This window comes from Pirellulales bacterium, from assembly GCA_033762255.1.
GTDB lineage: Bacteria > Planctomycetota > Planctomycetia > Pirellulales > JALHPA01 > JANRLT01.
In genome coordinates, this window is record JANRLT010000036.1 from 57,672 (window position 1) to 108,400 (window position 50,729).

General features: G+C 55.0%; 45 protein-coding genes (1 of these 45 only partly in view). 21 read left to right on the top strand and 24 right to left on the bottom strand.

Annotation, left to right across the window (positions count from 1 at the left end; genetic code table 11):
* The 6 genes from clpB to SFX18_10415 all read right to left on the bottom strand — a co-directional run.
* A protein-coding gene (gene clpB, locus SFX18_10390) for an ATP-dependent chaperone ClpB (protein ID MDX1963552.1) crosses the window boundary here: on the bottom strand, window positions 1-230 show its 5' portion. The gene continues 2,425 nt to the left of window position 1, outside the view; the window shows 230 of its 2,655 coding nt (coding positions 1-230); it begins with the start codon at window positions 228-230; the stop codon falls past the left edge of the window.
* 22 nt (window positions 231-252) lie between these two features.
* Window positions 253-702 carry an IS200/IS605 family transposase gene (gene tnpA, locus SFX18_10395; GenBank protein MDX1963553.1) on the bottom strand — a complete coding sequence of 150 codons (450 nt, stop codon included), beginning with the start codon at window positions 700-702 and terminating at the stop codon, window positions 253-255.
* 344 nt (window positions 703-1,046) lie between these two features.
* Window positions 1,047-2,945, bottom strand: coding sequence for a molecular chaperone DnaK (dnaK, locus tag SFX18_10400; protein MDX1963554.1), 1,899 nt, complete (start codon window positions 2,943-2,945; stop codon window positions 1,047-1,049).
* Window positions 2,946-3,228: 283 nt separating this feature from the next.
* Window positions 3,229-4,044, bottom strand: a complete 816-nt coding sequence (phnX, locus tag SFX18_10405) for a phosphonoacetaldehyde hydrolase (GenBank protein MDX1963555.1) — start codon at window positions 4,042-4,044, stop codon at window positions 3,229-3,231.
* Entirely contained in the window at window positions 4,037-5,173 is a 1,137-nt protein-coding gene (locus SFX18_10410; GenBank protein MDX1963556.1) for a TIGR03364 family FAD-dependent oxidoreductase, read from the bottom strand. Before SFX18_10410 ends, phnX begins: the two co-directional genes overlap by 8 nt.
* 120 nt (window positions 5,174-5,293) lie before the next feature.
* Window positions 5,294-5,857: an HD domain-containing protein gene (locus SFX18_10415; GenBank protein ID MDX1963557.1), complete on the bottom strand. Its 564-nt coding sequence runs from the start codon at window positions 5,855-5,857 to the stop codon at window positions 5,294-5,296.
* Between the two features lie 236 nt (window positions 5,858-6,093).
* Here SFX18_10415 and SFX18_10420 point away from each other — a divergent pair, with 236 nt between their 5' ends.
* From SFX18_10420 to aroF, 4 genes are all read left to right on the top strand, one after another.
* Window positions 6,094-7,440 (top strand): DUF5690 family protein, encoded by a 1,347-nt coding sequence (locus SFX18_10420; GenBank protein MDX1963558.1) that lies wholly within the window; start codon window positions 6,094-6,096, stop codon window positions 7,438-7,440.
* Between the two features lie 273 nt (window positions 7,441-7,713).
* Window positions 7,714-8,805, top strand: coding sequence for a zinc-binding dehydrogenase (locus SFX18_10425; protein MDX1963559.1), 1,092 nt, complete (start codon window positions 7,714-7,716; stop codon window positions 8,803-8,805).
* 326 nt (window positions 8,806-9,131) lie between these two features.
* Window positions 9,132-10,253: a prephenate dehydratase gene (pheA, locus tag SFX18_10430; protein MDX1963560.1), complete on the top strand. Its 1,122-nt coding sequence runs from the start codon at window positions 9,132-9,134 to the stop codon at window positions 10,251-10,253.
* Between the two features lie 96 nt (window positions 10,254-10,349).
* Window positions 10,350-11,387 (top strand): 3-deoxy-7-phosphoheptulonate synthase, encoded by a 1,038-nt coding sequence (aroF, locus tag SFX18_10435; protein ID MDX1963561.1) that lies wholly within the window; start codon window positions 10,350-10,352, stop codon window positions 11,385-11,387.
* Window positions 11,388-11,869: 482 nt separating this feature from the next.
* Here the strand turns inward: aroF and SFX18_10440 are convergent, their stop codons facing one another.
* The 8 genes from SFX18_10440 to tpiA form a co-directional block, all read right to left on the bottom strand.
* A complete protein-coding gene (locus SFX18_10440) occupies window positions 11,870-12,511 on the bottom strand; it encodes a phosphopantothenoylcysteine decarboxylase (GenBank protein MDX1963562.1) in 642 nt (213 codons plus the stop codon).
* A 58-nt stretch (window positions 12,512-12,569) separates the two neighbouring features.
* Window positions 12,570-13,118: a phosphopantothenoylcysteine decarboxylase gene (locus SFX18_10445; protein MDX1963563.1), complete on the bottom strand. Its 549-nt coding sequence runs from the start codon at window positions 13,116-13,118 to the stop codon at window positions 12,570-12,572.
* A 126-nt stretch (window positions 13,119-13,244) separates the two neighbouring features.
* Window positions 13,245-14,759: a tryptophan halogenase family protein gene (locus tag SFX18_10450; GenBank protein ID MDX1963564.1), complete on the bottom strand. Its 1,515-nt coding sequence runs from the start codon at window positions 14,757-14,759 to the stop codon at window positions 13,245-13,247.
* A gap of 202 nt (window positions 14,760-14,961) precedes the next feature.
* On the bottom strand, window positions 14,962-15,228 hold the full coding sequence (locus SFX18_10455) for a DNA-directed RNA polymerase subunit omega (GenBank protein ID MDX1963565.1): 267 nt from the start codon (window positions 15,226-15,228) through the stop codon (window positions 14,962-14,964).
* Complete coding sequence (gene gmk, locus SFX18_10460; GenBank protein MDX1963566.1) at window positions 15,225-15,806, bottom strand: guanylate kinase; 582 nt, start codon at window positions 15,804-15,806, stop codon at window positions 15,225-15,227. The genes SFX18_10455 and gmk overlap by 4 nt, the downstream gene beginning before the upstream one ends.
* Window positions 15,807-15,968: 162 nt before the next feature.
* The gene (locus SFX18_10465; GenBank protein ID MDX1963567.1) at window positions 15,969-16,853 is read right to left on the bottom strand and encodes a YicC/YloC family endoribonuclease; all 885 of its coding nucleotides are present in this window, start codon (window positions 16,851-16,853) and stop codon (window positions 15,969-15,971) included.
* A gap of 141 nt (window positions 16,854-16,994) precedes the next feature.
* Entirely contained in the window at window positions 16,995-17,558 is a 564-nt protein-coding gene (gene secG / locus SFX18_10470; protein MDX1963568.1) for a preprotein translocase subunit SecG, read from the bottom strand.
* A 77-nt stretch (window positions 17,559-17,635) separates the two neighbouring features.
* A complete protein-coding gene (gene tpiA / locus SFX18_10475; protein ID MDX1963569.1) occupies window positions 17,636-18,400 on the bottom strand; it encodes a triose-phosphate isomerase in 765 nt (254 codons plus the stop codon).
* A 253-nt stretch (window positions 18,401-18,653) separates the two neighbouring features.
* Between tpiA and SFX18_10480 the strand changes: the two genes are divergently transcribed.
* The 4 genes from SFX18_10480 (at window position 18,654) to argJ (ending at window position 23,213) form a co-directional block, all read left to right on the top strand.
* Window positions 18,654-19,505 (top strand): YihY/virulence factor BrkB family protein, encoded by an 852-nt coding sequence (locus tag SFX18_10480; protein MDX1963570.1) that lies wholly within the window; start codon window positions 18,654-18,656, stop codon window positions 19,503-19,505.
* Between the two features lie 211 nt (window positions 19,506-19,716).
* Window positions 19,717-20,691: a carbohydrate kinase family protein gene (locus SFX18_10485; GenBank protein MDX1963571.1), complete on the top strand. Its 975-nt coding sequence runs from the start codon at window positions 19,717-19,719 to the stop codon at window positions 20,689-20,691.
* A gap of 143 nt (window positions 20,692-20,834) precedes the next feature.
* A complete protein-coding gene (gene argC / locus SFX18_10490; protein MDX1963572.1) occupies window positions 20,835-21,860 on the top strand; it encodes an N-acetyl-gamma-glutamyl-phosphate reductase in 1,026 nt (341 codons plus the stop codon).
* Between the two features lie 159 nt (window positions 21,861-22,019).
* On the top strand, window positions 22,020-23,213 hold the full coding sequence (argJ, locus tag SFX18_10495) for a bifunctional glutamate N-acetyltransferase/amino-acid acetyltransferase ArgJ (GenBank protein ID MDX1963573.1): 1,194 nt from the start codon (window positions 22,020-22,022) through the stop codon (window positions 23,211-23,213).
* A gap of 62 nt (window positions 23,214-23,275) precedes the next feature.
* Here the strand turns inward: argJ and SFX18_10500 are convergent, their stop codons facing one another.
* The 3 genes from SFX18_10500 to SFX18_10510 form a co-directional block, all read right to left on the bottom strand.
* Window positions 23,276-24,622 carry a hypothetical protein gene (locus tag SFX18_10500; GenBank protein MDX1963574.1) on the bottom strand — a complete coding sequence of 449 codons (1,347 nt, stop codon included), beginning with the start codon at window positions 24,620-24,622 and terminating at the stop codon, window positions 23,276-23,278.
* A 103-nt stretch (window positions 24,623-24,725) separates the two neighbouring features.
* Window positions 24,726-25,730: an RluA family pseudouridine synthase gene (locus tag SFX18_10505; protein ID MDX1963575.1), complete on the bottom strand. Its 1,005-nt coding sequence runs from the start codon at window positions 25,728-25,730 to the stop codon at window positions 24,726-24,728.
* 268 nt (window positions 25,731-25,998) lie between these two features.
* Window positions 25,999-27,180: a hypothetical protein gene (locus SFX18_10510; GenBank protein MDX1963576.1), complete on the bottom strand. Its 1,182-nt coding sequence runs from the start codon at window positions 27,178-27,180 to the stop codon at window positions 25,999-26,001.
* 296 nt (window positions 27,181-27,476) lie between these two features.
* Here SFX18_10510 and SFX18_10515 point away from each other — a divergent pair, with 296 nt between their 5' ends.
* From SFX18_10515 to SFX18_10550, 8 genes are all read left to right on the top strand, one after another.
* Window positions 27,477-29,492, top strand: coding sequence for a UvrD-helicase domain-containing protein (locus tag SFX18_10515; protein ID MDX1963577.1), 2,016 nt, complete (start codon window positions 27,477-27,479; stop codon window positions 29,490-29,492).
* A 409-nt stretch (window positions 29,493-29,901) separates the two neighbouring features.
* On the top strand, window positions 29,902-30,525 hold the full coding sequence (locus SFX18_10520; protein MDX1963578.1) for a hypothetical protein: 624 nt from the start codon (window positions 29,902-29,904) through the stop codon (window positions 30,523-30,525).
* A gap of 664 nt (window positions 30,526-31,189) precedes the next feature.
* Complete coding sequence (locus tag SFX18_10525; protein MDX1963579.1) at window positions 31,190-31,423, top strand: hypothetical protein; 234 nt, start codon at window positions 31,190-31,192, stop codon at window positions 31,421-31,423.
* Window positions 31,424-31,617: 194 nt separating this feature from the next.
* Window positions 31,618-31,956, top strand: a complete 339-nt coding sequence (locus SFX18_10530; GenBank protein MDX1963580.1) for a hypothetical protein — start codon at window positions 31,618-31,620, stop codon at window positions 31,954-31,956.
* 704 nt (window positions 31,957-32,660) lie between these two features.
* Window positions 32,661-32,906: a hypothetical protein gene (locus SFX18_10535; protein MDX1963581.1), complete on the top strand. Its 246-nt coding sequence runs from the start codon at window positions 32,661-32,663 to the stop codon at window positions 32,904-32,906.
* A 184-nt stretch (window positions 32,907-33,090) separates the two neighbouring features.
* The gene (locus tag SFX18_10540) at window positions 33,091-33,483 is read left to right on the top strand and encodes a DUF6331 family protein (protein ID MDX1963582.1); all 393 of its coding nucleotides are present in this window, start codon (window positions 33,091-33,093) and stop codon (window positions 33,481-33,483) included.
* Between the two features lie 201 nt (window positions 33,484-33,684).
* A complete protein-coding gene (locus SFX18_10545; GenBank protein MDX1963583.1) occupies window positions 33,685-34,470 on the top strand; it encodes a DUF2262 domain-containing protein in 786 nt (261 codons plus the stop codon).
* Window positions 34,471-34,609: 139 nt separating this feature from the next.
* Complete coding sequence (locus SFX18_10550) at window positions 34,610-35,125, top strand: hypothetical protein (protein MDX1963584.1); 516 nt, start codon at window positions 34,610-34,612, stop codon at window positions 35,123-35,125.
* A 541-nt stretch (window positions 35,126-35,666) separates the two neighbouring features.
* Here SFX18_10550 and SFX18_10555 read toward each other — a convergent pair.
* The 5 genes from SFX18_10555 to SFX18_10575 form a co-directional block, all read right to left on the bottom strand.
* Window positions 35,667-37,412, bottom strand: a complete 1,746-nt coding sequence (locus SFX18_10555) for a SpoIIE family protein phosphatase (GenBank protein ID MDX1963585.1) — start codon at window positions 37,410-37,412, stop codon at window positions 35,667-35,669.
* Window positions 37,413-37,568: 156 nt separating this feature from the next.
* Window positions 37,569-38,924 (bottom strand): serine protease, encoded by a 1,356-nt coding sequence (locus SFX18_10560; protein MDX1963586.1) that lies wholly within the window; start codon window positions 38,922-38,924, stop codon window positions 37,569-37,571.
* 140 nt (window positions 38,925-39,064) lie between these two features.
* Window positions 39,065-39,292, bottom strand: coding sequence for a hypothetical protein (locus tag SFX18_10565; protein ID MDX1963587.1), 228 nt, complete (start codon window positions 39,290-39,292; stop codon window positions 39,065-39,067).
* Between the two features lie 391 nt (window positions 39,293-39,683).
* Window positions 39,684-40,961: a PQQ-binding-like beta-propeller repeat protein gene (locus SFX18_10570; protein ID MDX1963588.1), complete on the bottom strand. Its 1,278-nt coding sequence runs from the start codon at window positions 40,959-40,961 to the stop codon at window positions 39,684-39,686.
* 233 nt (window positions 40,962-41,194) lie between these two features.
* Window positions 41,195-41,815 (bottom strand): HAD-IA family hydrolase, encoded by a 621-nt coding sequence (locus SFX18_10575; GenBank protein MDX1963589.1) that lies wholly within the window; start codon window positions 41,813-41,815, stop codon window positions 41,195-41,197.
* A 156-nt stretch (window positions 41,816-41,971) separates the two neighbouring features.
* On the opposite strand from SFX18_10575, the gene SFX18_10580 reads away from it, so the two are divergent.
* The 5 genes from SFX18_10580 (at window position 41,972) to SFX18_10600 (ending at window position 49,045) form a co-directional block, all read left to right on the top strand.
* A complete protein-coding gene (locus SFX18_10580; GenBank protein ID MDX1963590.1) occupies window positions 41,972-42,412 on the top strand; it encodes an acyl-CoA thioesterase in 441 nt (146 codons plus the stop codon).
* A gap of 231 nt (window positions 42,413-42,643) precedes the next feature.
* The gene (locus SFX18_10585; protein ID MDX1963591.1) at window positions 42,644-44,830 is read left to right on the top strand and encodes a prenyltransferase/squalene oxidase repeat-containing protein; all 2,187 of its coding nucleotides are present in this window, start codon (window positions 42,644-42,646) and stop codon (window positions 44,828-44,830) included.
* Between the two features lie 72 nt (window positions 44,831-44,902).
* Window positions 44,903-46,036, top strand: a complete 1,134-nt coding sequence (locus SFX18_10590) for a hypothetical protein (protein MDX1963592.1) — start codon at window positions 44,903-44,905, stop codon at window positions 46,034-46,036.
* Window positions 46,037-46,272: 236 nt separating this feature from the next.
* Window positions 46,273-48,051, top strand: coding sequence for an aspartate--tRNA ligase (aspS, locus tag SFX18_10595; protein ID MDX1963593.1), 1,779 nt, complete (start codon window positions 46,273-46,275; stop codon window positions 48,049-48,051).
* Window positions 48,052-48,097: 46 nt separating this feature from the next.
* Entirely contained in the window at window positions 48,098-49,045 is a 948-nt protein-coding gene (locus tag SFX18_10600) for a redoxin family protein (protein MDX1963594.1), read from the top strand.
* A gap of 286 nt (window positions 49,046-49,331) precedes the next feature.
* Here the strand turns inward: SFX18_10600 and SFX18_10605 are convergent, their stop codons facing one another.
* Together SFX18_10605 and SFX18_10610 are read right to left on the bottom strand one after the other, a co-directional pair.
* On the bottom strand, window positions 49,332-49,748 hold the full coding sequence (locus SFX18_10605) for an RNA-binding protein (protein ID MDX1963595.1): 417 nt from the start codon (window positions 49,746-49,748) through the stop codon (window positions 49,332-49,334).
* Between the two features lie 238 nt (window positions 49,749-49,986).
* Window positions 49,987-50,729, bottom strand: a 743-nt coding sequence (locus SFX18_10610; GenBank protein MDX1963596.1) for a hypothetical protein, incomplete at its 5' end; no start/stop codon positions are given.

Genomic DNA, 50,729 nt, shown 5'->3' on the forward strand with positions numbered 1-50,729 from the left:
GATTGGGGCAGGTGCCGTAATTCGGCTTTGACGACGGTGGCCAATTGGTTAAGGTTGGCCCCGATTTTGTCGAGGAGCGGGCGAATGATGCCGCCATCGGTTTCCTCCAAGAGGGCCGCAAGCAAATGCAGCGGCTCAAGCTGGGGATTACCCGCGTCCGTGGCCAGTTCTTGCGCGTGCTGGACGGCTTCTTGCGATTTGATGGTAAATTTGTCAAAGCGAAATGCCATGGGATGGACCTATTGTAAAAAATTATTTCCAAAGATAGCGTTCATCGTAAGCAATGTTGTTCTTTACAAGCAGTGCCAGTAGTTCTTCTTGAAAAGATTTTTTGCGATGGTGTTCCGCTTGCTTGCGGATGTAGTTGCGGATGATAGGAATCTGCGATTCGCTGACAGTAAATGCGGAGTATCCTTCCTGCCACGCGAACTTACGTAATTTGAATTTTTCCTCGTTTAACCAACGCGAGGAGTTAGCCTTAATCCGATTTAACATTTGTGCCAAGGCCATGATGGGTTTGATGCGCAAGAGGATATGCACGTGGTCCGCTATTCCTCCAATTTCCAAGAAATTTCCTCCTTCGCTTTTAACGATACCTCCAATGTAGGCATACAGTTCGCCTTGAATTTCGCTTTTGATCAATGGGATTCGATTTTTTGTGCTAAAGACCAAGTGGTAAATTAAATTGGTGTATGTTGACATGAAAATACCTAAAAACCGCAAGGAATAGCAGCTAATAGCTCCGTAGGAGCGTGGTGCTGTAGCCAGGTGCGCAAGCACCTGGTATCGCGAGGTAATTCATCATGCAGCCCCGCTAGGGGCGATGTCAAGTTTGTTTGACGACGCCCCTGCGGGGCTATTAGATATCTTGTAAAAAGTTAACCGGTAGCTTGCGCTACCGGCTACAGCACATAGCTCCTACGGAGCAGTTTTATCGTTTGCGTAATAGGAACTTATGCGCGTAAGACCTACCCGTGCATAACTGATACGCAAACAAATTACGACTTGATAATCCGTAAAAGTAAATTTTGATGAACGATTTCCCGTTATTCTTTTACCTCAAACTCCGCATCGATGGCGTCGTCGTTCGGCTTGGATCCAGCGGCGGTTTGGTCCGCGCCCGGGGTAGCGGACTTTTGGGCTGCTTCGTACAGAACCTTGCTGGCGGCATGGCTGGCGGCCTCCAGTTCGCTGATCGCGGATTTGATCGCGTCGAGGTCGTCCCCCTTGGCCTTTTCCCGGCATTTGGCGATTGCGGCTTCCAGGGGAGCCTTGTCCGCGGCGGTGATCTTGTCCCCCTGATCCTTGATCATCTTTTCCAGTTGGAAGCACATCGAATCGGCCTGATTCCGCGCCTCGGCCAATTCGCGTTTCCGCTTGTCCTCGGCGGCGTGTGATTCCGCGTCCCGCTGCATCCGCTCAATCTCATCCTTGGGCAGGCTGCTGGCGTTTTTAATGCTAATCTTGTGCTCTTTGCCGGTCCCCAGGTCCTTGGCCGTGACACTAACGATGCCGTTGGCGTCGATGTCAAATTTGACCTCGATCTGGGGCATGCCGCGCGGGGCGGGGGGGATACCCTCCAGGTTGAATTGATCCAGTAGCCGGTTGTCGCGGGCCATGGGGCGTTCCCCCTGGTACACGCTGACCGTAACCGCGCTTTGGTTGTCGGCGGCGGTGCTAAAGGTTTGCTTTTTCTCGGTGGGAATGGTGGTGTTGCGCTCGACCAATTTGGTGAAAATGCCCCCTTCGGTCTCGATGCCCATCGAGAGCGGCGTCACGTCCAAAAGCAAAATGTCCTGCACTTCGCCCGCTAACACGCCTCCCTGGATCGCGGCGCCGATCGCCACGACTTCGTCGGGGTTAACCCCCTTGTGCGGTTCCTTGCCAAACATCTTTTTGACTAATTCCTGCACTTTGGGAATGCGGGTGGAGCCACCCACCAACACGACTTCGTCAATTTGGCTGGGTTCCAGCTTGGCATCCTTCAGCGCTTGGACCACCGGCGTGCGGCAGCGTTCGATCAGGCCGTCTACCAGTTGCTCAAATTTGGAACGGGTGATGTTGACCTGCAAATGCTTCGGGCCATTCGCATCGGCGGTGATAAAGGGCAAATTAATATCCGTGGAACTTGCACTGCTCAGTTCTTTTTTGGCTTTTTCGCAAGCTTCCTGCAAACGCTGCAACGCCATCGTATCTTTGCGCAGGTCGATGCCGTTTTCTTTTTTAAACTCATCAGCCACATAGTTGATTAGCACCTGGTCAAAGTCATCGCCACCCAGATGGGTGTCGCCATTGGTGCTAATAACGCGAAAGACCCCTTCGGCCACTTCCAGGACCGACACGTCAAACGTCCCCCCGCCCAGGTCAAAGACCACGATCTTTTCCTGGTTTTTCTTGTCCAGGCCATAAGCCAGGGCCGCGGCGGTAGGCTCGTTAATGATGCGCATTACCTCCAACCCGGCGATTTGGCCGGCGTCTTTGGTTGCTTGCCGTTGGGCATCGTTAAAATAGGCGGGGACTGTGATGACCGCCTTGTTGACCTTATGTCCTAAATATGATTCGGCGGATTCCTTCAGCTTACGTAGAATCCGCGCGGAAATTTCGGGCGGGGTGTATTCCTTGTCCCCAATTTTTACCTTGACGTAATCGTCCTTAGCCCCAACAACCTCGTAGGGGACGATCTTTTCTTCGCTGGCCACTTCGTTATGGCGGCGGCCCATGAACCGCTTAATCGAATAGACGGTTTTCTTGGGATTGGTCACGGCTTGACGGCGGGCCAGATCACCCACCAGGACGTCCCCTTTGTCCGTAAAAGCGACCACGCTGGGAGTCAGGCGATTCCCTTCTTGATTGGCGATCACCTTGGCTTCTTTTCCCTCCATGACCGCAACCACGGAGTTGGTCGTGCCAAGATCGATGCCGATGATTTTTTCACCCTGGGCCATGTGGAGTTCCTCGCAACGTACAAAGAATGGATGTAACTGGTCAAAAATGCAATGAGCAACTTAGTTTGCAAAGTCTATGCCAAAACATGCATGGTGCCAATTGTGTCATGCTGCAAACCTATGGCCAGTAATGGCTTGTGGAAAAATTATTTATCTGTGTGTAACTACGACAGAGATTGCGTGCAATTCTTGGCTGCCAATTTGGCATAAGAACTGAGATTCTACCTAGAGAGCCTATGGGGCGGATTAAGCCGTATATGAATTTAAAGGATCAAGGTGAGGTTTAAGGCATGGTTAAAGCGGCTAGCTTGCTATTAATTTGCTCAATAATTTCCGGCAGTTCCGCGACGCTACGAATGGCGAAATGCGCCCCCTGGGCCAGGTATTGCGCTGACAGTCGCTGGTGAATGATGTCGAGTTCCGCACTTCCTAGAGCTTGGGTTTGTTCATAATCCAGGCCCAGGCCGTTGCCGCAGATTGTCACGCCGACACACCACATGCCAGCATTTCGCGCGGCGGCTATGCCGACCAGGGTGTCATCGACTGCCAAAATCGCCGACGGGGGAAAGCTGCCAAGTTTTTCAGCGGCGCGAAAATTCATCCAGGGGAGGGGGCGTCCGGCGGGAACATCATCGGAGCAAATTACCGCGGCGGGGCAGTAGCCTTGCTCGGTTGCCAGGGGAACCAGGACGTCCATCAGCTCGCGCGTAAAGCCGGTGGTGGAACCAATTTTGTATCCTGCCGCGGCTAATTGCGCCAATGCGGGACCAACCCCGGGAATGAGTCGTGAATGTTGGGCCAGAATTTCCTTTTGTAATGGCAAAAACTGGGCATAGAGCCGGTCGATATCGGTTTCCGCGGGGGAGCGGCCGGTTTTTTCACGCCATAAGGCCGCGATCCGCGGTAAATGGATAACCTCGGCAATGTGTTCGCGTTTGGCCTTGCCCATGGGACCGCGGGCTTCGGCCTCGGTGATTTCGATTCCGCTTTGACGAAAAATTTCGACAAAGACCTGCATGGGGGCGCGACTGCCATGATCGATCGTCGTTCCCCCCCAGTCGAGGAGTATCGCTTCTAGTTTGCGCGGTGGATTATACATGCATCAGTCCTTCTTGCCAGTTCCGTTCGGCAATCCCTAGTGACATGGTCATTCCCGCCCCCCCCATCCCGGTCAGTAAGCGAATATTGGGAAATGGCTGCGCCTGCCAATATAGCCCCTGGGTGTTCTTTGCATACAGGCCAACCCAGCGGTTTTGAATTTGCCACGTTGGAAGCGTAATGATTTTATGCAGTTCCCGCAGCATGGCATCGTCAATGCTGGATTTTTCAAATGGGGTGATATCCGCGCCATACTCATGGGAATCGCCCAGGGTAACTTCACCCGTTTCATGCTGTGAAGCCATGACATGAATGCCCCACTGGTCAAGTTCCGGCGTCTCCGAGGCGATTCGCGCCCGCAGTTGGGGCAGGCTGGGGCAAATGCCAAAGCTGGCGTAATGCCGCAATGTCAGCCCACTGGCCAGATGCGGGCCAATCCACCAGTTTGCAGGTTGGGGGACGGTCCGCAGCATCTGGATTTTGCACAGTTTGAGGCCGGTGTTGGCAAATTCCTGGGGAAAGAGGGTTTGAATGTCCGCGCCGCTGCAGACCAAGAGTTGATCGAAGGAGTGTTTTTGGCCAGTGGCGGTTTGCACATACTCGGGCGTGGCGGCAACGACTGGCGTGGAAAAGTGAATTTTTATCCCTTGGGTAGCTTGCAACCAACTGGCCAAGGCCGAGATTGCGACCCGCGGATTGACACATAATTCGGTTGAGCTCCACAACCCCCCAAGTAAACCATCCGGGTTGGCGGCAGGAGTGCGGGAAAGCACGCCTTCGCGAGATAAAAGCTCGCAGGAAATACCGGCATCTGGCGCGAGTTCGGCAAATTCACGCAGCACCTGCCATTCATCAGGACGGTGCGCCAGATGGATCGTACCGCATTCCTTGATCCATAGGCCGCTGGCGGCGGCAAATTTGAGCCAGCGCGCGCGGCTGCGCAAGGCGGTTTGATAATGCAGGCCGGGAGTTTGGCCGATGGGCCAGATCATGCCAAAGTTACGGATCGAGGCATCAATGGCGGCATGGTTGCGCTCAAAGATGGTAACCTGGTGGCCTTGCTCGCTGGCCAGCCAAGCCTGGGATAGTCCGACAATCCCGGCACCGACGATGGCGATTTTTTGGGGCATAATGTACCCCTCTCACTCCGTGAGAGGAATTAAGTGAATTCTGGATTAACTAAACCGGGTAAAAATTGTGGGGGAGGTTGGCGGGTCTGTGTTCCGCTTTTGGAAAATGCGTAGAACATCTCACCGTAACAGCGACTTTTGTAAATGCTCCACATAATATTCCACGGGGGGAGTGGGCAATCCCGGGATTTTAGCCGCTTCATCCCAGCGCCTCAGGTGAATCGCCGCTTCAAAATGGGGATGCGATTCAAAATGGGCGGCTTGCGCGGCGGTCATGGGGCCTCCCTGCAGGGCAAGACTCTGCACCGAAGGCTCGCTCAGTTTCTCAAAATAGCCCGGTTCCTTGGTGCATAAATACCGTTTGGCCGCCACATGCAGGCGAATCGGCTCCACGACCGCCGGAGTAAAGTAGTCCGCCAACCACTCGGCCCCTAATTGTTCGTGCCGATCATCGATATCGTGATCCGGAGCATCCTCCGGCAAATCATGCAAAAGATGCCCCACATCGTGTAATAGCGCCGCGGCGACCAGCTCTGCGGGAGCGGCCGCTTTCTCGGCGGAATAAGCCGCCTGCAAGGCATGCTCAAGTTGGGTTACGGCTTCTTTACCGTAATTACTGTGCCCTCGTTGATGAAAGCATTCCAAGATACGTTGAATAGGATCTGTGCTGGTGGCGGCATCCATGTGAGGAACTCCTAGTAATTCTAAATTTAAAGTTGGAACAAAAATCCGTGATTTCAGGGGATTTTGAGCCGGGCATCCATGTGCAGTGCCGGAAAATACCCCCTGGCTCATAAAATTCTGACAATTCAGTTTCAGTTTTTAGCATATACTTTGCCCATTCGACAGCAAGTTGCTCATCAAATTCTCATATCCGCCCGCTTCCCACATTTGCGCAAAACTCTCGTAGTTCCTTTTCTATGGTTAATATTGCCGCCTCTCCCCGAGCACGGACAGTTTTTTGGACCGTCTGGTCTGTTGTGGCCGCGTTTGGCACCTACTTTTGCATGTATGGCTTTCGCAAGCCCTTTAGCGCGGCGGGTTTTGACCCGGCTGTCAATTGGTGGGGGGTCGATGAAAAAAGCTGCCTGGTGATCTCCCAGGTGCTGGGTTACACCTGTTCCAAATTTTTAGGGATCAAGGTGGTTTCCGAGATGCCACCGCACCGCCGCGCGCTGGCGATTGTGGTGTTGATTGGCATGGCCCAAGTAGCGCTGTTGTTATTTGGTTTTGCCACGCCAAATTGGCGGCCCGTCTGCTTGTTTTTTAACGGTTTGCCGCTGGGGATGGTCTTTGGATTAGTGTTGGGATTTTTGGAGGGGCGGCAACTGACCGAAGCCCTGACCGCCGGGCTATGCGTGAGCTTTATCGTGGCGGATGGGGTCATGAAAAGCGTGGGAAAGGGACTGTTAAATAGCGGCGTCAGCGATTATTGGATGCCCGCGAGCGCGGGGGGGATATTTATCTTTCCCTTAATCATTTTTACACTGATGCTCAGTGTGATCCCCGGACCTACCCCCGCCGACATTGCCGCCCGGGCCTTACGCACACCGTATAGCGCGATGGATCGATGGCAGTTTCTCCGGCGGTTTGGGGTGGGGCTGTTGCCAATCGTCGTGATTTACCTCTTAATTACCATCTTGCGGAGTTTGCGGGGGGACTTTGCCCCGGAATTATGGCAGGCCCTGGGTGTGCAGCCTAATGAAGCGCTCTTTACCCAAACCGAAACATTGGTGGGCCTGGTGGTGTTATTGGTTAATGGCAGTTGCGCCCTGATTATCAGTAATCAGGCGGCGATGAAAGTCTCTTTAGCCACGGTGGGGCTGGGCGTGGCAATCATGATCGGCTCGCTAGCGGCCCTCAGGCTAGACCAGTTGTCCCCATTTTGGTTTATTGTGCTGGTTGGAATGGGTTTGTATTTGCCGTATGTGGCTGTGCATACCACGATCCTGGAACGTTTTATCGCGCTCACCGGGGAACGGGGAAATTTGGGCTATTTGATGAGTATTGTCGATGCCATTGGCTATTTGGGTTATGTGGTGGTGATCCTGGCAAAAAACTGGAGCAAGGTAAATTTTGGGCCGTCCGGTCCACCGTTGGCGGCTCCTTCCGCCGCTGACATCTTAAAATCCAGCACCGATCGCTCCACCGATTTGCTCGATTTCTTTTTATGGGCCAGCGGCATCGGCGCAGCTCTTTCGGCAGTTTTATTAATCTTTGTGTACAGATACTTTCAGTCGCATTTTCAAAGCAAATTGGTAAAATAAATTTAGACCTCAGGCAGTTGCACGCGTCGCCACTATTGTGAAAATGCCGTCCCTGAATGGTTCACCTTTCCGAGATCAAGAATGCATTCAACCGAATTCCAGCAGATCACCCAGGCTCTGTTGGAGGTTGTCGACGAGGCAAGTATCGGCCAATGGCTGTAAACACCCAATACCGCCTTTGAAGGACTAAAGCCGTGTGAACTGATCGATCGTGGTGAAGTCGATCGCTATCGGCCATGATTTATTTTTTTACCTTCAGGAGTTCCCGTTTCAATGCAGAAATCGGCCCGGGCCGCTGTCTTTCATGGCCATGTCGGACAATTGACCTTAGAGACATTGCCAATCCCGGAATTAGCCCCGGATCAAGCGCTGGTGCGGGTTTTGGCCTGCACAATCTGTGGCAGCGATTTGCATTCACTACATGGTCGCAGGGCCGTTGCTACTCCGACCATTCTGGGCCACGAAATCTGCGGCCAGTTGGTGGCCCTGGGATCAAAGTTCCCCACAAATGACCTAAATGGCCAGCAACTCAAGCCGGGGGATACCCTTTCTTGGGCGATTGTGGCTAATTGTGACAACTGTCGCCATTGCCTGGCAGGTTTGCCCCAAAAATGCGAGATAGGGGTGAAATATGGCCACATGGGATGGGCCAGTGGCCAGATCCTGAGCGGTGGTTTGGCCGAGTATTGCGTCTTGGCTGCGGGAACAAAAGTCATCCGTTTACCGTCGAATTTGGACCTGGCCGTCGCTTGTCCGGCCAGTTGCGCGACCGCGACGATCTGCGCCGCCCTGGAAGCCGCTGCCAAGCCAGCCGCCACAAAACGCAAGATAGCCATCCTAGGTTTGGGCATGCTGGGGTTAACAGCCTGCGCCATCGCGGCGGATCAAGGTTATAAAGAGATTGTGGGGGTGGACCCCCAACCGTCGCGGAGGGAATTGGCAAAGTCATTCGCCGCCACCAAAGTCCTTTCTCCGCAAGAGTTTACAGAGATTTGTGCCTCTCCGGCAACTCAACAGCACGATCGATTTGAAACGGTGTTGGAACTATCGGGCCAGTCAGAAATGGTCGCCGCTGGCGGTGCCTGCTTGGATATCGGAGGCAAATTGATCTTGGTTGGCTCGGTTTTTCCCGTCCCTCCCGTGGAATTCTTTCCCGAACAGATCGTTCGCAAAAATCTGACTATCGCGGGCGTTCACAATTATGCCCCGCGACATTTGGCCCAGGCGATTGATATTTTAGACCGTCTCCAGGGGAAATATCCCTTTGCCAGCTTGGTGGAACGGTGGGTCTCCCTGGCGGAATTACCAACCCTTATCCAAGCTGGACCGCATTTTGCCGGCATTCGGCTAGGAGTTCGGCCCTAATTTTGCCGTGGATTGTGGAAATTTCCCGTAAATGATGCGTGTAAATATCTATTGCTGCCTTAAAATCAGCATTCATATTGAGCCTCATCGCCATTCCCGACGTTCTCTCCCGGGGGCAACTAGCATTTTTATAGCTAAATCACTATAAAACCTGCTTGTGCCGAAGCATAATTGAGATTTTCCCCAGGTCGGTGCCTCTCTCCATTCCCCCATTCGTGAGGGAATCTTGTAGTGGCCGTGGGAAGAATACTTTTAAAAAAGCCTATTGCCGCCAGTTCGTGAGGCAATGGCATCCCCTCCCTGGCCAGTTGTCCCCTTTAGGTTTTATGTCCAAGGGAAAGCCTACTGAAAAATCCGCCAAGCCTGGCACGGTTCCCGCGTCGCTGGCCGCGCTGCGCTTGCGAATTGATCGCCTCGACCGGGAATTGGTCAAGCTAATGAATGAGCGGGCCAAGGTCGCCCATGCCATTGGTAAAGTTAAGGATAGCAGCGGGTTACAGCCATACGATCCCGCCCGCGAAGAAGAAGTGCTAGGCCGGATAGCGGAGCATAATCGCGGGCCACTGCCGGGAAAGTCCCTCCGGGCCATTTATCGCGAGTTAATCAGTGCCTCCCGGTCGCTGGAGGGGACATTGCGTGTGGCGTATTTGGGACCACAATACACCTATAGCCACCTGGCGGCGATCCACCGCTTTGGACAAAGCGTCGAATTTATCCCGGTAGGGTCGATTCAGGCGGTCTTTGAGGAGGTCCAGCGAAAGCATGTCACCTATGGCCTGGTACCGCTGGAAAACTCCACGGATGGACGTGTGACTGACACTCTGGATATGTTTACCCGTTTGCCGGTAACGATTTGCGGGGAAGTGCAATTGCGCATCCATCATAATCTGCTGGGACGCTGTGCCCGGGGGGAAATTCAAGAGGTATACAGCAAGCAACAACCGTTGTCCCAATGCCGCAATTGGCTGGCAAAGCACCTGCCGCAGGCTCGCATGATCGAAGTGACCAGCACCGGCACGGCGGCACAACTGGCCCAGGATAAACCGGGGGCGGCGGCTATTGCCAGTCTGGAGGCTGGCCTGCATTATGGGCTGGATCTGCTGGCCGAGAATATCGAGGATGTGGCGGGAAATTTGACGCGGTTTGCCGTTATCGGCGAGACCGCCGCCAAACGGACCGGAAATGATAAAACAGCCGTCATGTTTGAAATACCGCATCGACCGGGGGCCTTGGCCGATGCCATGACGGTGTTTAAACGGTATAAATTAAACATGACCTGGATCGAATCATTCCCCATTGCCCGGCCCGAGGGGGGGTACATGTTCTTTGTGGAATTTGAAGGACATCAGGCCGATATGCGCGTTAAGAAAGCGACCGAAGCCCTCGCCAAGCGAGCCGTGCGATTTGTCATCCTCGGCAGTTTTGCCAAAAGCGCGATCGTGGAGTGACAGGACTCCAATTAAAAATTAAAAATTAAGAATGCGAGACAGCCAAATTCCACTCCTCCATTACTCCAAACTCCACTTCTCCAACCTCCCCCAGCCGTGATCATCATCCTCAAACCGCATACCGCCGGGCCTGACCTTCAGCATGTCGTCGAAAAGATCGAATCATTGGGGTTGCGCGCGCATGTCAGCCAGGGAGCCTATCGCACAATCATTGGCGTCATTGGGGACGAGGCCAAGGCCAATGTCGCTCCACTGAAAGCGCTGCCCGGTGTCGAAGAGGTCATTCCCGTGCTCCCCCCTTATAAACTTGCCAGCCGCGAAGCCCAGTCCGAACCGACCGTGGTTAATGTGGCCGGGGTTAAAATTGGCGGCGGGCACTTGGCCATGATCGCCGGGCCATGCGCGGTGGAGTCGCGCGAGCGAATGCGGGATATCTGCCGCGATATTGTGGCCGCCGGGGCCAATATCTTACGCGGCGGGGCCTACAAACCACGCACCAGCCCTTATGCCTACCAGGGGATGGGCGAAGATGGCCTCAAAATCCTACGTGAAACCGGCGACGAATTTGGCATTCCCATCGTGACCGAGGTCATGGATCCGCGCAAGGTTGAGGTGGTTGACCAATACACCGACATGATCCAGATCGGCGCGCGAAACATGCAAAACTTTACGCTACTGACGGAAGTGGGCCAAACCCGCAAGCCGGTATTGCTCAAGCGGGGTATGAGCGCGACCATCGAGGATCTGCTAATGAGCGCGGAGTATATCCTGTCGCAGGGGAATCCCCACGTGGTCCTCTGCGAGCGCGGGGTCAAGGGCTTTGACAAATCGACCCGCAATCTGTTTGATGTATCGGCCATTCCCAATGTCAAGGGATTATCGCATTTACCGATTATCGTTGATCCCAGCCATGCGACGGGAAGGCCCGACCTGATCCCACCGTGCGCCTTGGCGGGCGTGGCGGCGGGGGCGGATGGCGTCCATATCGAGGTGCATAATTGTCCCAGCGAGGCCCTGTCCGACGGGCCGCAGGCATTATTGCCGCATCAATACTCTGCGATTGCGGAGCAAATTCATTCACTGGCCAAACTCTTGCAAAAAGCCGTGGCCCCCTTGCCCAATAAGACAGCCTAGTGCTCTGTCAGCGATTGGTCTGCGGATAAGTCATACGCTTTCTCTCCAAATATATCGCAGCTAGCATTTTTGATGACGTGAACTATTGAAGCTAAATTATGGTATGACGCAACCGCGTTGCGGTAGGATTTTCGGCTTGCCGTATACCCAGGGTAACCGCTGCGCGGTAACCCTGGGCTAAGTTTCATAACCGCGTTGCGGTACCCACCTACCGCAACGCGCCTTCATTTATTGGCAATACAGTGGAACAAAGCCCACAGGTTGGAGCGCAGCGAATAACCCTGGGTCAGTTGAATCAAGTAAGGTTCCCGTACTTTAACGGAGTTCCGTAAACTCAAGTTAAACTGGGTAAAGGCCGCGCTAGGATTACTTGGGATAGGTATCATGGGGTGCTAGGCCATGGTTGGAACAGCAAATACTGTGGGCGAGCACCCAGCGGCTGATTAGTCTATGACGCAGCAGAATTGTGGCAAAGATATTTTTTAACCCGCTGCGGGGCGTATCAAGCGTTCTTCGATGACGTGCAGGATTTGCCGGGCTACCAGGGATTTATTTCCTTGTAAAGCGGCTATGACCTCTCCCCCGCGGTCCAATATTTCCACCTGATTGTCCGGCGAATTCATCGCCTGGGGGCCATTGGCCACCATCAGGTCGCAGCTCTTTTTTTGTAATTTAACCACCGCACGAAAGCGGGCGTCCTCGGTCTCGAGCGCAAAACCTACCGCCCATTGATCTGCTCGCTTTTGACCGCAAAGTGTCGCCACGATGTCGGGAGTCTCGATAAGGTGCAATTCGAGGGGCTCGCCGGTTTTGCGAATTTTGTGGGGGGCTACCTGTTGCGGTCGATAATCGCACGGGGCGGCGACGCCAATCAGTCCGTCGCACGCGGGAAATTCCGCCAGCGCGGCGGCCAACATTTCCTCGGTGCTAATCACCGAAATCACCCGCGCCCGGGGGGGATAAGAAATTTCCACCGGTCCGCTGACCAAAACCACCGCGTGCCCCAGTTCGAGCGCGGCTGCGGCCAGCGCGCACCCCATTTTGCCGCTGCTGGCGTTGGTCAAATACCGAACCGGGTCCAAGTACTGCCGGGTCGGTCCCGAGGTGATAAGAATTTTTGCCACAGTCGCGTGTGCTATTGATAAAGAACCTGGTGGTGGGACAAGAATTCTCTGTGGCTGACTAGGTTGCCAGCAATTCGTGGATCCGCGCGAGGATCTCCGCGGGTTCGGCCATGCGCCCTGTTCCAGATTGGCGGCAACTCAGCCAACCACTGCCAGGTTCCGCCACGTGCACGCCGTCTTCCCGCAATTGGCGCAGATTGCGCTGCACGGCTGGTTGCTCCCACATTCGGCTATTCATGGCTGGCGCGATCAAGACCGGGCATCGGCAGCAAAGGTACAGCGTGGACACCAGGTCATCCCCCAATCCCAACGCCGCTTGGGCCATGAAGCGCGCCGTCGCCGGCGCCACCACCAGCAGTTGAGCCCGTTCGGCCAGTTCAATATGAGCCCCCAACGGATGCGCCCCGGGATCAAAAAGACGCGTCACCACCGGACGACCAGAGAGCGCAGCAAAAGTCGCCGGACCGACAAACTTTTGCGCCCCGCGGGACATGGCCACGGTCACTCCATGACCCGCCTGGGAGAGTTTGCTGACGACATCGGCAACCTTGTAGGCCGCCACTCCTCCCGTGACCGCCAGCACAATTTCCCGCGGTGCAGTTGTCATGAAACGGCTCAAAAAAATGCGACAGGGTGATCCATCGTCAAATCCAAACGTTCACCCGGATGAATTCTAACAAACCCCGGAATCGGGGGAAGAGACGCCAAGTCCAATCCGCGACCAGCAACGACTTTATAGGATTTGCTCTACCGTCTTATAAAAGCCGGGATTCCACTGCCAACGGGGCGAGCGAATAATTTTAAACGCTTCTTCCACGGTGTAGCCCTGTTGGGCGCGCTGGCGGCATTCCTCGCGATTGCGCTGCAAAATTTCCCGATCTTGGGGCGTTGGTTGGTAGCGAAACTGGCAGGGAACTTCTTGGCCCAGCAGATGCACGACGTAGCCTTCGAGATTAAATTGATCCAGCGGGTCCAGGATGGTGCTGGTATAGGCTGGCTGGGGGCCGTTCTCAATATAATAATTGCACAACTCCTCGGCCTTGCCCAGTTGGACGTCCGCATGGCACGCCCGCCAAAAAGGAGTATCGAGACGGCGATTGTATTTGTAATGGATGGCTAAAAAGTCCCGAATCAATTGCCAAATGCGGCGGCTGCGCTCATTGTATTGGTGGATTTTGCTGGGGGAGGGGCGTTCGTGCACATCGCTCAGGGTAAAGGCCAATTGCAGGGCGTCCTGGCAAATTACGCCGATCGCCGTCGCCTCTAGCGGTTCGACAAAACCATTCGAATTACCAATCGCGCATACATTTCCCACCCAGGCGCGGCGATGGCACCCGGTTTTAAAAGGGATCACGCGGGTCTTAGTAATTTTGGGATTCTTTGCGCGAAATTCCCGCTCGGCGTCCTCGTCACTGATAAACTTAGAGCTATAAACATAGCCCCGATTGATCCGAAATTCATGATCGATTTGCCAGCACCAGCCGCAATTCATGGTTTCGGCGGTGGTATATGATTTAATCGGTTCATCCGGACCGCGGTCCCACCCCCCTACGATGGCTCGGTCGCAATAGAGAGCGTTTTCAAATGATTCAAAAGGTTCTTCAAGGATTTCCCCCAACAAATACGAGCGAAACCCCGAACAATCCACATAAAAATCAGCTTGGATGGTTTGGCCGCTTTTTAACTGGAGGGCGTCGATACCATGTTCGTTGCGGCTTACGCCGACCACCAGATCATCAATCATTTCCACGCCCAGGCGTTGCGCGGTTTTGGCCAGCCATTTGACGAATAGTTCATTTTCCAGGTGGTAGGCTAAATCCTGGCCGATTTGCGGCGTGCCATCAGGCTGTTTAGCAAAGACTTTGTTTTCTGTCATTAACGCCGAGGCCAGGCTAAAGTACTCAAAGTCGCCATTGATAAAATACGAAACAGGCCGCGAGAGCTTGGGCAGGGTGACATTGAACTGTCGGCGAAAGGTATAGTTGTAATACGGCCGCTGGCCCCATAAAAAGCGAATTCCCAATTTCCAACTGGCGTTGGTTTCACGATAAAATTCACCCGGGTCAAGGCCCAGGATGCCATGCAAATGCAGCGGCACATCACGGGTGGTTCCTTCTCCCACGCCGATGATTCCCAAATCAGAAGAGCAAAGCAGCTTGACATTGAGTTGCGGTAGAATTTTGCGCAAGGTAAGCGCTGTAATAAAACCGGCGCTCCCTCCCCCTAGGATGAGCACATTCCGCAGCATAAATGATCCCCGCAAAATCCAGACCGCCAAGTTCCCTTGGGTGGGGTAAAACCCGCGTGTCGGTCAACGATGTTAGAAAAGGTGTGAAGCGATGCGCCAACCCGACAGCGGATGCTCGTTCACACAAGTATCATGGTAAAAGCCGAGCGCCAGTACACGGACTGGCGCTCACGATTGATACCTAAGTTTAGTTTACAAGCCGTTACAAGGAATTCAAATCCAATTCCGGCGGTCCATCCCCCAAAAAAGGATCATCCCCGGTAATCCGCACGTTGTTGGAAGTGTCTAAAAAGATTTTGTCTTGCAAGATTTCTTGAACAACAATTTCCATTTTGTTATCGGAGCCGATATCCACGAGCGCCCGGCTACCGGCGTTTAACGCGACCAGCCGCTTTTGAATGAGGGTGGAAAGCTTAAAGCGGCCCCCCACTTTATTGACAATTTCTTCTTCTTTCAGGGCATCTATCATCGGGATTCCTCCAACTGGGCCAAAACCGAGCAAATGTTATTGACTGCGTCTTCTAGGACGTCGTTATTGATGACATATTGGTAGCGATCCGCGTACGCTAATTCTTGGCGGGCCACTTCTAATCGGCGGGCAATCGCCTCGGCCGATTCGGTCCCGCGTGCTTTGAGCCGTCGCTCCAACTCCTCGACGCTGGCTGGCCGCACAAAGATGGTAATCGCGTCGGGATATCGCTGGAGAACCGCCAACATGCCCGTCACATCAATTTCTAAAAGTACCGATTTTCCCGCCGCAAGTCTAGGGGCCACTTCACTTTGCAGCGTGCCATACCAATGCCCCCGGCCAAAAACCTCTGAACATTCCAAGAATTCCCCCCCCTCTCGCCGACGGTTAAAATCTTCCGTGGACAAAAAATAATAGTGCACCCCCGCTTGTTCACCGGGGCGGGGGGGGCGGGTGGTGGCCGAAATACTCGGCTCGATCCAGGGGCAGCGGGCGAGCACTTTTTCTAGTACGGTCGTTTTTCCCGCTCCGGACGGGCCGGAAAACACAATCAAGCGGCCGTGGGAGGCGGAAGGCATGAAAGTTTATTTTTAGCAAAAAATCTATCCAGCGAATCGTTTGGCGGCGCGGCAAGTTGAGCCGTCGACAGCCGACGACGGAAAGTACCCGCCAGGAAAAGTTAGCATTTTCCGCCTGGACCGGCGGACGGCAAAATCCGCCCCGCTGCTCCGCCCCGTGGATTATTCGACGTTTTGGATCATCTCGCGCAGCCGTTCGATGGCAGTTTTCATTTCAATGACGCGCTGGGCGATATCGACATCGGTCGATTTTGAGCCGATGGTGTTGACTTCGCGAAATAATTCCTGGATTAAAAATTCCAATTTGCGCCCCGCGCTTTCCTCGGATTGCATGATTTTGACAAACTGGGACAGGTGGCTGCGCAGTCGGACCAATTCTTCGGAAATATCGACACGTTCGGCATAGATCGTAACTTCGCGCAGTAAATCGGCGGGGTTCAGGCTGACGTGAAATTCATCGAGTGCTTTGCGAACGCGTTCCTCCAGCCGGGTGCGATAATCGGACACCGTCAAGGGTGCGCGGGTCGCAATTTGTTCAACCTGGGCGGAAAGTGTCTGGCAGTTAGCCGCGAGGTCGGCCGACATGTTGCGCCCCTCGGTTTCACGCATGGTTTGCAGGTTGGATAAAGCCTGTTCCACGGCGCGGGCCACGACGGGCCACGCCGCCTCGGCTTGTTCCAGACTGACAGTCGCTTCATTGACCACACCCGGCAACAGCAGAAGCTGCTCCACCCCGCTTACCAGAGGCAAGCTTTGTTCCAGGCAAAATTGCCCCAATTGTTTTTGGTACGCGGTTAAAACCGCCAGATTAAGCGAATAGCAGTCTTCCGGACGCAACCGCTGCACCCGCAGATTTGCCTGGACAGTCCCGCGTTTGATTTTTTCCCTGGCTAATGCCTCGATTTGCGGCTCTAAGAGGGTAAATCCTTCACTTGCGCGCAAGTTAAATTTAAAGTAGCGATTGTTAATTGTGCGCAGTTCCAGCGTCACCGCCAAGTTTTGATCCTGGACATGGGATTCGCCAAACCCGGTCATGCTTAGCAACAAGGAAGCGCCTCCTGGAAAATCTATTCTCGCGGGGCCACGGCAATCATTCGGATGCACAATTTTATTTTAGCTTATTTATTTCTGCGCCGGGCAATTCCCTCAGTAGCGGGCCGGGGGGAGGATTTATGCGACGCTGATGAGTTATTTACCAGGTTCCGCGGGGGGAGTGGAATCAGGGGGGGCGCTGGAAGATGTCGCCGGGGGTTGTTCGGCAACTGGCTGCACCGTATTACCGGGAGTAGTGGCAGCGGGCGCTGTGGTTGCGGGCGCGTTAGTCGCGGGTGTGGCTGACGCCGGGGGAGTCCCCGTGGTGGATGCGGGGGGGCTGGTTAATCCCGGCAAATTACCGGTGGCAGGTGGGACTGTGGAGGACGGCACAGCTGCGGACGGTGTCGCTGCGGACCCAGCCCCTGGCGCCGCCGGTATTACAGGGGCAGTATTGGTGATCGTCGGCTTATTCGTGACCTGGGTTGGAGACTGCATCAGACGAATCGCCAGCATGCAACACAAAATCCAGACCAGCGCCGTCACGATAGTTACCCGGGTGAACAAATCTCCCGCCTTGGTCCCAAACGCGCTTTGTCCCCCCCCACCGCCAAAGGCGCCGGCCAATCCGCCCCCTTTACCTTCTTGTAGGAGCACGATCAAAATCAGGAACAGCGACGACAGGACGATCAACGTGATAACAAAAAATTGCAAAAGCATTGATTTTCATCTGTAAATAAAAAAAGAAAAAAATTAAAATCCAGCGGTCCCACCTGGCCCACTGGCTTGGCGGTAACCTAGCTAACCTGGGCAGCCCCCTGAATAATCCCGATAAAGTCCTCAATTTTCAGGCTGGCCCCTCCCACCAAGGCTCCATCAATGTTCGGCTGGCCCAATAGCGACACGGCGTTATCAGGTTTGACGCTGCCACCATATTGAATCCGGACTAGTTGGGCGGTAGCCGGATTATACTGGTTTGCCAGCATTTTGCGAAGATCGGCATGGACCTCTTCGGCTTGTTGGGGCGTGGCGACTTTGCCCGTTCCGATCGCCCAGACTGGTTCATACGCGATCACAATGCCCGTGATTTGCTCGGCGGAAATACCCGCCAAAGAACCGCTGAACTGGCGTTGCACGACTTCCAGGGTTTGGCCCGCTTCCCTTTCAGCGAGCAATTCTCCCACGCAAACGATGGGAATCAATCCGGCTGAGAGGGCAGCGTGCACTTTTTTATTGATGACAGCGTCGGTTTCCTGGTAAAGCGTGCGGCGTTCGCTGTGCCCTAAAATGACGTATTTGCAACCTACGTCGATCAGCATGGCGGGGCTAATTTCGCCGGTAAAGGCCCCTTTGGCCTCGGCGCACATATTTTGGGCCCCCAGGGCCACGCTGGTCCCCGCGAGCGCGCCCCGAACCACATCCAGGTTGGTAAAGGTCGGACATACCGCCACATCAACTTGCTTATAAGCCACCGCCTGGGCCGCGACCCCCTGGGCCAAGGCCACCGATTCGCCGCGAGTAAGATGCATTTTCCAGTTGCCAGCGATGAACTTGCGACGCATAAGAGTGGTGTCCTGTGAGGATCAAAAAAGCAAAATATTGTGATCTAGGTGGTAAATACCGATAGTTATTCCCACGCACCCGCCTCGATGGGAAGTTGCTGATAATTTATCAAATTGCTGGTTGTTCGACGAGGGCTTTCTAGTAATTGCGGCATGGAAATTGCACATAATTTTTGGTTTTTACAGCTAATTATACTTGTCCTTGCGATCGCGCTGACGTAGTTAAATTGAGATAAAAAAACGGAATATGCAGATGGAAAGATGGTTCAATCTTTTCGTGCAAACGGGGAAAGCTTGGCTGGCGGATAATGCCGCCCGGCTGGGGGCAGCGCTGGCGTTTTATAGTGTGCTGTCGCTGGCCCCGCTTTTGGTGATTGTCATAGCTATTGCCGCACTAGTGTTTGGAAAGGATGCTGCACGGGGGGCTATCGTACATCAATTTACCGAGTTTGTCGGGCCAGAAGGGGCCGCCGCTATTCAAGATATGATTGTGCATGCCCAGCAGCCTGTGCTTGGCAGTGTGGCGTCGCTTGTGGGCATCGTGACTTTATTCTTGGGGGCGGCGGGGGTCTTTGGCGAATTGCAAGAAGCGCTCAACACGATCTGGAAAGTAAAACCCAAGTCGGATGTGGGTTTGTGGGGATATGTGCAAAACCGCTTTCTATCCTTTGCCATGGTTTTTGGCACGGGATTTATGCTCTTGATATCCCTGGTCCTCAGCGCCGGATTAAATTCACTAAGCCAATATTTTGCCGGCGATGAGTGGACGCCGTTGTGGTGGGTTCTGAATTTTTTTATATCATTCGGCGTCGTCACATTGCTGTTTGCCATGATTTATAAGTATGTTCCGGATGCGGAAATACGCTGGAATGATGTCTGGGTGGGAGCAATTTTGACGGCTTTATTATTTACCATTGGCAAGACGCTCATTGGACTTTATTTGGGGAGCGCGGGAGTAGGTTCGGCTTATGGCGCGGCGGGATCGCTCGTGGTCCTTTTAGTGTGGATCTATTATTCTGCTCAAATTCTATTTTTTGGCGCGGAGTTTACGCATATCTATGCGCAAAATTATGGCGAAAAAATCTTACCCGCTGAAAATGCCTAATTCATGGGTGTAGCCGTCCGACAAACGGCTTAGCTCGACGCTAATCGTATCATTGACAACCCGCGGAAATAGCGGGTGTGTGGTTGCGTCAAAACTCGGTATTCCTCCGACGCAATGTCATGTTTCCAGTAGCGTTGACCACTTTAACGCAGCCAAATAGTTGGTATTATAAGCGTTTTAGGGACACCTTTGGATAACACTACCTCTCGCCATGACGGACTACGATTGTTTATGCCTGGGGGTGATCGTGGTGGATCATCTTTGTACGCCCATACCGCGGATGCCGCGGCCCGGCGAGTTGGTCCTGGCGCGCGACTTACCCCTGAGCATTGGCGGATTAGCGGCGAATGCGGCGATCGATTTGGCCAAGCAAGACTATCGGGTGGCGATTGCCGGAGCTATTGGCCAGGATTTATTTGGCGATTTCGCGCTCCAGACATTGGCGGCCGCCAATGTCCAGACCGCTCCCTTGCGGCGATTGCCCGATGTGGCGACCTCTGGCACGCTAATTCTGAACATTGAGGGGGAAGATCGCCGCTTTATCCACACCCGCGGGGCAAATGCGTTGGTCAAGGCGGATGACCTACCCGCGAATCTGCCAGCAAGTTGCCGCGTGCTTTACATTGGCGGTTTTTTATTGATGCCGGAACTAGAACGCCAGGATCAGTTTCGCCAGCATCTGCAAAAATTACGTCAACAAGGGGTAAAAATTGTGTTGGATGTTGTCGTTCCGGGGACGGGGAATGCCGGGGAACTGGCTTATTGGCCCAGCTTTGAGCACATTTTGCCCGTTGTGGATTATTTTTTGCCAAATAGCGACGAGGCGGAACTGATCACGGGATTGACCGATCCCGCCGCCCAGGCGGAAAAGTTTTTGTCCGCGGGTGCAGGGACGGTGGTCATCACCCTGGGAGCCCAGGGAACATATGCCGCTTCGCGGTCGGAGCGCCTGCGCGGGGGGTGTTATCCCATGGAATACGTCGGCGGGACCGGTTCGGGGGATGCCTTTGATGCGGGATTTATCGCCGGGTTGCTGCGGGGAGAGGATTTGCGGGGCTGCATCCGGTGGGGAAGCGTGTTGGGGGCTAGCTGTGTCCGCGCGTTGAGCGCGACTGACGGGGTTTTTACGCGGGTCGAGGCGGAGGAATTCCTGGCACGGCATGAACTGCCGCTCACCAACTGCTAAGGTATGCGTGACATTTACGTGGCGAAGTTTATTTGTAGGCGGCAGGTATTTGCCAGAACCTCTCTGGCGTCACGTGTGTCCCTCTGTTCCACCGGACGAGAGTCTTTAAACCAGCACTAGCTCATTTTTTGCTCAATTAAACCATGCCAAGTCCAGTGGGGAAAATTCGGGTTGCCGTGTTAGGGGCCACCGGCTACACCGCGCTCGAACTCATTAAAATTTTGCTGCGGCATCCGCATGTGCAGATCACCGCCGCAACCAGCCGGTCCGAGCAAAAGCCCATCGGGCTGGTGCATCAGTCGCTAGCGGGGAGACTAGATTTGCGGCTGGAGGATCTTTCACCGGCCCAACTGGCCGAGCGCGCCGATTGCATTTTTAGCTGTTTGCCCCATGGTGTGACTGCCGATCTGGTTCCAGAATTATTGTCCCATGGCCTAAAAATCGTCGATTTTAGCGCCGATTATCGATTGGATGACGGGGCCACCTATCTGGAATGGTACGATCACCCCCATGCCGACCCCGCGCGGCTGGGCCAAGTGGTCTATGGCCTGCCAGAGTTATTTGGTCCGCAAATTCGGGGCGCCAATTTGGTGGCTAATAATGGCTGTTATACGGCCACGGCTATTCTGGCCCTGGCACCGCTCGTCCAAGAGCAACTCATCGAGACGAGGGATATTATTATCGACGCCAAAAGCGGTGTTTCAGGCGCGGGACGCGCGGCCAAGCAAAATTTACTGTATTGCGAATGCAACGAAAGCCTGTCAGCCTATGGCGTGGGGAAGCACCGCCATACGCCGGAAATCGAGCAGATTGTGCGGCGATACACGGGCCAGTCGATTGAGGTGATCTTTACCCCGCATCTTGTGCCAATGGATCGCGGGATCTTGGCCACGATTTATAGCCGACCCACCCGGAAGGTCACCATGCATGAGATCTTGGATTTATACCGCGAGTTTTACCGTCCCCATCCCTTTGTTACCGTGGTCGAGCATCTCCCCGCGACCAAGGATGTTAGCGGGACCAACTATTGCCATTTGACCGCGCGGATTGTCCGGGGACGAATTATCACCATCGCCTGCCTGGACAATCTGATCAAAGGTGCCTCCGGCGGCGCGGTGCAAAACTTTAACTGGATGTATGGGTTTGATGAGACACTGGGCCTGATATGAGCGGGCCGGAGAGAGGGGCAAGTGGATAGTGGATAGGGTGCTGGGGAGCAGGGTTGCTGGGGAGCTAGGGGGCAGGGGTGCTGGGGAGCAGGGGATATCATATTCCGTTACGTGTACTATTTTTTGATCACAACCAAAAACCACATTCCCAAAACCACAATGCATCCAGAACAGACGCTTCCTCGCGGTTTTCGCCTGACCAGTGTCGCCTGCGGTATCAAAAAAAGCGGACGCCATGACTGCGTCTTAATCATCAGCGACCCCCCCGCCGTGGCGGCGGGCGTCTATACCAAAAATCTGGTCTTCGCCGCGCCGGTGGAACTTGATCGAGCGCGGACACCGGGAAGCGACTTTGTCGCGCTGGTCATTAACTCCGGCAATGCCAACGCCTGCACTGGCGCCCGGGGTCTGGCCGATGCCACCCGCATGGCTGAATTAGCCGCCGCGACAGTCGGCGCGCGGGGGGATCAGGCCTTGGTCATGTCGACCGGTATTATCGGCGAATTTTTACCCTTGGAGAAGATTGCCGCTGGTATCTCCGCCTGCGCGGCTCAGTTAGGTAACACCCCCGCGGATTTACTTTTGGCCGCCCAAGGCATGATGACCACCGACAGCGTCCCCAAGATTGTCAGTCGCCAAGTGCCCATTGGTGGCCAGCGGGTCACTTTTTGCGGATTGGCCAAGGGAGCCGCCATGATCGCCCCCAATATGGGGACGATGCTAGCGGCCATCATGACGGATGCCGCCCTGGAACCTAGCGCCGCGCAACAGGCCCTTCATTCCGCCGTCGAGGTCACCTTTAACTGCATTAGCGTCGATGGCCACATGAGCACCAACGACACGGTGTTGCTATTGGCTAATGGTGCAAGCGGCGTGAGCGTTGGTCCGGCGGAGTTGGGGGAATTTCAGGCGGCCTTGACCAGTGTGCTAGAGGAGTTGGCCCGCATGATTCCCGCCGATGGCGAGGGAACCACCCATGTGCTGGCGATTACCGCCCGCGGGTGCCGGGATTTGGCCAGCGCGCGGCAAATCGCCAAGTGTGTGGCCGATAGCCCGCTGGTCAAATGCGCCATGCATGGCGCCGACCCCAACTGGGGGCGGATAGTCTCGGCGGCGGGATACGCGGGTGTGGCGTTTGACCCCGCGAAAGTTGATCTGCGGTTGAATGGCTTTTTGCTGTATCAGCGGGGAGTTCCGCAAAGCTTTGACGCGGAGGCGGTGTCCCGATCGATCCGCGACCACAAAGATGTGGAAATCGTGCTCACTTTTGGCGAAGGAACCGCGGAAATTACCTACTGGACGGCGGATCTGACGGCCGAATATGTGCGTTTGAACGCCGATTACCACACGTAAGTAGATAGCATGCTGTGCATTGTTAAAAATGCCGCAGCAATCTTGGCCCTTGCCTTAATCTGTTATTTTGAGTCGCCTACAGTCCCTGGCAAGCTTGCGGGACTTTTGTCCAGGTTTTGTAGTAGCCAGGGGCTGATTAACTCTGCCACCGCGGCGTGTCCCGCTTGGTTCCAATGTCCCAGATCGGGATTTGCCGCGGTGCCATGCAGCGGCTGGCCTAGCTTTTTAGCGATGTTGTGCAACTGCGGCGCCAGCGTCAGGCGGCTAATCCCGAGTTCGTCGCAATAGCTGCCAATATGCCGATCGGGAGCATACAAATCGGCAACCCCTAACCGGGCAAGAGCTGTCGTTTGCCGCGCCTGATCCGGGGAAGCCTGCAAACTAGTGGATAACGTCACCACCATAAACTTTGCCCCCGTGCTTTGCACCTCGCGGTTTAATTCACGCAGGCCTAGTTCGGTAATCCGCCATGCCTGCTGCCAGCGGGGATCATGGCCCGGATCGCGGTATACGCCATCATACAAGCCAGCCTCCGTGGCGGATTGAGTGGTGGATTGTTCCTCGCGCTTTAAATAATAATTCACCAATGCCAGCGAGCGGGGCAGATAACACAATTGTCCCAACCGCGTCGTGTCGAGGAGGGAGGGGAGCCAGCTTTTCCATCCACGGGTATGGGAAAGATAGTAGGGAGATTTCAAAAAACGATTGTCGAGCGTCAAGACGTCCCCGGCAAGGGTAAAATAAGGACGCTCCCGCGGATCAATTTCCGGCGAATTATCGCTAATATCATTCCCCAAAAACATCGCCAGCAGCACCACGTCCGGTTGGTATTGCCGCACTACTTCCCTCCACACCAGCGTCTGCTGGGCCAGGCCATATCCATTGACGCCAAAATTAAGCACTTGCACTTGTTGTCCGGTGGGGAGCGCGGCGCTTAGTTTATTTTCCAAAAGTTGGCAATAGGTTTGATCCAAAGGGACCTGATGCGCGGCGGTAAACGAATCGCCCAGAACCGCGATGCGTAGCGTCCCCGGGGGCTTGGCGACTGTTCGCTCAAGATCCCGAAATCCAGCCGAGTTGATGGCGTTCCAGGCTACACCCTCCAGCCGATACCACCCCGCGACATTCGGCCGCAAAGCCGTTCCATAAACGGAGTGAGGCGCATAAAAGATAGGGGCGCTAAACCCGCCGATACGCAGGCAGATTTCGGCAAGTAGCAGTGCCACCACCAGGCCCAGCCCCAGGGCCAGTAGCTTTCCCCGCCAAGTCGCCGCGGGGCGGGAGGTCGCGGGCTGCCGCAAGAGTGCGGAAGGTGTCGCCGTTTGTGCGTCCGACTCGCTTCCGAGGGGGATATCCGATACTTGGGGGGACGGCGCATCCTCGGCGGCTGTTGTGGTTGGAACGGGCATGCCGCCGGATATTATTTACAAGGGTGCGATATCACTGGAAAACCATATCTCTGTGATAATTGAAAATTTTCCAGATGCAAGGCTTTTTTTGACCGTGGCGCGCTTAGATTCCGCGGTGTAGACGCAATTCCGCTAAAATTCGCTCAAGATCGGCGGGTAGGGGGGCGGTAAATGTCAATTCGCGGCCATCCCCCGGATGCTCAAACGTTATCCGCCGCGCGTGCAACGCTTGCCGATCGAGCAAAACTTCTTGATCCTCCACCGCGGTGGAGGTAAACCTTTTGCGCAGCTCGCCACGGGTGATTTGCGACCGGCCTCCGTATAACTTGTCGCACAACACCGGGCATTGAATGTGGGATAAGTGAACCCGAATTTGGTGGGTGCGCCCCGTGCGCGGCAGCAATTGCAAGGCGCTAAATCCGTCAAACCGTTCCGTCACCTCATATTGGGTCTGGGCCGGTCGACTGGTGGCATGATCCCGCCGAATGGCCATTTTTTCTCGTTGATAGGGATGAATGCCAATCGGTTGGTCGATGAGATCGCGATCCCAGGCGGGGGTTCCGACCACAATGGCAAAATACTCCTTGCCCACATCACGCTGCTCAAACTGTTCGGCCAGGGCAAAATGCGCGGCGTCGGTCTTGGCCACAATAATCACGCCACTGGTGTCCCGATCCAACCGGTGCACAATTCCGGGACGCGTGGGTCCTCCGGCTTGGCTTAGTTTCTCAAAATGAAACGCCAGCGCGCTGGTCAATGTTCCCGCCCAATGCCCCCGCGCGGGATGCACCACCATTCCCGGCGGTTTGTTTACCACGGCCAAGAGGTCATCTTCATATAGCAAATCCAGGGGAATTTCCTCTGGTTGGGGGCCGGCCGCGGGAGCCGCGGGTAGCGTCAATTGCACGATATCGCCCGCGCGCAGGCGATAAGCGACCTTGATGGGACTAGTCTGACCGTTGATTTTTACCAGGTTGCCCATGATCGCTTTGCGTAGTTGGACCCGGCTATATTGGTCAAACCTTTCCGCCAAAAAAGCATCCAGCCGCACGCCCGCTTCCGCGGGATCGACGGTATATTCCACTTGATCGCCGGCGCGTGGTGTCATGATGGGCAGCGCGGTGATCGGCTGGAGCAAAGGTAAAGAGGCGTTAGCGAACGAAGGGTGATGATGGACGGCAACCAGCGTTGGCAATTTTTTTGCTCGGGGCATCCTCAAGCTGTTGGCTAGCCAGATGTGTGGTCAGCCAAGTTGGGTAAATATCCCGACCAGAACACGTCGAATCAGTATCACTTAAACTAGGTAATAGGCATTTTTATGGGACAAGCCCCCCGCCATGAATATATCCACTATTCTAAGCACATCCCATGGAGAGTTACTTTTCGGAAGTGGTCGACGGCGACACTGCGGAGGATTCCCCAGCAGGAGTCGCCGGCGTGTTAGGATCGGCTGACGGCGGAGTTTCGCTTGGAACGGCTGGAACCGGTGTTGATTTTGCTGATTCCCTTTCCGCGGGTGTTGATTCCGCCGACGAAGGAGTCGCCGGGGAGGCATCCCCAGAACTCTTTTCCGTGGGAGCCGGTACCGTCGGAGGGGATTTCTCCGGGGTAGCACTTTCGGGAGGGAGAGGGGCGGGGGAATCGGTTTTGGGTTGGGAGGATTCTAGGGGAGGGGTTAAGGAAGGACCGGGAGCCGTTGGCTCCAGGCCCGGCAGTAAGGGACCGGGATTGCCAGGCAAAATCGGCCCTTTGAGGTCGGGAAATGGATTGCTCAAATCGGGGCCGCCAGATCCAGGAAGATTGGGCGTTCCCAACCCGGGCGTCCCCAATCCCGGTGAATTTAAGCCGGGCGTCCCCAACCCCGGAAACCCTAAGTTATCAAAGGGATTTTTGGGTGTGGCCTGAACGGTAATTGGTTCGGCGGTTTTGAACCAAGCATAAAAAGTCTGGGCGTCGGGCGATTTAAGGGATTTCTGTTTTTCCGCGACCAAGGAAGCATACAATCCCTGGGGATAATTTTGGGCCAGTTCACTATATTTTTTTTCAGCCAAAGCCAAGTCCCCCAGGGATTCCGCGGTTTGGGCCCAACCTAGCAAGACTTTTTCCCCCATCACACCAGGCAGAGTCGCGCGGGAAAGTTGTTCAAAGAGGGAATTTGCCTCCTCCAGTTTTTTGGCGGCGGCTGCCTTGTTGGTGTATCGTTCTTGAATGCCGGCGCGTAAATTTAGATTGGCCAATTCGAGTTTGAGCATTTGCCCGGCGGGAGAGCTTCCCAGCTTTGCCACGCTAGCGGTAAGTTTCTTGATCCGTTCGGCGTTATCATCGCCACCCATTTGGTTATCGCGGGGCTGTTGGCTATCGCGATAATATTGATCCCATTGGCTGGCGATTTGTTTTTGGGAGTTTTCCTTGAGGATCAGATAGGCCACAATTAAGACCAAGACCGCCAGCACCCCCGCTAAAATTGCCCGCTGGTAAGGCGCGCAGGCAGCCAGGGTCCGCTCCATCCAATTCATCATATCGGTTTGGGCAATTTCAACTTTGCGGGGGTCATTCATGGTAATCAGGTGCCAGCGTGTTGCTTGGATTCAGAGACAAAATAAAAGCCAGCGGCGTCCGGTAAAATTATTGGGGGGGATAGCCGCAACCGAATGTGGGAAAACAGCTTTTACCAAATCGCAAGTATAGGGGAGACGGGAAAAGCCCGTCAAGGGAAGAGATTCGTTCGATCATATCCTGCCGCTACTAATTTGATGAACAATTTTCCATAATAAGCAGGCTTGGCATAATGACCCCGCTTACCGAACTGGGTAAGCGACAGCGAATATCGCAATTCAAGGTTTCAGGCCACTCCATGTCGGACGGATTAAATCCCTCGCAAAAATTAGCGGTCGAGACCCTCGCCGGGCCACTCTTGGTCTTGGCCGGCGCCGGGACCGGTAAAACCCGCGTGGTGACGTATCGCATCGCCAATCTCATCCGCCATCGCGTCCCCCCCCAAAAAATCCTCGCCGTCACCTTTACCAACAAGGCCGCCCGCGAAATGCAGCAACGCGCCACCCAACTCTTGGGCAAGCGCAACCCCCAAAAGCCCGAAATCAGCACGTTCCACTCACTTTGCTTGCGAATCTTGCGCCGGCAGATTCAACATCTGGGCTATACCTCGCAGTTTGCCATTTATGACCGGGGGGACCAGGAAAGCCTGGCCCGGCAGATTTTGCAAGAGATCAAATGCCCCACCGAAACCCTGCGCCCGGGAGATTTGCTGGCCCAGGTGGGAAACTGGAAAACCGCGGCCCTGCGTCCCGATGACGCCATTCGCCAGGCTGACACGGATAAGCTGCATTTAGCGGCGATCGGCTATCGACGCTACCAGCGGTTGCTGCGCGCGGGAAATGCGGTCGATTTTGACGATTTGTTGTTGCTAACCGAGGAACTCTTTGGCAAATTTCCCCAGGTCAAAAGTACCGAGGCCGCGCGATTTGACCATTTGCTGATTGACGAGTACCAGGACACCAACGCCAGCCAGTACCGCATTGTACAGGGGCTGGCGGGGGGGCATCGCAATTTGTGCGTGGTGGGGGACGACGACCAGGCGATTTATGGCTGGCGCGGAGCGGAGGTGCGGCACATCTTGGGGTTTCAGCGGGATTGGCCCGACGCCAAAGTGGTGCGACTAGAGGATAACTACCGTTGCACGGCACAAATTTTGGAGTTGGCAAATCGGGTCATTAAATTCAATAAACTGCGGCATGACAAGCGGCTCAATCCCGCGCGCCCCAATGGCGACAAACCGGAAATCTGGCAATGCGCGGACGAAGAAGACGAAGCCGCCAAAGTGGTCGGCGACATCAAGCGCCGACTAACCCAGCCGGGCCTGACTCCGCGCGACTTTGCGATATTATTTCGCACTAATGAGCAGCCCCGCTTGTTCGAGCAGGAACTCCGCAAGCAAAAAATTCCTTACGTATTGATTGGCGGACAGTCGTTTTTTGAACGCAAGGAAGTCCGCGATATCACGGCCTATTTGCGGCTGCTGGTCCGGCCCGGCGACGATCAAGCCCTCTTGCGCGTGATTAACACCCCGCCGCGCGGCATTGGCGAAACCACCATCGAAGCCCTCATGGCCCAGGCGAACGCGCTCGAGCGGCCCGTCTGGGGGGCGTTGCAGCCGGGCAACCAGCCCCGGTCGCTGACTCCCGCCGCGCATGCCGCGCTCGACAAATTTCGCCAATTGATCGAAAAGTATACCGCGCGGCTGGGAAAGGAACCGCTGTTGACCTTGGCCGAGGAATTGATCAATGAAGTGAAATATAAAGAGGATTTGCGGCGATTTTATAAAACGGCGGAAGAAGCGGAAGAACGCTGGAACAATGTGGCCGAGGTTTTTAACGCCCTGGCCGCCTATAGCAAGCGTGCGCCTCGGCCGCAACTGGCGGATTTTTTGGATGAAATCACGCTGAGCGACCGGGCCGATCAAAGCGACGAGAAGGAAACCCAATTAGCCAAAAATGCCGTGGCCCTGATGACCCTGCATAGCGCCAAGGGGCTGGAATTTCCCCAGGTGTATCTGGTGGGACTGGAGGAAAACATTTTGCCGCATCACCGCTCCTTGGGGGATGACGAACGCAATATCGACGAGGAACGCCGGTTGTGTTACGTGGGGATCACCCGCGCACAGGACCGGCTGACATTAACACTGTGTCTGGGCCGCAACAAATGGGGCAAACTGCGCCCCACGATTCCCAGCCGGTTCTTATACGAATTGACCGGCCAAGCGGCCAACGCCCAAGAGGTCGCGGCCAAGCTGCGCGCGGCCAAGCAGCGAGCGGACCAGCAGGAAAAGCTGTTGGGGGGGAAGCGTAAGTAGGTCCCGCTCGCCGAGCGGGATTATGGTTTCTGTTTAGCCGCGACGCGTAGCGGAGCGCGGAGCCTTCCGAGAAATACATTTATCACGGAGGAGCGGAGGATAAGCCGAGGTTCACGGAGAAAACAATCTGTAGGAGGCGACTCCGTCGCCGATCTGATCGTAGCGGCGAGGTTTACTCGCCCGTTCCCCGTAGCGCCGACGTTTCGTCGCCGATCTGCCTGTAGCGGCGAGTTTTAGTCGCCCTTTCCCCGTAGCGGCGAGTTTTAGTCGCCGATCTGGTCTTTGCTTGCTAATATATGGTCTCTATTTCCGCGTTTTCATTCCAGGTACTATCCCGTAGGGATAAAAGCCCTTAGCCGGTGGTTGAGCGCAGCGATACCACCGGGAACGGCCTAAGTGCATTCCTGCAATGATGATGCATTTCTTGACAAGGATTTTTTCAAGGGATACTATACGTGAAAATCGCTGTGTCGCTGGCCTGGATATTGTGAATATCCCAGCGAAAAGCCTGAGTAAAATGTTAGGTGTCATGCGATTCACCCTCGCCATTCTGCTCGCAGCGGTTGCCGGTGGCGTGTCTTGCGGCAAGAGAGAGACTCGTATGCAGACATTTTCCATCGGCAGCACAGCGATTGATTTGCCCGACTTTTTGGAGACGCGTATCGAGGACGATACGCTCGTTGCTTTCCTGCCGGGCAGCGACTTTGCCAATCTGCGATTCACAGTCATCAGCGTCACGAAGAAGGATGGGCAGGAGGTTGCCGGAGCGGGCGAGAGGTTGATTCGCAAGGAGGCCACAGAGAGACAGGCTGAGTTGCACGAAGGTAATAACCGCGTCTGGTTTTACGTTGCTGAGCCTGCATGCGAGGGTTCGGCGGGCAGCCTAATGCACTATTGGTATGTCGGTCACGGCGGGCATTCTCTGGTGGTTTCGTGTTTTGTGAATTCTGCGAGGAGTACTGACCCACTAGCACAGCGAGTTCTTACTTTAGTCGAGCCGGCGATTCAGTCTTTCAGGAGAGACACGAAATGACACCTTACCAGAGCGCTGCAGCGAACGTCCTCTCCGCTGTCCGTTCGAGCGTCGCGGGATTTTGTGAGCGCACGGTGCGTTCCACCAGTGCTGCCCAGGTCGTCGCTCAGCTTGGTCGTTCTGCGGAAAAGTGAACTCGTGCAACGCGTATGCCCTCACTGCGATGCGGCGCTCTGTGATGTCTGGCGGTATGGTGACATTGAGATGGGGGAATGTTCCCGCTGCGGGGAGGTACCATTGGCCACGGTCTGCGACGCTCCACCATGGTCTGTTGCATACGAGTCAGAATTTGAAGCGATCGCAGTCAATGACGGTACACACGACTACCTCCTCCGGCTTGCCTGGCTAATTCCTGAGTACAACGTAGTTCAATTGAAGAACATGGAGATCACTGCGAATGGCCGACGGATCGTCCCGCTTGGCATCCAAACCAATACGATTGATCTGCCTAGATTCCTTGAACGCGTTGCGAACCTTCGCCTCGTGATCGAACTCAAGCAAGTTAACGACGACGGTGGCTCATGATCCCGCCGGTTCGCCAGAGTACGACGGTGTCTCCGAATTCGAAATCGCCGAACCATCGCATTCACGGGAGCGGGGGTGGCCAGTCTTTTGTGGAATCAATGTCAACTCCCACGCCCCGTGTTGCGGGTCGTTAGTCATCATGAAGACACCTCGCAATTTTTCTGCTCGTTCTCCAGTAGAGCAGCAGATGCTCACTGAAGATTCTTGGTGCGATGTTTGTGAGGCAGCAGACTTGGGTATGCGAGAAGCACGTGAGTATGAGGACGATGGGCAGATTGTTGTCGAAGGATTTTGTCGTAAATGCGGCAGTATCGTTCGCAACCTAATCTCCGAGATTGGGATGGCACAGCCAAAGAGTCAGTATGAAGGTTGACGTAATGCCTAACCAGAGCACTTAGCGAACCGCCGCCCCGCTGGGCAGTCGAACGGTTCAGGTAATTTGTTCGCGACTGTTGCAGTCGACCGGGCCGTACCCAATAATTAACATCTCGGCGGCGGTCGCTGAGCTTGGGTCGTTATCCCGCTGAAAGAAGTAACAGCGAAATGTCCTTTCGTCCTTGGCACGAGATGAAACAACAAGAAATGTCAATCTTGTCCAAGATGCGCGAAGGGCGAGAAGTGACATTAACGGAAATCGAAAACCTCAGGTCGCTCTTCAATGAATGTGCTGAGATGGACGATGCCGCCGAGGCGATTTGTTACCACGGTGCCGCAGCAATACTTGCGGTAGCCGATGGCGACGAAATCAAAGCGATCAGGCACCGCGAAATTGAAATACGAAAAATAAAAGAACTTCATGTCGAGGAGCAGCGAAATCCGACTGACGGATACGCGACTCAGAATTACGGGATTGACGAATTGCAATTCCGAATCGAATTACTAGACAAACTAGCAAACGCGGTATAACCACCCGTTGCACCCAAGCCCGCGATCGGGTGCTTTTGAACAAGAAGCGTTCATTCCGCGGGCTGGGAGAACTGAAGCGTTAGCCCACTCGAACGCGTTCACCATGTCTCTACCGTTCACAATCAGATGCAGCGATGGTTGGTGCGACCTTACAGACGAGGTCGAGGCGGCAGACCCGCCTTGGACGTTGGCCAGACCGAACGGAGTCGGCGCGTTCCAGTTCTCCATTGCTACCTACAAGAGCGGGCGTATTCTAAATCTGACGGCGCAGGATTTATTGTCGCTCCTCCGCGATTTTGCCAGTTCACGCCAGCTAGTCGAGCCGACAGACGTAGTTGTCGAGGATGCAGATCTCCGACTTGCAGCAGGTAGCTTCTGTTACGGTGACGACTTTTTGAGAGTCTGGTATGTTTCCGACGGTCGAAGTTGCGCGAAGGTCACTTACACATCTGTTTGGGATACACAGCATTCTGAGTTAACCGATTGCGAGCAGATGATTCGGACTTTGAGATTTGAGTATGAAGAACGAGTGGCCTAACCAGGGCGCTACAGCTAACCGCCGCCCCGTTGGGCAGTTGGACGGTCCGGGTAATTTGATCGCGACTGTTGCAGCCGACCGGGCCGTATTTCATAATATTTTAAATTGCCAAAGCAACAATTCGGCGGCAGTTGCTGAGCTTGGTCGTTAGGCCGCTTCACACGCCATGAGTAATTCCGACAAGCTTGTGATTTATCCGATGCCGAGTTTGGTCGCGACTTTGCTGAACCGCGAGCGCGCCAAGGGCAGTCCGTTGACCGAAGCAGAGGTCATCGAGATTCGAGACAACTGCCCGTCTGTTGCAGTCCCGATTGACGTAGTGCCGAAGATTGATGCCGAGCGTGGCTACAAGGACATTGACCCGGAGCGATGCTGGGAGGAGTGGCAGGAGACACGGAAGAGTTTGGTATGATGATGACGTGGCCTAACCAGGGCGCTACAGCTAACCGCCGCCCCGTTGGGCAGTAGGACGGTCCGGGTAATTTGTTCGCGACTGTTGCAGCCGACCGGGCCGTAATTCATAATATTTTAAAATTGCCAAAGCAACAGTTCAGCGGCGGCCGCTGTGCTTGGTCGTTAGGTCGACGCGCGCTATCATGCCAAAGCCGAATCCAAACGACATCAGTATCGGTCCTGACAAGTGGATTACCTTTGTTGACATCGCTGGCCGTCCATATGCACAGGCTGTTTCCATTGATCATATGATCTCAGCTATGGAGTCGTTTTGGTCAGCTTTGGAGACTGAGTGTGTTGCCGGGTGTTGTGGTATTGATGCGTTTTCACTCTGGCCAGAGGACATTCAGGCTGTCTGTCGCTCACAGGATGAGCGGTCGATAGCATCAGGGCTTGAGGCCCTGCTTGAGTTTATCGAGAAGAGTAGGGCAGACACTTTTGTCAGTAGTCGCCTGAACAATCTTTTTGATAAGAAGGGTCTCATTGAGTTGATTCAGCACCTTCAGAGTTATGTGGTATCACACAAGTCGGCCTAACCAGAGCGCTGCAGCGAACCGCCGCCCCGCTGGGCAGTAGGACGGTTCAGGTAATTTGTTCGCGACTGTTGCAGCCGATGAGGCCGTATTTCATAATATTTGTAATTGCCAAAGCAACAGTTCGGCGGCGGCCGCTGTGCTTGGGTCGTTAGGTGGCGGCGGGCGTAGCAATTGTAATTGAAGCTATTCGATGGAGGGAGCATGCCCGAAGAGTCAATAGAACCGATCGAAATTGTCGGCGTCGTCCAACCTCCGGGGCCTGGTGGGGGAAAAAACGACAACGAAGAACTCTGGTCGCTAATCGTCATTGTTCATCCTTGGAAACATGAAGGCGGTCTGCTCGACTCGCGCAGGCTGCGACTTGTGCAAAACGGATTCACCGACGACCAACTCCGACAGAGCATGGCATCGATCAAACCTTACAGCGTTATGCGCGCTCGCGTAAGATTGTTTGAGCATAGTCCGAATATGTTCTTGTCAGCGGAGGTAATCGAAGTTCGGAATCGCAATGATCCCGACACGGAACTTCATGCGATCGCGAGCGAGCAGCAAAAGCCGATTGTCCTCAAGCATCCGCTCCTCGGCCAACTCACCTTCGAGCGGGGATACAACTCATTCCAGGCAAAGCTCACGCTGGCAGAGGAACCAATCAGGCTTAGAGTCGACGCGGACGGGGAAGCACCCGATCCGGCCACCCTGTCAATTGCCGAACAGTTTTGGAAGGAGAATGCCGACTGGGATCGTCGACTCCGTGAGTTCGCGGCGGCTCGATTAATCGAGTTAAAAAACGACACGTGGCTCCAAGAGGGTGAAAAGCCGCTGACCGAAGCAGAATTCATCAAAAAGTTGATTCCCAACTCGATAGGCTTCGATCCGCCGGACGGCTTCACGATTTATTACGACGACGGCGACATCTTTTGGGGGCATGCCATTGAAATCCGCGGCACCCTGAGCATAGGGCCGCAGTCCGCCGAGATAACCGGCTAACACTGACACACGGCGGTGCGGCGACGCCACATAACCAACCAATGCAGTGGACCGAGCCGGTGGGTAAGTTTCTTGTAGTTCGTGAGCCGGCATGGTGCCGAATAGGCCACTGAGCGGAATCCATAATTTTGCAGAAGCCATGGCCCAGATTGAGCACCTTAACGATCACCCTGACGACTCTAATCGCGGGCTCTATCTTCTCGATTGCAGCGCCTTCACCGACATTCTTCCGGCCGTTTCCCAACTTCCGGGTAAACACTTTGTCACTCTGATGGTCGCGGATTTCTCTACCGTGACTCAAGAACATATGGTGGCCTTGTCGCAACAATTGATTGCGGCTGGTTCTCGATACTTCTGTGCATGGGGACGCGATTGCCAAATGGCTCACCTTGCTTTTGATCTTGCCTGCTGCGAATACGAAGCCGACAATGAACAAGTGATTATCACGACAGATCACTCAAACGAATCAATTGAAGACGCAATATGGTTTGCTTTGGTCTGCGCGTATCCCGTCGATCCGTACGACAAAGAGTGGCACGCTACGATAGCAATTTGCGTCAACAACCAATCCGCGTCGCACATAGTACGCAAAGCATTCACGGACCCGCTCAAATTCTCCGAAAAGAATGGTTCCGTCGTGGATGAAGAAACATAACAATACCGGGTACCGGATATCCCAGGAACTTGTTCTTGGGCGGCTAAACCGCAAGAAGCACCTCTTATATTTATCATTGCCTTACCCCGGGGAGTCGCTGCTCTGCAACCCGGGACTATGTTCTGTAACCGCTGCGCGGTAGGAGGGGAAGGCAATTAAGAATTAAAAATTAAGAATTAAAAATAGAATATTAAGAGTGGTCATTAGCTATAAAGATGTCGCTCTTTCGGAGCTACGCGTCGCGGTTTGCAATAAATTAAAGACCAAAGACCCAAAATCAGATCGGCGACGAAACGTTGCTGCTACGGGCAGATCGGCGACGAAACGTCGCCGCTACGACCAGATCGGCGACTGAGTCGCCTCCTACAGATTGTATTCTCTGTGAACCTCGGCCTTTCCTCCGCTCCTCCGTGACAAATGTATTTCTCAAAAGGCTCCGCGCTCCGCTGCGCGTCGCGGCTAAACAAAGACCAAAAACCAAAAACCAGCATGGCGAGAAAAACGTCGCCGCTACGGGTAGAACAGCGAGTAAAACTCGCCACTACGACTGTTCGTCGCAAATTCCCCGGCCAAAGCAGACCAGGCACATATCGTCGCTTTGGGGATGTCCGCTGACAAACGCCTTAATATCGTCCAGGATCAGATGCCCCAGGTCGCTGACATCGTTAAAGGACTTGCCCATTTGCCCGCGCAGGCGGTCCGTGCCATACAACTCTTTTTGCGGGTTCATCGCCTCGCTAAAACCATCCGTATACAACGCGACAAATTGCCCCTTTGCCAGCGTGCGCTGGTTGGCCGTGTATTCGTAGCCATCCACCACGCCCAGCGGCAGTCCGGAGTCATCCTCCGCAAAGGCGGTGATAACACCGGTTTCTTCGCGAATCAGGGGGGCCATGTGCCCGGCGTTAACCACGGTGATTTCGTGCGTGCGGGGATCCAGCACCAACAGCACAAAGGTGACAAACCGGTCTTCCCAGCCGTGGCGGCAAAAGTTGGCGTTGATTTTATTTACCGCCAGATTCAACTCGGGCTCGCTGGCCAGGCAGTATCGGACATCACTAGAAAGTTTGGCCATGACCAGGGCCGCGGAAACCCCTTTGCCCGCGACATCGGCCAGGATTACCGCCACACGCCCTCCGGGCAGGGGGATATAGTCATAAAAGTCCCCCCCCACTTGATTGGCTGGCTCGTAAAAGTCAAAAAAGTGATAGTTGGGTATGAGCGGCGGCGAGGAGGGCAAAAGTCCCTGCTGCACCTTATGGGCCAGCGCCAAATCCCGATCCAACTGGTGCTGGCGGAGTAGGTTTTCGTGCATTTGGATGTTATCCAGCACGAACGCCGCCTGCGTCGCCACCCCGGCCAAGACCTCTAAGTCTTCTTCTTGAAAGCGGTTGCGCTGATCCAGACTGTCGATCTGGATCAGGCCCAGGGCCTCGTTGTCGCTATTGACCAAGGGGGCGCACATGAGCGAACGGATGCGAAAATCGGCGATGCTTTGGCTCATTTCAAAGCGTTCATCCGTGGCGGCGTCGGCGGACAGGATGGCCTGTTTGCTTTGGATGACCTCGTTCACGATGGTCCGGCTCAGGCGGATGGATTCGTCCGCATCCCCCCGGCGGTGTTTGACCGAGCGCGGGACAATCTTGCCATCCTTGGTCTTGAGCGCCACCAATCCCCGATCCGCCTGGACAAAAATCTTAAACAGACTTTCCAGCAGCTTGGGGAGCACATCATCCAGCGATAAGGTTTTGCACAGACTTTGGGTGATTTCTATAAGGGCCCGCAGCTTTACTTCGGGATTGACCGCCAGCCGAATTCCCCCCTTGCCGGAGGAAATGTCTAGCTTGGACATGATGGCACCACGAGATTCCGGCGTGGCGGAGCTGTCCTCCTCCATGAGGACGCCAAAGCCAAAATCGCTTAGCGTGCGGCCGTTCGACAGTGTTTGCCGTGTATTGAGCAGGGATTCCAGCTCAAAAGCGAATTCCAGGTCGCAAATCCGAATTCGGTCCCCCGATTGCAGCGGTTGCCGTCCCTGCACCAGCTCATCATTCAAAAACGTGCCGTTGCGACTTTTTAAATCTTCTAGTAAATACCTGCCATCCAAGAGCAAAATATGCGCGTGCTGGCGGCTAACCGCCCCCACGTCGATGACGACTTGGCAGTCGGGATGACGGCCCAATATCATGCGTTCGCCAACCAAGGGGAAATTTTGGCCGGCATGGTCGCCATTGAGGAGCTTGAGGGATGCGGTGGTTGTCGTCGTCGTAAGATCGGCCAGACTCATGCAAATCACAGCGAGTTAAAAGCCAGGAACCGATAGTCAGCCTAGATTGTAGACCCCGCCGCAAACTCTCGTCAATTCGGGGCAATTGCATTTAGCTGATGGCATTTTCAGCGGCATCGCCGCCGCGGCGTCAAAAAAACTCAAATTGGCCTAAAATCAAGCGGATCGGCCCACCAGCCAGCCGCAAAGATTGAAAAAAAAGAGTAAAAATCCAGCCAGGGCAAACACACTTTTCACCTGTTCCCATGCGTTATCGCCGGCAAATTGCCACAGGCTAAATTCGCGCACGGTCCCGCCGTGGGTGGTGAGGGGGGGTAGCCCGGAATGAGAATTAACGGTTAATGGCCTATCCGCTGGAGAAAAGAAATTTCCCTGGTTTTGTCGGGGTTGCCCAGAGGGTGGCTGCGTCGCGGGAACGGCGGAAGCTGATAACACAGGATCTATGGGTAGAAGAGGACTGGCGACCGGCAGGGCAGGGGATTGAGAGGAAGCCTGCGGGGAATTTGGCAACGCAACCGCCAAATCCCGGGTGGGCCGAATGCTCGGATTTGAAAATGAATTAATGGCTGCTTTTGTTCGATCTGGGGTCTGTGATAAAGGCTGCGTCCCGAGCTGGCTTTGTGGTGCCTGGTTTTGGAGTGTCTGATTTAGCGTTGTCTGATTTTGGCGCGAAACATTCGCAAGTTGCTCCAGTTTGGGCCGGGGGGTCCCCGGCACAGCGAGCTTTTCCAGGGGGGGCAAGGAATCGAGAAACTCGACCACGCGTCCTCCGTACGCGCCGCTGGTGTAACCGTCTCCCTGGCCAAATAATACCCCCGCGACTTCGCCCCGGGCATTCAGGATAGGCCCGCCGGAATCTCCCTGGCGGGCAGCGGCCCCTAGTTCGACGATTTCCAGGGGCCAATTTGCCGCGGGGGCCAAATACTGGCTGCAGCGGCCTGTTTGCAGCAGGTAATCCCCCGAACCGTATCCGGCAATCCACAGTGTTTCGCCTAGCTTGGGGGCAACGGTGGTCAGAGGCAAAGGCTCCACACCCGGCGGGGGAATAACAATTGCGGCCAGATCCCAATCGCGATCGGTTTTTACCACGCGGCCTTGATATTGGGTCCCGTCGGGAAACACCACCACCGCGCCATGGGTGGCGTCGCGCACGACATGCCAGTTGGTGATGACCAATCCATAGGTGGCGGTTTTGGCGATTAAGGTGCCCGAACCAAGGGCCAGGGATTTTTTTTCCGGAGCGATGATCCGCGCAATCGCCGGATGGGGCGTTTTGGAGACGGCGCGACCTTGCGCGACGGGAATGGATCGCTGCGAGCCGGGAGCTCCCCACAACGTCTGCCACCAGGACTGCTGGGAGGCCAGTTGGGGCGTGTCCGCGGGATAGTTGAGTTGGGCCAGAATGTGACCGGGATAGAACCAACCAGCGCAGCAGAAGGCACAGCACAGCCGGACTAACCAGCCAGCGCGAAAAGGGAAAAAACCGCCATGCCGTGCAAATGGGGATGCCACAACAATTGAGCCAAGGAGGAACTGAGCATCCTTGCTCGATTAAGTCTGGCGCCTATAAACGCGCGTCTGCCGCGCGATGCGGGCAAAATGGCTTAACGCGATTTAGCGTGTGCCATTTGTTCGCGGCCTGTCGCAACAAGTTAACCGCTATAGCTAATTACTAACTGCGAGAGCGACTGCTGACCGACTGGCGGCGGACCAAGCGGGGGAGGCGCGAGTCGCGGCACCGCCCGTTGGGCCCGCGCCGATTCTCGATGCAAGATGAGATTTAACAGGCGACGGCGCAATTCCGCTTTTTCCCCAGCTTCGGCGGAGGTTTCCGCGGGCAAATCCTGCCGGAGCGATTTGGCAGGTTCCATAGAATTCATAACCGATCCTTTATTCACACGGTGGAGTTCTGGTCACCCCGTCCGTGGGCGATCTTTGCCTGTGCAACCGCCGCAAAACGGGGGTGCCAACATCCTTTTGGCAAAGCTGCTATCACACTATCAAGGGGATCGACCAGAAAACCGGCGAAAATTCACAGAGTTGGGCGGAGCCGGGAGATTTTCGCTAGTCGGCAAAGTTTGCCAAAGAGGATGGGAAGAATGGAGTTTGGAGGTTGGGACTAGCCGCCAAATAGGAAAGTTAGCCCCAACTCAAATACCCGCTTAAGACATGGTGGGACTAGGCGGGGTAATCCTTGCAAGCATTAATACCGTCTGGGCCGCTGGTCGCCACCCCACCATTTCACGGGAGTGAGATGAAGACATTTTTCCGCTACTTTGCCAAGTCATATACCATCAGATGGTTTTGCTCGCGTAAGTAAAGCTTTTTGTCCACGACCACGGGATGGGCCCAGCTTTCGCGTTCTTTAACCACCGGCATGAATTTACCCTTGAGGATATACTTGGCGGGGTTGGCCTCGATCAGGGCCACGGTGCCATCCTCGTAGCGAAAAATCAAATGCCCCGCGACAGCGGTTGTGGCGGCTGAACCACCCCCCGGACCGCGAAATTTATCCCCCCAGGTCTTTTCTCCGGTGAGGGCGTCAATACAGGTGGGAAATCCGTTGCCGTGTCCATTTCCTAGATAGATATGCTTGCCGATCAGAATCATTCCGCCGTGGTGGTTTTGCAGATTGTCCCCGGATTTAAAGTATACCTCATTGGCCTGAAAATTTCCGTTGTCATTCGTGATCTTGATTAAGCAAGAGCCTGTGCCGTACCCGCTCGAGCCAAATATATAATCCCCCGCGACAATTGGCGTCGGGATATTCGCGGTGCCGTTGGCGACTCTGTTATAGGTCCATAATAGCTTGCCGTCTTGCGCGGCGACGCCGATCAAACCCCTTCCGACCAGCGTGACGTATTGCTTAACCCCTCCCGCCTTGCTAATCATGATCGAGGAATATCCCGCTCCCGCGCTCCCATTTCCGCCGGGATCGGGCATGGCGGTTGTCCAGACCGTCTCGCCGGTCTTCTTGTTAAGGCAAACGATCATCGCATTGTCGCCCCCCGGGGTGCACAGCACGTGATCACCATCAACCAATGGCGATTCCGAAAATCCCCAGCCGGAATGCATTCTCCCTTGCCATTCTTTGTCAAAATTTTTGGACCAGACGACGCTGCCATTATCCGTCTGCAGGCAACTGATCGCTCCATCGGATGAAACCACGTACAGCCGGTCCCCGTCGATCGCGGGGGTGCAGCGCGACCCTTTGTATCCATGATCCGGTTCGCCATTGGTGACGGGCGTGGACCATACAACTTCACGCTTGTCCAAATCGACGGCCATTACGCATTGCGCGTTATCCCGGTTACCGACGGTGTACAATCGATTCCCCACAATGCTGACACTGGAGTATCCGTCTCCTAGCCCTTCCATTTGCCACAATAGTTGGGGCGGCTTGGCTTCCCAGTCGGTATTGATGCCGGTGCTGGCGCTTATGTTGTCTCGCTTGGGTCCGCGCCATTGGGGCCAATCCTCGCCCCGGCAGACTTCACACAAAAGGCTTCCCGCCAGGCAAAACAATACCAAAAGCGACACACGTTTCATAACTTGGGTCCCTAGAATTAATCGAAGAATGTTAAATGGGATTTTGCCGCGCGGCGCATGGCACCGGGGCAAGCAATACGTTGGCGGGCAGGGCAGGCGTGGAGCTGATTTTTTGGGCGCTTCCCCGGCCTACCAAGTATACAGACGGCGGGATCAATACCAGTAACCTACCGAATCACCGCCATCTGTGCCACAAAAATTATTTTTCTAGAAAAAAATTGCGGCAGATAAGCTTATCCCTGGCGATTTGGCGTGATCCTCCGCGGTTGGTAAAACGTGCGCACATCAATCCAGTGCATGCCCGCCCGCCGCGCCGCTTCCAAGCCTGGGTCGGTGTCTTCATATACCAGGCAGTGCTCCGCCGCCACGCCCAACCGGCGGGCGGCCTCGAGAAATATATCCGGATTAGGTTTGTGGCGTTCGACATCATCGGCGGTCACCACGGCGTCAAACAGATGCAGCGCCTGGATATGCGAAAGAATTTTTTCGCAGACGCGGCGAATGCCCCCCGTGGCCACCGCCAACGGTAGCTTGCCGGCGTAAGATTGGGCGACGCGCAGGACCGGTTCGATGGCGCTCACCTGATGTAAGATATCCTCAAATTCCTGCTCTTTTTCGATGACCATGGCCGAAACATTTAGCTGCCGACCCTGCTCAGAGGCCAACAGTTCAATTATTTTGTGCGTTGGCCAGCCACCCAGGGCATAAAACCGATCTTCGTCCAGTTCCAGGCCATGGCGATCCAGCGTGGAGGTCCAGGCCAAAAAATGCGGCGGCATCGTATCCGCTAAAGTGCCATCACAATCAAAAATAATCCCCTGAATGCCCCGTTCAGCAAGTTCTTGTTCCGTCATAAGTTGTGCGTTAAAAAGGAACCGTGTTGTAAAATATTGCTACCGCCCAATTATCCCTGGATCTAGGTCATGGCTCAAGGGTAAATTCCCCTGTCCCGGGGGGGGGCGTTTTATTTGTATTTTAGAATCAAGATTCTCCTGGTATTATAACCGCTTATGCATATTCCCGCCGAACTGATCGATTATGCGCATACCCTGGCTTGGCCCATCCAATGGGGCGATCAGGACCTGTATGGGCATGTCAATAACACGATTTACCTGCGTTGGTTTGAAAGCGGAAGGATTGGCTATTTAGAAAAGATTGGCTTTGACAAGCTGCTAGAACGGGAAAAAATTGGGCCGATATTAGCCGCGGTGCAATGCAATTTTAAACGGCAGTTGCGCTACCCGGATCAGGTATTAATTGGCTCGCGGGTCGCCCGGATTGGACGTACCAGTTTTACGATGGAGCACGTGATTTATAGCACCGCGTTGGGGTCCATCGCGGCTACGGGGGATTCGACCATTGTTGCATTTGATTACCAGCGGCAAATTCCCACGCCAGTTCCGGCGGAAATGCGGCGGGCGATGGAAGAGCTAGCGGGAAAAGCGCTATAATTTACCAAATTTGATGGAATCGATTTGTTCCGCCCCGCGATTTACCGTAGTATAAAGGTTGTCATTTATGGAAATCGAAATGTAGCGGAACTTACCAAAGTTCATTGGCTTGGTAGCGGAACTTACCAAAAGTTCTGATTTCACAGTAAAAAAAATTGCTGGTGAAAGAATTTTGTCGGCAAGGGAACTATCTTAGCGGCACTGCACACCCTGTTTTCGGGGAATTTGGCGATGAGTTCGGCGCTTCATGATTCTAGCCTGCAGTTTTTACCACCCAGCAATCGCCCGCCGCATCCCGCCACTGGCACAGGTGGCCCGCCTTCGACGTCGCTGTCCCCAAATAAGTCCAAGCTAAAGTCGGGGGAATTTTGGTTGGATGGGGAAGTGGTGGGCTGTGCTTGCCCCGAGTGCCGGGGACCGATGTCGATTCGCCTGTGGCTGATGTTGGCGGATTGCGCCATGTGCGGCGCCAGCTTGGAACTGACCCTTGAGCAAGAGCGTGAGATCCATCGCCTACTCGAACAATCCCAGCCACAGCTCGCTCCTCCGGTTTCCCCTCCTGCGACTCCTCCCGCGGCCAGGACCACCGCTCCCCAGCCAACCAAACCTCGTCCACCAAGTCCGCAGACACGTGCGGTTCCCTCGACTCAACCCGCAACGGCGCGCTCCGCGGCCAAAGTTTCGTCGGCAAAAATCCCGGCGCCGGCTCCCGCGGCACCAATTGCCAAAACCGTCCCTCCGCCACCCCGTTCCCCCGCGGTACCTCCTCCTCTAACGGTCGTAGCGCCATTAGTTTCTCCGCCGGTGGTTGCCGCTCCCCCTGTACAGCGTCAGCAAGCGCCTGCATCGCAGCAACAGCGACAGGGTACACGTCTCAGTACCGCCGCGCATCCGCGTCACTGGGATGAGGGGGATGAGCCGGGCCATTGGAACTGGGACAACTTAATCGCATTTTTGGCCAGCACGATTTTTCATATCATCCTAGTAATGCTGTTGGCGCTGTGGAACTGGACCGCTTCGGACGAAGAGCGTTCCCCGCGGACGCTCTTGGCGGCAACCTGGGGAACCGCTGAAAAGGAAGGGGATAAGCCTCAGCCGGAGCCAGAGGAAAATCGTCCCATTAATATCGATCCCGGCCCGGAGGAAACCCCCTTGCCGCCGGAGCCTCCTCCGCCAGAGGAACCCCCCAAACCCCCAGTGGAAAACATCCAACCCGCTCCCGAGCCCACCCCGGAGTTGCCGGAATTAAAAGTCGCCCAGGATGAGCAACTGCAGGATCAGCCCCCCACGCTGGACCAGCTCAAGACCGAGCTAGCAACGGTGGACGCCCCGCGCATGCACCAGGGGCGTGATCCCCGGGTGCGCTCCCAATTGGTCGAGCACGAGGGGGGAACAATCTTTACGGAGGCGGCCGTGGCCCAGGGATTGCGCTGGATTAGCCAGCACCAGGGAGAGGATGGGCACTGGAGTTTGGGGCATTTTTCCCAACACGGAGAATGCCGCGGGCGCTGTGATGGCCTGGGGCATGCGCATAGTAACACCGCCGCCACGGGGTTGGCGTTGTTGCCGTTTTTGGGGGCGGGACAGACGCACCGGACGGGAATTTATAAGGAACATGTCAAACGCGGCCTAGAGTGGTTGGTTGCCGCCCAAGAGTCCAATGGTGACCTGCGCGGCGAGGGTCTGCATAATATGTACGCCCACGGGATCGCGGCGTTGGCCCTGTGCGAGGCGTACTCCCTTACCAAGGAAGATTGGCTCAAGGTCCCCGCCCAAAAAGCGATCGACTTTATCGTCAGCGCGCAGGATAAACGGAGTAATAAAACCGCCGGCGGCTGGCGTTATGAACCCGGTCAGCCAGGAGACCTAAGCGTGGTCGGCTGGCAACTGATGGCGTTGCACAGCGCGCGGCACGCGGGTTTGCATGTCGAACCACAAACGCTCAAGCGAGCGGAAAAATTCATGAAATCGGTGGGGACCGGGGAATACGGGGGATTATTTTCATACATGCCTAAACAAGCCCCCACTTCCACGATGATCGCCGAAGGGCTCTTATGCATGCAGTATTTGGGATGGCCCAGCGATCATAAAGGCATGCAGGAAGGAATCGACCACATGCTGCACAATTTACCCAGCCCCGACCAACCTAATATTTATTATTGGTACTATGCCACGCAAGTAATGCATCATCTGGGGGGAGAACCCTGGGAAACCTGGAATGACGCCAACATGAAAACCTTGCTGATCCTGCAGGAAACCACCGGCCACGAAAGCGGTAGTTGGGCTCCCGCTGGCGGCAGCAAAGGGGGACATGACGTCCAACAAGGAGGGCGCTTGTATATGACCGCCCTGGCGGTGTGCACCCTGGAAGTTTATTACCGGCACTTGCCTCTTTACCGCACCATCAAGATTAAATAACGGCCAAAAGTAAATAGTGGCAAAAGGCCGACGCGGTAGTGAATTTTTAGGTTTGTTTTTTTCTCCATTGCCATGCTCCATTACACAAGCTTTATCGGTTGCCTGGTATTCTGGCTGTCGCTGGCTGGAATGGGACCGTTGTTGTCTGCCGCCGAGCGTGTTTATTTTCACGACTTTCAAAAAGCACCTGGTCCCGAGTGGCAAAATGCCCCCTTGTCCGATCGGGCGCGACAGCAAAAAGTCCTGGGAGATTATGCGAACGACACGATTGAATTTGCTCAGGCAAAGCTTCCCCCGCATCAGTATTTGCGAATTAAATTTGATTTGCACATCATAGGTTTATGGCAAGGGGCCGAGACCGGCCAAGCTCCCGGAGCGGCGGGAGTCTTGCCGGCGATCTGGTCCTGCCGGTTGGGGGAGGGTCCCTATTTAATTCAGGCCTCGTTTGCCAGCGCCGAGGACTCGCTGCAGTCGTATCCCGATTTGGATTTGCGGTTGGTGTCCCCCCTCAAATTTGGCCCCACCTCTAGGTCTCTTTTTTCTAATCGCCGCGACCGCTGGAATAACCCCTTTATTTCCGATGGCATTATCCTCCATAAAATCCAGTTGCTCATTCCCCATACCGCCGAGAACCTCAATCTCAAATTCAACGGCCAAAATTTGACCGGTATTTTGGAAACAGCCTGGGCGTTGGATAACTTTAACGTCGATGCTCTCTCCTTAGAGGAAGTTCCGCCGTTAACCCCCGCCCAATTACGCGATTGCTGGCAAGTTCTGGGGGAAGCTCCCCCCGAAAAAGCCGCAACCGCTGCCTGGCAACTGGTGGCCCAGCCTGATCAGGCGGTATCCCTGGCACGCGAGAAAATCCCAGAATTTATCACCGTTGACCCCCAAACCGCCCGTCAGCGGGAAATGGCTAAACAGTTGATCACTCAGTTGGACTCGGACTCTTTTGCCGATCGCCAAGAAGCCTGGCATCGCCTGCAAGAATTAGGCCCGGCGCTCTCCAGCGTGGTTCAGCAGGCTTGGCAGCGGGCTGAATCCGCCGAAGCCAAGGAAAAACTGCGGTTATTGCTGCAGACCTGGGCCAGCCAGTCCGGGCCGCAATTTTCGCGGCAAGATTATCTGCGCTTGCGACTCGCGCGGATTTTGGAATTGATCAATTCTTCGGAAAGCCTCGAGTTGGCGGGAAAACTGCGGGAATAAGGCTAGCTTCCCGGAGAGCCGCTTTTTCTTTTTTTGCTGGTTTCGGGTAATCGCCGCATCCCGCAACCGACGATTCCGGGTCTAATTCATCTCCCCTTAGGCCACTATGCGCCGACCCGCCAAAAAGGCTAAAATGCCGCCATTGTGCCGCATTGTGAATGCCGTCGCGCGCCGCGCGGCCCGCGGTAACTGACTTTTGACTGGCCCAACCGACTGGCGGATAAGGATCATTTGCTTTGTTACGAACACATACTTGCGGGGAATTGCAAAAAGCTCAAGTCGCCCAAACCGCCACTCTTTGCGGCTGGGTGGATAGCTACCGCGCGCACAGTAGCAATCTGCTGTTTATCGATTTGCGCGACCGGTATGGTGTGACGCAGGTGGTGGTGGATCCCGACAGCGGCGGCCCGCTGATGGAACTGGCCAAAACCATCCGCGTCGAGGACGTTATTCGCGTCACGGGGGTGGTGGCTTCGCGGCTAGAGGGAAAAATCAATCCCAAACTGGCCACCGGCGAAATTGAGCTGCGCTGCCGCGAACTAGAAATATTAAATAAATGCGCGAATTTGCCCTTTCAGCCGGGAGGAACGGAAGTTCCCGGTGAGGACTTGCGGCTGAAATATCGTTATTTGGACTTGCGCCGGCCGGAAATGCAACGGACGTTGCTCCTGCGGCATCGCATCGTCAAAACAATGCGGGACTATTTTGACGAGCAAAATTTTATCGAGGTCGAAACCCCCGTCCTGGGACGAAGCACGCCGGAGGGGGCGCGGGATTATTTAGTCCCCAGCCGGGTTAATCCCGGGCATTTTTATGCCTTGCCGCAATCGCCCCAGTTATATAAGCAAATTCTGATGATGGCCGGTTATGACCGGTATGTGCAGGTCGCCCGGTGTTTTCGGGATGAGGACCTGCGGGCCGACCGCCAGCCGGAATTTACCCAATTGGACGTGGAGATGTCCTTTATCACGCAGGAGGATGTGATCGGGGTGATCGATGGCCTGGTGCAACGCATCGCCCGCGATGTGTTAAATTTAGAGGTTTCGCTGCCGCTGCCGCGCATGACCTATGACGAGGCGATGGAGCGTTTTGGCCATGATGCGCCCGACCTGCGCTACGGACTGGAGTTGGTGGATCTAACGGATTTGGCCAAAAACTGCGACTTTCGGGTGTTTCAGGCCGCCGCGCAAGGGGGGAACCGCGTCCGGGGGATCAACGCCGCCGGAGCCGCTGACAAATACTCCCGCAAGGATATTGATGAATTGACGGATTGGGTCTGTAAAAATTCCGGTGCCAAGGGGTTGGCCTGGTTCAAGGTGGAAGCCGACGGCAAGCTTGCGTCCCCTATTGCCAAAAATTTTCAGCCCGAACAACTGGCCGCTATCGCCACGCGCATGCAGGCCCGTCCCGGCGACTTTTTGCTCTTTTTGGCGGATACCTTTGAAATTACCTGCAAGGGACTGCATCAACTCCGCAAAAAATTTGGCGTCGACCTGCGACTGTATGATCCCGCCACGATGAATTTTAGCTGGGTGGTGGAATTTCCCATGTTTGCCTGGGACGAAGAGGAAAAAACCTGGGCGGCCATGCACCACCCCTTTACCGCGCCCCGTCCGCAAGATTTGGATTTATTACGGACCGACCCCGGTCGCTGCCGAGCGGTGGCCTACGACCTGGTTATTAACGGCAGTGAAGCCGGCGGGGGAACCATCCGTATTCATGACCAAACGGTCCAGCAGCAAGTTTTTGAACTGTTGGGCATCGATGCGGAGAAACAGCGGGATCGATTTGGGTTCTTGCTGGATGCGTTGCAGTTTGGCGCGCCCCCGCATGGGGGGATCGCCTTGGGGATTGATCGCTGGATTATGCTATTTGGCGGCTTAGATAATATTCGGGACTGCATCGCCTTTCCCAAAACGCAGAAGGCCACGGATCTCATGACCGAAGCGCCGGGCACGGTTGACCCCCGTCAACTACGCGATCTGGGAATAGAACTAAAAAAACGCCCTGATTAACACCCAGGCCAGACGTAACTCCAGCCTGGAAAAAGGATTTTTGCACATGGCGACTGACTGCTTTGCTGGCAAAGTGTCGTGGTTGTGGATTTTTGCCCTGGGCGTGTGCGTAGGGGGGTGCCAACAACAACCCCCCCCGGTACCCGCGTTGCATGCAGCGACGGCAAGTCCCGGCGCCCCTAATTCCCAGACGACAAATACATCCCCGGCAACTAAAATTCCCCCGGCCAGCGGGACCCTGGCCAGTCCGGATCAGGCAAACGGCCCCGCCCCCGCGACATCGCCATCGGGCCTGGCAAATCCCGAACAGGGAAGCTTGGCCGGTGATGCAAGTTCCGCCGGCCCGACACAAGGCAGTCAAAATTCAACCGCGTCTGGTGCCTCACCGGCCGCCGCTATACCCAACAATCAACAGAATTTGGCGGCGGCGCCCACGGCCCCGGACGTTGGTGCGCAAGTGCCGCCCCCGGGGAAGGCTTCGCCCTCTTCCGGCACCAGTGTGGCATTAGCGGGCATTCCACCCGTGAGGATGAGTGCCGCCCATGAACAAGGTGTCAAAGTCAAGGTAGGGGATTTATTTCCGCAGGTGGCCTTGCCGGATGGGGAGGGCCAGCCCCACACCGTGGCCGATTATCAAGGGAAGCCGACGGTAGTGATCATGTGGCGGGGAAACAACCCATTTGCGATAGAGGCCCTGAAGGACGCGGAGCCGTTAATATTGCGACAGTATGGCAAGGTGGGATTAAAAGTGGTGGCGATCAACTCGTTTGAAAAAGCGGCCGATCAGGAGTCGCTATTGGGTGAATGGAAACCCGGTTTTGCCATGCTTTGGGATACGGAGCAAAAACTACTCACTGCGGTGGGGGGAGCGGAATTTCCCCGTATTTACTTGCTTGATTCCACGGGACGGGTGCTTTGGCTGGATATTGAGTATTCACGCTCGACACGCCGTCAACTGCAAGAAGCCCTGCGGGCGGTCGTTAAAGAAATTTAACGCGTCAAGCGCGCGTGAGCGACATCATGGAAGCGGATTTTTCCCGCCGCTAGATACCCTTGATCCGCTAGATAAAGGATCAAAAAAAAACACCCAGCGTATGACGCCGGGTGTTTTGTGTTTCAGGTGCCGAATTTGAAACGATCATTGATAACTGCGACATATCGCACAATAGTCTAAATCCCAAGTCAGGCCGCTTCGGACGAAACAGCCATGACCGGATTCAATACCCGTGCTCTATGCGAGTAGCAGGGGAAAAAACGGAGCGGCTAAGTTACAGTCGTGATTAATCGCGATCGTAACCACCACCACCGCCGCCGTAGCCGCCGCGTCCACCGCCACGACCACCGCCGCCACCGCGTCCGCCGCCACCACCACCACCACCACCGTAGCCGCCACGTCCACCGCCACCACTTTCCTTGGGACGGGCTTCGTTAACGGTCAACGGACGGCCATTATTGCTTTGATTATGCAACCCATCAATAGCGGCTTGCGCTTCTTGATCGGTGCTCATCTCCACAAAGCCGAATCCCTTGCTGCGACCTGTGTCGCGGTCCTGCATCACCATCGCATTGGTCACTTGGCCATAAGCCGAAAAGATCGTTTCCAATTCCTGCGAGGTGACACTATACGCCAAGTTTCCAACATACAAACGCTTGCCCACCACCAGCTCCTTTACAACAAACACTGACTGTGCCAGCACGAAGGCCAACACCGAAAAAACCCAACTCCACCAGCAGAGTCGGTACGCCGAAACATGAACACCCTACACCGGGCCAGCATTCCTGTCAAAACACTGCATCACGCTCGCCGATAAGTTCCTACAAATATACCCCTTGGTGCCGCACTTGTACACAAAATTCCAGAAAAACTCTCAAAATGCACAATTCGCTCAAATTCCCATCCCCCCAATTCAATTATGAGCAAACTTGAATATTCACTTACGAGCCAACGGAAGTACTACCATTTTTCCCAATGTGCCCATTTTGAAATCCCCGGCCGGATTCATGCTTATCCGTGGCCGCTGATGGATGCTCCGCAGTGTGGGGAGAGCCATTTTCGCCAGGAAAAAGGCTGGACCGCGGGACGCTTGCGTCCCCGGGGTTGGGGGAGGATTTGCCGTTCAAATGCGGGCTGACTTCCACGCCATTTCCCAAAATACGCCCCAAATGCGCCTTGCCAATCCGGCAATGCACGGTCATCCGCTCATCCGTATAGCGTTGGGATAAAACTTCGCCATGCGCATTCAAATACGCGAGTAACTTGCCATTATCCACCCCCGCCGAAATGTCCACATCGGCAAAATCGCGGGAAAGGGCGTCGCTGACCGCGGCGGCCAGCTTTCCTAGACCCAGGCCCGATTTAGCGCTAATGGGGATGGCGTTTGGATAACGAGCCTGTAGCCGATCCAATGAATCACGGCTATGGGGGTGATCCACCTTGTTCAGTACCAACAACGTGTCTTTTTCCTCAATCCCCAGTTCTTCCAACACTTTGTACACACTGGAAATTTGCTCAAATACGGCCACATTACTGGCATCCGCCACATGCAACAGTAAATCCGCCTGCCGGGCTTCTTCCAACGTGGCCTTAAAACTGGCGATCAAGCTATGCGGCAAATCCCGAATAAAACCGACGGTATCGCTTAGCAACACGGGACCCCAGCCCGGCAGTTGCCAACGCC

Bases quoted from the DNA above. Each gene is read 5' to 3' on its own strand.
- tnpA (MDX1963553.1), bottom strand. From the start codon at position 702: ATGTCAACATACACCAATTTAATTTACCACTTGGTCTTTAGCACAAAA.
- dnaK (MDX1963554.1), bottom strand. From the start codon at position 2,945: ATGGCCCAGGGTGAAAAAATCATCGGCATCGATCTTGGCACGACCAAC.
- phnX (MDX1963555.1), bottom strand. From the start codon at position 4,044: ATGTATAATCCACCGCGCAAACTAGAAGCGATACTCCTCGACTGGGGG.
- SFX18_10410 (MDX1963556.1), bottom strand. From the start codon at position 5,173: ATGCCCCAAAAAATCGCCATCGTCGGTGCCGGGATTGTCGGACTATCC.
- SFX18_10415 (MDX1963557.1), bottom strand. From the start codon at position 5,857: ATGGATGCCGCCACCAGCACAGATCCTATTCAACGTATCTTGGAATGC.
- SFX18_10420 (MDX1963558.1), top strand. From the start codon at position 6,094: ATGGTTAATATTGCCGCCTCTCCCCGAGCACGGACAGTTTTTTGGACC.
- SFX18_10425 (MDX1963559.1), top strand. From the start codon at position 7,714: ATGCAGAAATCGGCCCGGGCCGCTGTCTTTCATGGCCATGTCGGACAA.
- pheA (MDX1963560.1), top strand. From the start codon at position 9,132: ATGTCCAAGGGAAAGCCTACTGAAAAATCCGCCAAGCCTGGCACGGTT.
- SFX18_10445 (MDX1963563.1), bottom strand. From the start codon at position 13,118: ATGACAACTGCACCGCGGGAAATTGTGCTGGCGGTCACGGGAGGAGTG.
- SFX18_10450 (MDX1963564.1), bottom strand. From the start codon at position 14,759: ATGCTGCGGAATGTGCTCATCCTAGGGGGAGGGAGCGCCGGTTTTATT.
- SFX18_10455 (MDX1963565.1), bottom strand. From the start codon at position 15,228: ATGATAGATGCCCTGAAAGAAGAAGAAATTGTCAATAAAGTGGGGGGC.
- gmk (MDX1963566.1), bottom strand. From the start codon at position 15,806: ATGCCTTCCGCCTCCCACGGCCGCTTGATTGTGTTTTCCGGCCCGTCC.
- secG (MDX1963568.1), bottom strand. From the start codon at position 17,558: ATGCTTTTGCAATTTTTTGTTATCACGTTGATCGTCCTGTCGTCGCTG.
- tpiA (MDX1963569.1), bottom strand. From the start codon at position 18,400: ATGCGTCGCAAGTTCATCGCTGGCAACTGGAAAATGCATCTTACTCGC.
- SFX18_10480 (MDX1963570.1), top strand. From the start codon at position 18,654: ATGGAAAGATGGTTCAATCTTTTCGTGCAAACGGGGAAAGCTTGGCTG.
- SFX18_10485 (MDX1963571.1), top strand. From the start codon at position 19,717: ATGACGGACTACGATTGTTTATGCCTGGGGGTGATCGTGGTGGATCAT.
- argC (MDX1963572.1), top strand. From the start codon at position 20,835: ATGCCAAGTCCAGTGGGGAAAATTCGGGTTGCCGTGTTAGGGGCCACC.
- argJ (MDX1963573.1), top strand. From the start codon at position 22,020: ATGCATCCAGAACAGACGCTTCCTCGCGGTTTTCGCCTGACCAGTGTC.
- SFX18_10500 (MDX1963574.1), bottom strand. From the start codon at position 24,622: ATGCCCGTTCCAACCACAACAGCCGCCGAGGATGCGCCGTCCCCCCAA.
- SFX18_10505 (MDX1963575.1), bottom strand. From the start codon at position 25,730: ATGACACCACGCGCCGGCGATCAAGTGGAATATACCGTCGATCCCGCG.
- SFX18_10510 (MDX1963576.1), bottom strand. From the start codon at position 27,180: ATGAATGACCCCCGCAAAGTTGAAATTGCCCAAACCGATATGATGAAT.
- SFX18_10515 (MDX1963577.1), top strand. From the start codon at position 27,477: ATGTCGGACGGATTAAATCCCTCGCAAAAATTAGCGGTCGAGACCCTC.
- SFX18_10520 (MDX1963578.1), top strand. From the start codon at position 29,902: ATGATGATGCATTTCTTGACAAGGATTTTTTCAAGGGATACTATACGT.
- SFX18_10525 (MDX1963579.1), top strand. From the start codon at position 31,190: ATGAAGACACCTCGCAATTTTTCTGCTCGTTCTCCAGTAGAGCAGCAG.
- SFX18_10530 (MDX1963580.1), top strand. From the start codon at position 31,618: ATGAAACAACAAGAAATGTCAATCTTGTCCAAGATGCGCGAAGGGCGA.
- SFX18_10535 (MDX1963581.1), top strand. From the start codon at position 32,661: ATGAGTAATTCCGACAAGCTTGTGATTTATCCGATGCCGAGTTTGGTC.
- SFX18_10540 (MDX1963582.1), top strand. From the start codon at position 33,091: ATGCCAAAGCCGAATCCAAACGACATCAGTATCGGTCCTGACAAGTGG.
- SFX18_10545 (MDX1963583.1), top strand. From the start codon at position 33,685: ATGCCCGAAGAGTCAATAGAACCGATCGAAATTGTCGGCGTCGTCCAA.
- SFX18_10550 (MDX1963584.1), top strand. From the start codon at position 34,610: ATGGCCCAGATTGAGCACCTTAACGATCACCCTGACGACTCTAATCGC.
- SFX18_10555 (MDX1963585.1), bottom strand. From the start codon at position 37,412: ATGAGTCTGGCCGATCTTACGACGACGACAACCACCGCATCCCTCAAG.
- SFX18_10565 (MDX1963587.1), bottom strand. From the start codon at position 39,292: ATGAATTCTATGGAACCTGCCAAATCGCTCCGGCAGGATTTGCCCGCG.
- SFX18_10570 (MDX1963588.1), bottom strand. From the start codon at position 40,961: ATGAAACGTGTGTCGCTTTTGGTATTGTTTTGCCTGGCGGGAAGCCTT.
- SFX18_10575 (MDX1963589.1), bottom strand. From the start codon at position 41,815: ATGACGGAACAAGAACTTGCTGAACGGGGCATTCAGGGGATTATTTTT.
- SFX18_10580 (MDX1963590.1), top strand. From the start codon at position 41,972: ATGCATATTCCCGCCGAACTGATCGATTATGCGCATACCCTGGCTTGG.
- SFX18_10585 (MDX1963591.1), top strand. From the start codon at position 42,644: ATGAGTTCGGCGCTTCATGATTCTAGCCTGCAGTTTTTACCACCCAGC.
- SFX18_10590 (MDX1963592.1), top strand. From the start codon at position 44,903: ATGCTCCATTACACAAGCTTTATCGGTTGCCTGGTATTCTGGCTGTCG.
- SFX18_10600 (MDX1963594.1), top strand. From the start codon at position 48,098: ATGGCGACTGACTGCTTTGCTGGCAAAGTGTCGTGGTTGTGGATTTTT.